Genomic DNA, 42,622 nt, shown 5'->3' on the forward strand with positions numbered 1-42,622 from the left:
GTGATCGTGTTCCCGCCCGGAGAGGGTGGCGGCCGTCGCATCCAGGTCGGCAGCGAGACGCTGGGAACCGCATACAGCCTGCATGACCTGAGCGTGTTCCTGGAGCGTGCCGGCCTGGAGGGGGTGGATGTGGTGGACCTGGTGAACTCGCCGCTGATCGAGTGGCACGGTGGCGGCCCGGAGGTATGGGAGCGCTGAACGCCCGTCGGTGGGCTGGCGACCGTCGTCACCTGTTCGACGCACAGCGGTCGCTGACGCACGCGGTTTCGCGTTCGCTGGGAGCGAGCCCGGCATGCGACCGGAGCTCGCCCCCCCATCAAGCCAAGGAGACACAGCCATGGACCAAGGCAAGATCCATGAGTGGAATGCGGACCCGGGCGAGGGAAGCATCAAGAACGACCAAGGTGGTCCCGTGCTGTACTTCACGGTAGACGACCTCGTGATCGACCCCGACGAGATCCATCCCGGGGACACCGTCTCGTTCCAGATCCAAGGACCGGGACGCGCGGCCAAGGTCAACAAGGCCTGAGTCTCGACAGCAGCGCGCGTCAGGCAGGCACCACCCGAAGGTGAACGGGTGGTGTCTGCGTGGGTTTCTGGGCCGTGCAGATCGGCCGCGGCCTGGTCGTGGAGGAGCTAGGCACCTCCAGCAAGCCCGCTGAGTGATAGCCCCTATCCCTGCCGTGCCGCACCCGTGCCAACAGGCTGTGTAGTCGCTGGTCACGGGCAGCGAACTGCATCCCCTATGCGATTAGAGGGTGCGAGTATCGATCGGTCCCCCTGGCTGAGATGATGCGCTGCCGAGTGATCAACTGGGGAGGGCTCATGAACGTCACTACCACCTACGAGCAGAACGTCGACGAGAGCTACAGAGGCCTCAAGGCCGGCATGCGGTCCAGACGCCGCTTGTGGTGGACGTGCTGCACGGTTGTGCTGATCGGCGGCATAGGCGAGATCGCGCTGGGACAGACGCTCTTCGGTGCTGCCGCAGTCACATTCGGCGTCCTCTTTTCCCTGCAGTTCACCCTGCGTGCGAAGCGGTCCATCGCGAAGGCCCAGGTCCGAGCTCCCGGACCGATGGAGGTGGACTTCACCGAGGACAAGGCCGTCTTCAGGAAGCCGGGCAGTACCTCAGAGGTGGCGTGGCTTCGCTTCGCCAAGCTGGCGGAAACTTCGGAGTTCTTCCTTCTCTACCTCACGAAGCGGATGGTTGTCCCAGTTCCGAAGCGCGCGTTCAAGCCGGCCGAGGCCGCAGAAGTGAGTGCTTTTCTGTCAGCGATGCCCAACTACACCGGTTGAGCAGTAATAGGCCATGTGCTATGCGGTTGGGGGCACTGGTCGGGTGTAGCCGTTCGCCTCACTGCCGTACCCCCGCGCCGCTACTGGTAGTTCGTCAAATCCGGAGGTAGAGGCCAATGCCGTGTCCGTTGGCGACCGCGTCGATCAGGGCCTGGAGTTCGGAGTGTGGGTCGGTGTCCGTCCAGGCTGCCACCATCGGTTGAGGGTGACGGCTGGAGTGAGCCAGGAACGGATGGCCCGTAAGGCCCTGGGCCAGCAAGGCTGTTGGGGCTGGTGGGGTAAGACTGGGCCCCCTCTCTGGCCCCTCGTCGGGGCACGGGTCGGGCGCGGTGGCGTCCAGGGGTCCGGGTGGGGCGAACCATTGGCCCCAGCAGAAGGAGAAGGCGCAGTTGACCAGGGTTTGGTGGCGGCGGATGGCTCGGTCGGAACGGACTTGGACGTCGGCTCAGCCGAGTTCGTCCTTGATGTGTTTGTAGCTCTGCTCGATCCATGACCGCAAGCCGTAGAGGCGGATGATCTCGGCGAGGTCGGCCGGCGGGCGGGGGCTGGTGGTGGCGTGGGGTGCGTCGGGGTGGGGCAGGCTGGTGGCCAGGTACCAGGTGGCCTTCTCCGGCAGGCCGACCGGGTCGGTGGTGGCCACGACCAGCCGGCAGGGTGAGTCGGGTCCGTAGCCGCCCAGGCGGGCATCGGCGGCCCACCAGGTCTCGGTGTGCCCGTCGCGGAAGTGACGCTCCACAGCCGTCCAGTCGCCAGGACGCCTGGCATCCTTCCAGGCCAGGGCGTGGGCGGCTTCGATGGGAGTGTGCGGCTGGTCGGCCCGGGCCCAGGTGCCGCGGTGCGGCTTGAGCGCGACCACGTAGGCCAGGCCGGCCTCACGCAGCGCGAGGTACTGAGCTGACCCCGGATTCGTGGAGTCCCTGAAGCCAGGCTTATGATCCTGGCCCGAAGGAGAACCACGAGCAGTGCCAGCACCACGCAAATACCCGGACGAGCTCCGTGAGCGGGCTGTCCGCGAGGTCCGCACCACGGGCCGGCCGATCGCCCACGTCGCCAGGGATCTGGGCATCCACAAGGAGGCCCTGCGCGGCTGGGTCCGCCAGGCCGAGGCGGACGCCGGCGAACGCGGCGACCGGCTGACCACCGCCGAGCACGAAGAGCTGAAGCAACTCCGCAAAGAAGTAGCGGAGTTGAGGCGGGCGAATGAGATCCTCAAAGCCGCGAGCGCGTTTTTTGCAGCCGAACTCGACCGTCCCCGGACGAGGCCGACCAGGTGATCGAGCACCTCAAGCACAAGGGTCTCGGGGTCGGGTTCGCCTGCCGGGTGCTGGGGCTGTCGGAGTCGGCGTACTACGCGCGCAAGAAGCGGCCGAAGTCGGCCCGCCGGCTGCGTGACGAGCAGCTCATGCCGCTGATCGAACAGGTCCATGCCGAGTCCGGCGGCACCTATGGTGTCCGCCGGATCACCCGCGCGCTGCGGCGCAAGGGCCTCCTCGTGGCCCGCTGCACCGTCGAGCGGCTGATGCGTGACCTGGGCCTGGAGGGCGTCATTCGCGGTCAGCGCCGGCGGACCACAGTCCCCGAGCCGTCGGCTCCCAGACTGCCGGACCTGGTCGACCGCGAATTCACCGCCTCCCGTCCCGACCAGCTTTGGGTGGCGGACATGACGTATGTCCGCACCTGGTCCGGATGGGCGTACGTGGCGTTCGTCCTGGACGTGTACTCGCGGATGATCGTCGGCTGGCAGGTCGCGAACCACATGCGGACCGAACTCCCGCTGGACGCCCTGGAGATGGCCCTGTGGAGACGCCGGATCAAGAGGGACTCTGGGCTGATCCATCACAGCGACAGAGGGTCGCAATATGTGTCGATTCGCTACACCGACCGGCTCGCCGAGGTCGGGGCCGCCGCGTCCGTCGGTTCGGTCGCGGACTCGTATGACAACGCGATGGCCGAGGCGCTGAACGGCACCTTCAAGGCCGAGCTGATCGAGATGCAAGGACCGTGGCGGGACGTCGACCAGGTCGAGCGAGCGATCTTCCAGTGGGTCACCTGGTACAACGAGGAACGGCTTCACTCCGCCCTCGACTACGTACCGCCCGCCGAGTACGAACGCGACTGGTGGCGACAACAGGAAGTCACCCAGCAGCCCGCCTGAAACAAGATCACCGGACTCTACGAAACCCGGGTCAGCTCAGTACCAGTCGTCGCTCACGGAGTAGGCGCAGTCGGCGACCACCGCCCGGCAGCCGAAGCCCGCTTCCTTCCCCCGAACCGCGAGAGCAGCGGCCAGCTGCGGTTTCGTACGGAAGGCCGGGTCCAAGCGGCCGCGGGCGAAGTGATGGGCCGGGGTGTAGGGAGTCGCGTGCAGCGGGTAGTACACGCGGCCGTCGGTCCACACCGTGGTCACCGTGACGACGCCGTTGTCCGTCATTCCCAGGCGGCCCAGCCACTGCCGGCCCACGTGCGCGGTCGCCGTCCGTCCTTGCGGTCTCCGGAGTCGTCGATCACGATGACCCCGCCGTCGTGCGGAGCCGTCGCCGGCTCCTCACGCAGCAGCTCGAGCCTCCGGTCGTTGACCTGCTCGACCTCCCAGGGCGACTCGGACAGGAAGAACTGCAGCCGCTGCACCCCCGGCATCCCCGCACCCGCCACCGGCTCCGCCCCCGCCAGGCAGGTGATCGTCTTGTTCCGCTCCCGCGGCGCCAACAGCCCAGTCAGATACTCGCGAAAGCCCCGCCGCTGGGCCAGGCTGAAGAAGAGGTCGTCGAACCGGGCCGCGTAATCCTCCAACGGCCCCGGCGCAGACGGACACGGACGGCGAGCAGCCATCTTCAGCCCCCAGCAAGGCAGTTGACACCTGCCACCGGCCTACGACCGACGCCGTTGAGGAGTTCATAGGCCGTTCGCTGGAGGGTGTCCGCGTCGCGGACATCGGTGCGGGCACTGGAATTGCGACCAGGCTCCTGTGCGAGCGGGGTGCTGACGTGATCGCCGTCGAGCCCGGTGACGCGATGGCCGTCGAGTTTCGTCGGGTGCTCCCGGATGTGCCGGTCGTCCGGGGTGACGGTAACGCCCTGCCGCTTGCCGATTCCTTGCACGACCTCATCACGTACGCGCAGTCATGGCAGTGGACCGATACCAGCCGTTCCGTCCCGGAGGCGCTGCGTGTTCTGTGCTCGGGTGGCGCGCTGGCAATCTGGTGGAACACCACCGCCTTCGACGTGCCGTGGATCCATGCCCAGCACGAGCGCATCGCACACCACTGCGGAGTTCCCGCGCGTTCCGCGGTGCGTCCCGACGATAACGAGGCCATCCGGCTTGCGGGGCTGAGCGGCTTGCGGGTCACGCGTCGACAGATCCGCTGGCAGCGCAGGGTCTCTCTCGACACACACCTCGCCAATATCAGCAGTCGCTCGGCGTTCCTTGTCCTCGGCCAGGCCGCAAACCGTGCCTTTCTTGCCGAGGAGCGCAGGCGACTGCGGGAGACTTTCCCTGTTGAGGTGGTGGAAGAGATCTACGTCGTTGACCTACTGGTAGCCGCTCGTCCGTGATGTCTACCTGGCCGTCAGGCTGCTCGGGCGACGGCTCGCCCGCCCCAGCGGATGCCCTTCTCACTACGGATGCGGGCGCGCTCGCGCCGTTGGGCGGCCAGCACGTCAGGATGGCGGGCGTTCTTGTTCCGCCAGCGCAGGTAACCGTGCGGGGCGCGCGTCTGGACGGTGTGGTTGCGGTGGTTGGAGTTGGCAACGGTGAACTGCTGCAGCGGTCCGAAGTGGGCCTCGATCGGATTGGCCCAGGACGCATAAGTCGGGGTGAAGCACAGCTCGACCTTGTTCTTCTTCGCCCAGCGGCGGATGTCGGCTGTCGGCGCCCTTGTGGGCGGACAGGTTGTCCAGGATCACGTAGACCGAGGCGCGGTCGGGCCGGGCGGCGCGGATCGACTTCAGCGCGGCCAGAGTGTTCGAGGCACCCTTCTTGCGGCGGTTGACGCCCCACAGGGTGTCGTCGCCCATCGAGTAGCAACCGTGGAAGTAGCGCACTCCGTGGGTGCGGTGGTAGGTCGCGGGATGCCGCTCGGGCCGGCCTTGCTCGGCCCAACATGACCCGGCGGTGGGCCGGATGCCGAGCGGTCCGAACTCGTCGAACGCAATTACACGGTCCGGGAAACGCTCTATCACCTCCTCAATGTGGTCCAGCTTGGCGTCGCGCTCGGGGTCGGGCGACTCCTCCACGTCTTGGTCCGCTGGAAGGTGACGCCGCGGCGGGCGAGCAGGCACCGTACCGCCTCGCGGCTGATCCGGATGACGCGGCCGTGCACTTTCCGCAGGTAGGCAGCGAGTTGGCGGACGGACCAGCGGGTGAAGGGCTGACCGAGCTTGGTCGGGTGGGTGGTGGCCGTCTGCACGACAAATCGTCCACGCCCAGCACGCGCGGCGTGCTGGGCTGCGGGTCGGGCAAGGCCATGACCCTTCGCAGCAAGTTCATCCGTCCGACACAGAAGCCCAGTTGGGCGGTCAGTCGGGCGCCTGCCCGTCCAGCGAGTGCGAGCCCGACGCGTTCCAGGACGTGGCCGAGCCGCGTGGTGAAGCGTGCGTACGGGGTGGTCAGCTGCGCGAATGGCTCGGCGAACGTGCGGCGCGGGCACTCGGCCGTACCGCAGATGAAGCGCCGGACCGTCAGACGGATCACGACGCTCTGCCCAGCGAGCGGCAGATCTTTGAGTCTGCGCTGGTAGGAGTCGTGAGTAATTGTCAAATGTTGTGGACCTGGGCGAAGCTGTGCCAGCCTCGCCTGCGGTGCTCTCCGGGGGTTCCCAAGGTGTCACTCGGAGGGTGTCGAGGAGACCCGGTTGAAGAACCGTCCGGCCATGTCGGCCCCGATGATGGCGCCGTCGGTATCGCGGGTGAGGAAACCGCGCTGGCCGATCAGGCCGCCGCCGGTGACGATGTACTCGTCGCCGCTCCCGGGGAGCAGGCCGAGGCTGGCCGGCGGCAGGTCCGCCGGCAGTTCCCTGTCGGCCGCCGTGCGGATCTCCGGCTTGATTCGGCATTCGACCGTCATCGTGTCGCCGTCGGTGTCGATGATCAGCGTCATGAATTCGTTCTCGTAGTGCCCGGTGATCTCCTGGGCGCGCTGCGGGTCGTATGGGAGCGGGTCGGGGTCGCGCTCGACTACGCCGAGGTAGTGTTCGAGCGCCCAGCGGAGCACGGCCTGGTTGAACTCCAGGCCGTTGTCAGGCCCGGCGTTGGATGCCGCCACGACGGCGAAGTCCCGCTCCGGGACCAGCAGCAGGTTGGCGAACTGGCCGTTGGTCGATCCTCCGTGCCCGACGGTGCGCACGCCGTCCACGTCGCGCAGGAACCAGCCGAGGCCGACGGCGTCGCCGAGCGTGGAGCCGTGCAGCTCCACCGTCGGCTCCTGCATGCGCCGCGCCAGGTCACCGCCGCCGAGGTGGAACCGGGCCCAGCGCAACTGGTCGGAGACCGAGGACGCCAGGCCGCCGCCTGGGTTGTTGCCGCGCGTGTCCTTCCAAGTGCGGGCGACCTTGAGCGCCCCTTCGCTGAGGTTGTGGCCCACGGCGAACCGGCGGGTGATGGCCTGTCCGGCGGTGAAAACGCTGTCGGTCATGCCGGCCTGTTCCAGGACGAGTGAGGCGACGGCGGCCTCGTAGGTCTCGCCGGTGACGTTCTCGACGACCCGGCCGAGCAGGTTGTAGCCGAGCTGGCTGTAGGAGGCGCGGCCGCCGACTGGGCCGATCAGCGCCACCTCGGCCATGTTGGTCACCTCGCGGGCCAGCGCGTCGTCTCCGTCTCCGCTGTCGAAGACCATCCGGGTGTCCAGCCCGGCGGTGTGGTTGAGCAGGTTCAGGATGGTGATCTGCGCGGCAGCGTCCTCATCGGGGAGCCGGAGTTCGGGAACGTAGCGGCGCACTGGCGCCTCCAGTTCGACCCGCCCCTGTTCGACCAGGTACATGATCGCGGTCGCCGTGTACGTCTTGGTGACCGAGCCCAGCACGAAGAGTGTGTCCCGGTCGACGGGCAGCGGGTTGTCGATGCTCGTCACGCCGGAGCAGCGGCAGCACCTCGCTGACCTTGGGAGATTTGCGGCACCACGGCGGCAGGATCTTTGAGGAGAACGGCATCCGCTCGCCGGTGGCCGTGTCCACCCGCTTGTCGTTCACGCGCGGGGCCGTGACCTCGACGGGAGCTGCGGCGGTGGTCACGGTGCGGGGCCGGTGGTGGCCGTTGCGGACCACCAGGCGGCGCCCGGCCTCGTCCATCTGGTCGGCCAACTCGGCTATGTACTGGTGGACTTCGGCCCCCAGCGCGGCGGCGAGCAACCGCCGGGCGCCCTCGCGGACGATCTCGTCGATCAGGGAGCCGGACTCGGTGGAACCGTCGGCATTCACTACGCTGAGCACGGGCGTGCCTTCCCGACCCGCGCTGCGAACGCGGGCCTACTCGGTGACTTGTAGATCATTCGGGAAGGTACGTCCTTCGCGTCCCGTCCCGAAGGCCGATCCACAAGTCCTGAGCATTGCTCTACGCCGCGGCGAGGACTCCGGGTCTCCTCACTTGAGGATTTCCAGTAGGCGATCCGCCAGAACCGCCGCCGAGTGAGGGTTCTGTCCGGTGATGAGGTTGCGGTCCTCAACCATGTACGGCTCCCATATGGGACCGCGGCTGTACTCGACGCCCACCTTGTCCTTCAGCTCGTCTTCCAGCAGCCACGTTGCCCTGGACGCCAGGCCCACAGCTTCCTCCTCCTCGTTGGTGAAGCCAGTCACGCGGTAGCCCTTGAAGGGCGATTCGCCGTGAATCCTGGTGGCCAGGAGCGAGGCGGGGGCATGGCACACGATCGCCAACGGCTTACCGGAGGCTAGCTGAGCCGTCAGCAGCCGGCCGACGTCGGCGTCGTAGGCCAGGTCCGACATCGGGCCATGACCGCCGGGCAGGTACACCGCGTCGTAGTCTTCAAGGCGGACATCCGACAGCTTGAGCGGCCGACGCATCGCCTCCGCTGAACGGATGATCTCCTCCAGCTCCAGAGCCCCCTTTTCGCCTCCGGCCATGGAGGGACGCAGGCTCATCATGTCGACGTTCGGGGTCACGCCGCCCGGCGTCGCGACAACGACCTCGTGGCCGGCGTCCGTGACCGCCTTGTACGGCATCGCGAACTCCTCGGCCCAGTAGCCGGTCGCATACCTGGTGCCGTCCTTGAGTACCCAGTAGGTAGCCCCACTGACGATGAAGAGTACTTTCGCCATCGATCTCTGCCTCCTTGTCCCCACCTGGCTCTCCGGGGGACTCGACTTCTTTCTCTCTCGCTCGCAGCCTGGCTCCGCATTGGGCCGGGATCCCGAACACCGGCGTGAGCCTGGCTCGTGCCAGGCCGTGGGCCACGAGCCGGAATCCGAGCCATGCGGGGGTCGCCTCCGTGGTGATGTCGAGACGGGGTGTGTCCAGCGCATGAACGACGAACATGTAACGGTGAGCGGCCTCCCCGGGCGGGGGTGCCGCACCGAGGAATTCATGCCGACCGGAGTCTGTGGCGAGCGTCCTGGCCTCGGCAGGCAGTTCGTTCACCGACGCGGGGATGTCGTAGCCCGACCAGTGCCAGAAGCCGCTGACCGTCACCGCGTCCGGGTCGAAGCAGGTGACCGCGAAGCTCAGTGTCTCGGCGGGATGGCCGCTCCAGGCCAGGTGTGGGGAGATGTCCTGGCCCGGGCCGCCGAAGATGGCATCGGTTTGTGCCACGTCCAGCGACTCCCCGTCGGCGACGTCGGCACTGCTCAGCTCGAACGACGGCACCGATGGCAGCAGATCGTATGGGTCAAAAGGCTTGGGCATGCCCATGCCCGTCTCCTATAGACCAAGCCGCCGCGGGAGTCCCGACGGATTCCGACGGCCGGCCGTCGCGTTCCCACCCTCTTGCGGACACGGGGCGAGGCGCCCCCTGAACGACCCCGGACACACTCGGCAGCTCATGGCCTACTAAGTGACCGACATGTTGCGCCGCGAAGCGTCCGACTGCCAGTCGGTCGCACATGGCACCGGCACCCGCACTCAGTGCTTCATCCCGGTCGCTGCCGACAACTGCTTCGTCATCGGGACCTCCATACCCCCAATCCATGTCGTTGGGGGGTGAACGTGTTCCAGCCTAAGTACCACTCGGGCCGGGCGCATGCGTGCCCACATCCCGCAAGTCTCGATCGCACACGAAAATCCGAGGAATGTGCTGACGGCGGCTCGCGAACGCTCCGTTGAACTTCTCTGTGACCGCCACGCGCTTTGGCCTGCCGCACACACTTGACCACAGCGCAGGCGGTGCCTGACGTCGCCAAAAAGAGCACACACACCCGGGCACGAACGGCGCGTGGGGCATGTACATGGCTCGGCCGACGTCGGGGAGCGTCCCGTGATCGGTCCAGGCCGATTTCGCCGGTGCCTCCAGCAGAATGCGAAGCTGCCACACCCGCTTTAGGAGTGGGATCGAATGCTGTTTTGCCTGGTCAGTGCCATGCGGATTCGTGCCCGATCCGGCTCATGCTGTCCCGTGGTGGGCAGTCCGCTCACGCATCGCGCACGCACGGAGCCCTTGCCCCGGAGGGCGAAGCCACGGGAATCGCCATTTTTGGTGGACATGGCCCTCGCAGCCTGACGGCAGCGGGTCCTGGCCGCGCCGGCGGCCAGGTTCAAGTCATCGGTTGCGTCCATCACGACCGGCCCGACTGGCGCCAGCAGGCAGTGAGGCAGCGGATGGGTCATGCATCGGCCAGGCCGAGCTGACGCAGCATGCCGAGTTCATCGCTGCTGCCCCAGCGCTCGACGAGCTTGCCGTCGCTGTCGAAGCGGCTTATCTGCATGCCGCGGTAGCTCACCTTCTTGCCGGTCGCCGACCGTCCCATGAGCGGTCCCAGATGCGTCCCGCTGATCATGTAGGCGAAGGCCAGCTCGTCGTCGGTGGCCAGCAAGTGTTCCACCTCGACGTGCAAGTCGGGGAAAGCGGCTCGCAGCTCGTTGAACATGGCCTTGTAGCCTTCGGGTCCCTGGGCCTGTCCTGGAGCGGGGTCATGATCGACAGAATCGGGCGCGACGATGTCGTCGAGGGCGTCGAGGTGCCCGGTGACCACGGCCTCTGCGAATGCGGTCTGTGCGGCGATGTTCGCTTGCTGCGCCATGGGCACTCCCGGGCGTGTACGGGACACCGGCTCGTTCACCGGCTGAGAGGTCCGCACCTACGCCGTATACCGACCGTACATCCGGCGCTCCCACGCAGCATGTCTGGACGGCAGGCCCGCGCCTCCGCCCGGAGCGGGGCCGCCGGTCCCCAGCGCGGTGACCCGGCGCATGCCTGCGAGACGTCGGCCGTGTGGGGCCGAGATCGGGCAGGGCAGGTCCCACCGCAGCCTCCGCTCGTCAATTCAGCTTCGACACCTGATGGTGGGTGATGAGCCACTCATCGGCGATACGCCTGAGGGCCACGCTGAGGGTGACCTTGAGGGTCGGCCGGTCGGTGAACGAGAAGTCGACGCCCAGGTAGCCGAGCAGGACATCCTCGGCCACCTGCCGTGTTCCAGTGCCCGATACTCCGCCGTTAGGTCGACAGGCTGGAAAACGTAGTACTCGGCGACCCCTGACGGCCGACGGCGTACGGATGAAGCCCGTGGAAGACAGCGTCCTCGGTGAAATACGAGGCGACTTCCTGCGGCTCGTGTGCGTCGACCGCACCCTTCCATCGGTCCATGACGCCTCGCAGAATCGCCTCCTGTATTGCTGTGCTGGTCATGAGGGTTCTCCTCTCATCAAGCGGCGCACGGGGTGCCCGGTCGTTGGCGTTCCTTGCTCGTGGAACATGCTTGCTGCCCGGGCGTGGCATCGCCCGGCACTGGTTCTGACGTCGCTCCCTGCGGCCGCCACAGGGAGCGTGGGCAGAGGGAGGCGCGATCAGGTCGCGCAGCCGGTCGGGCCCGGATCGTTGGGATGCGGCTGCAGGGCGGTGACCGACGCGGTCATCCAGGGCCACAGGGGCAGTGTTCCGAGGACCTTCGCGCGCAGATCCGCCTCGTCGTCGGCGCGCCACACACCAATGCTGCGGAACTCGCCCACCGGGCGCCATAGACGGACCAGGTGGCCCGCGCAGGCGAGCTCCTTCGCACGGGCAGCCTCGGCAGCGCGACGCTGATCGACCTCGGCGGGGTCGGTGCCTTCTGGCACGGTCGTGATGAGCTCGACCAGGAACTCGTTCATGGTCCTTTCCTCTCTCGGTTCGGCAGGGGTGGTGGCTCCCGATAGGAACATGGTCGGCCGATCATCAACGGGCGGCGAGGCGCAGCGGTGCGGGCCGCTGCAGGCCGCTCGGTCGAACCGCGAAGCGGAGCCGCCTGTCATCCTCGTCGCCGGCACTGCGCCAGAGGACGTACAGACCTCCCGTGAAGGGAGGAGGAGGCGCCGGGCATCGGCACCGGCGGAGCGTTACGGTGTGGCACGCAGAGGTGCCGATACCCCCTGTCGGCGCCGCAGGAGCGCCGCCGACAGGCCAGCCTCGAGCGGGCTGTCAGGCAGCGGCCTTGAGTGCAGCGGCTGTCTTGACGGTGCGCTCGGCCTGGATGCGGGCGGCGGCGCGGGTGGTGTCGTCGACGGGTTCGTCGACGCAGTCGTCTACCTCAACGAACGCACCCTTCGTCACCGGTGAGATCCTCCACGTCGACGGCGGCCAGAGCGCCGGCCGCTGATTCGTCGCCCCCGGGCGGCGTGTCAGACGCCCGGGGCCACGGTGGCTCGCTATAGACGACCGGTCGTACACTTGCGGCATGGGACGTACGAGTGATGCGAGGGCGAAGATCCTCACCGCCGCGCAGTCGCTCATCGAGCTGCGCGGCTACTCCGCGCTGGGTGTGGCCGAGATCTGCAAGGCCGCCGGCGTGCCCAAGGGGAGCTTCTACTACTTCTTCGAGTCCAAGGAGGCTCTTGCCCTGGCGGTGCTCGACGAGCACTGGGAGACTCAGCGCGGTGACTGGGTTCGGGCCCTGCAGGACGATGTCGAGCCGCTGTCGCGGCTGCGCCGGCTGTTCGAAGAGACCGAGGCGGACCTGCGTGCGGGTCAGCAGAGCTGTGGGACCGTCTCCGGATGCATGTTCGGCAACCTCACCCTGGAGCTGAGCAACCAGACGGAACCCATCCGCGAGCGCCTGCAGCAGATCTTCGATGCCCAGGTGGAGATGGTCGAGAATGTCGTCGCCGAAGCCCGGGAGCGCGGGGAGGTCACCGTCGGCGACACCCGGGAGGCCGCCCGGTCGGTCGTCGCCCAGCTCGAGGGCCAAGTGCTGTTCGCCAAGCTCTACAACAACACTCAGCATCTCCAAGCCCTGTGGGAGAACTGTGTTTCGCTGCTGTCCGCACACCGAACGGACACGACGACCGTCAGCTCCTGACCAACCCCGCCGCCGGGTCGCTCGGGTGCCCGCACGGGCCAGAGACTGTAAGGAACGCGGCCGCTTCTTCGTCGGTCAGGTGGCCCTCCAACGCCGCGAGTGGGTTCGCGGAACGCACCGTTCATTCCTGTGCAGGGATGTGCTGAACGGATCGCTGGTGACGGCCGCGCGCCGCACTACAACCACCGGAACCCCCTCTCTAGATCGCCCAATTCCTGGTGAGCGGGGGCATCGGCAAATCCGGTATCTGCCTGTGCGGTGGCATTCGTAAGTGATTTCTGGTCAGTATGTTGTTGTTTCGTGCAATTTCAGCATGCGTGTGCCGGGGAGCTGCGCGTCGCAACGACGTCCTGGACCGCGACTGGGTTCCTCTCCGGTGAGGTGCAGTCTTTAGGGCTGGACACCTGGATGCCACCAGTGGGCTTGCCGACCGGTTGTCCAGTCGGATGGTTGACGCCGGCACGGTGGCCGATCCCGATCGGAAGGACAACCATGAGCAGTCCCAGCCGCAAGGTCGCCGTCATCACCGGTGCGTCGCAAGGCATCGGTGCCAGCCTGGTGGACGCCTACCGCAAGCTCGGCTATGCCGTCGTCGCCACCTCTCGTGGCATCGCTGCCTCCTCCGATCCGGAGATCCTCACCGTTCAGGGTGACATTGCCGACCCTGCCACCGCTGAGCGTGTCGTCGCCGCCGGGCTTGAGCGCTTCGGTCGCATCGACACCCTGGTCAACAACGCCGGCATCTTCATCGGCAAGCCGTTCACCGAGTACACCCAGCAGGATTACGACACGGCCACCGCCGTCAATTTGGCCGGGTTCTTCCGCATCACCCAACTCGCCGTCGAGCAGATGCTCCGCCAAGGTGGCGGTCACGTCGTCCAGATCACCACCAGCCTGGTCGACCACGCCAATTCCGCGGTTCCCGCGGTGCTGGCCTCGCTGACCAAGGGTGGCCTGCAGTCCGCCACCAAGGCGCTGGCCATCGAGTACGCCGCGCGAGGTGTCCGAAGTAACGCGGTCGCGCTCGGCGTCATCAGGACGCCGATGCACTCAGATGACTCTCTTGAGGCGCTCGCCGCCCTTCACCCGCTCGGGCGGATGGGTGAGATCAGCGACATCGTCGACGCGGTCGTCTACCTGGAGAACGCGCCCTTCGTCACGGGCGAGATCCTCCACGTCGACGGCGGCCAGAGCGCCGGCCACTGAGCGGGGCGACGGTGGCGGCCGAGTCAGTCCACGGCGCTCGATCCTCCAAAGGGATGAGGGCGGGGCGGGATGCCCTTCCATGAGATTGGCAGAAGCGGCCAAAGCTGACACCTTCCGGCAAGCTGGTTGACGGAGGTGGTCGCCGTGGCACGCGATGCTCCGCTGATGGTCATGGACGGTGGGGGAGTCGTGGTGGAGTGGAGCCGCCAGGCGGAGGAACTGCTGGGTCATACCGCGGGCGAGGTAGTGGGGGCGGCCCGCAACAAGCCTCGTCAGGCCGGTCCCAGCTGCTTCCGGCCACTCTTTGGGACACGACCGGGTAGCGCTGTGGCACCGAAGTGGTCGCGTGGTCGCCGTCGATCTGCGGATACGGCCACTGCTCCGCGAAGACGGCTCTGTCGCGTGGGCCGTGTTCCAGGATGCAGCGGACGACCACAAGGCGTCCGGCATGGGCACGGCAGTGCTCGAAGCCCTCTTCAGGCAGGCACCTGTCGCTCTCTACGTCCTGGATCCGACGCTTCGGATCGCGGCATGCAACGCAGCCGCACAAGTGATGTGCCAAGCGGTCCCGGAGCAGATCGTTGGGCGCCGCCTCAGCGACGTGTACGACTTCCCTGACCCGGACGACGGGCAGAACATCCTGCGCGGCGTACTGGAGAGCGGCGCGTCGTCATTCGAGCATGTGGTGTGCTTCCACGCCAGGAACGCCTCCGAAGTGGGGTGTACGGCCCGTGTTTCGGCGTTCCGGCTGGAGGACCGACAGGGGACGGTCCAGGGAGTCGCCGTGTTGGCGGTCGATGTCACTCAGCGTGAACAGGCGCGGGCCCGTTCACGTATCGTCCACGCGGTGCGGGAACGAGTGGGTCGGAGCCTCGATCTGGTCACCACCTGCCAGGATTTGGCCGAGGCGCTGGTGCCGGGCTTCGCCGACGTGGCGGTGGTGGAAGTCGTGGACGCTCTCATGCGCGGTCAGGACCGGCCGCCCGGGCCTGTCGGCCGGGACGTTCCGCTACGTCGTGCTGCTTGCCGTACTCGTCCCCCTACGCACGGACGCTGACCGACCTCAAGCCCCGCGTCGTCGCGCTGGACGGCAAGCCGTCGTGGCTGGTGGCCGATCCCGAACGCGCCCGAGCGATCCAGGCGTCGGGGGCCCGGCCGCTCCTTGCCGCTCCTCTGACCTTGCGAGGCACGGTGCTGGGGCTGCTGAGCCTGTACCGGACGAAGCGAGGCGACTGTTTCAAGGAGGAGGAAGTCGCTCTGGCCATGGAAGTGGCGGCTCACACGGCGGTGTGTCTCGACAATGCCCGTCGGTTCGTCCGCGAGCACACCACCGCCGCGACCATTCAGCGGTATCTTCTGGCTCCGCGCCAGGCTTCACGAACCGGTGTCCAAACCCGCCCATCTGCTCGTGCCGGGCACTCAGGGAGCAGGCGGCTGCTTCGATGCCCTGTCCCTGCCTGGCGCCCGTACCGCGCTGGTGGTCGGCGAAGTCGCTGGACAGGGCATCCACGCCGCAGCGACCATGGGGCAAGTACGCACGGCCGTGCAAACGCTGGTCGCCCTCGACCTGGAGCCCGACGAGTTCCTGGCGCGTCTCAACGACACCGCCACACGCCTGGCCCGTGAGCGAGCCGCGCTGCCCGCCGACGACCCGCTGCGCCGGCAGCCGCTGACCGCCACATGCGTGTACGCGGTCTACGACCCACTCAACAGGACCTGCAGCATCGCCCGGGCCGATCATCCCTCGCCCGTCCTCGTCCACCCCGACGGAACTACGGAGATCGTCGACCTGCCCAACGGGCCTCCATTGGGCAGTGCAGACGGAGCGCCGTTCGCCAAGACGACCGTCTCACTCGCGGAGGGGAGCGTCCTCGCCTTCTACACCACCTCGCTCGTGTCCGCTCTTTCATCCAACGGGCCGGCCGACCTGGACTCTCTGCGTCGGCTGTTGATCCGCGGCCGGCGGCCCCTGCAGGACATCTGCCACGACGCTGCCAACCGGCTGGGGACAATGCCCCCGCAGGCGATGCGGTCCTCCTCCTTGTCCGCACCGGCGACTTCCCCGCCGACCGGGTCGCCACATGGGACTTGGACAAGCGGCCAGAAGCCGTGGGCCAGGCTCGGGCGCGCACGCGACGTCGGCTTGCCACGTGGGGAGTCGACGACGAGACCGCGTATTCAACCGAATTGATCGTCAGCGAGTTGGTGACCAACGCGATCCGTTACGGGGCTCCACCCGTGCAACTGCGCCTGATCAAAGACCGCACCCTGGCGTGCGAGGTCCACGACAGCAGCCCCTCCGCACCACACCTGCGCCACGCCCGAACGGTGGACGAGGGGGGACGCGGCCTGTTCATCTCCGCGCAACTCAGCGAGGACTGGGGCGTCCGCTATACCTCCGACACCGAAGGCAAGACCGTGTGGGCCGAACAGGTGCTCCCAGCGACCGAGACCGCCTCACACGATGCTGACTGACCTCCCCACCCCTCCGCCGGACATACAGGCCGGCGCGGGACGCGGAAGTTTCACTGCCCCGCCGTCAACCGTCAAAGGACTTTGAGCAGTCGTTCGGCCAAGACGGCTGCAGAAGCAGGGTTTTGCCCGGTGAAGAGAATCCGGTCGACCACCGTGTAGGGCTGCCATCTCTCACCCTTGGTGAAGTCGACGCCCAGGTCGATGAGCTAGGCCTCCAGCAGCCAGCGGGCCTTCGGACCCAGCCCGACGGCGTTCTCTTCTTCGTTGGTGAACGCGGTGACCCGGTAGCAGGCGAAGGGCGATACACCGTGGATTCTGGTCGCCAGCATCGCGGCCGGTGCATGGCAGACGATGGCGAGTGGTCTCAACTTCCCTTGCTCGTAAGCCGCTTCGAGCAGAGGGTTTCCAGAAGCAGGAGTCACGCCGACGGCGGGCGGCGACTCATCGACCGCCGGGCTCCGGAGCGAGCGACCCGCGCCCCTTCGAGCCATCCGAGCCGGCGGAGAGTCGCCTGGTCCGCTCTCCCCCGAGGAGGCGTGCGTACCAGAGCGGCCAGTTCAGATCATCGTGCCCGGTCTCCTCCTTGTACCGCTCGTGTGCCTGTTCCGCAGGTACGCGGGCCCGGACCAGCTCGTTCGCCGAAGCGTGTCACGGACATCGGTTTCTCTCCCGTCAGATGCCGGCCAGGGGCAAGGCGGCATTACCGGCCTGGAAGCCGCTCGGTGATTTCCTGCAGCATCCAGCCGTTGCCGTCCGGGTCCGTGAACGAGGCGAACGACGCGTAACTGCGCCGCTCGGGATCCGGACGGCGTGAGCGCCGTGGACTCCGGCGGGCGGCGGACTGCCGCAGGAGTCTCGACCGGCTCGCCCGAACGGCGACCGCGCGCGTCGGGCCAGCACGATCGGTCGGCATCACCGCCAACCGATCAAGCACCGCCTGCATAGAGCCTCAGCCAACTTGAAGTCGCAGGTCAAAGCGCTGGTGTGACCGGCTCTCGGGGTGCTCGTGCTGGTCGTGGGCGGAAGTCCGCGGAGTAGATCGTCTGACAGAGGCTTCGTGCGGTGGAATGGGCCCATGGCCAATCGCCCTCTCGCAAGGACCGGATCGCGCTTCGTTCACCTGATACGTCGTCACCAGAGATCTGCCGGGGTGACAGCGGGGGTGGCTGTCGTTGTCGTGGGTATCGTTGTGGTTCTGGGGCCACTGTCATGGTGGGTGGCTGGTGACACGGTCGGAGATCTTCACGGTAAGGACCGGGCCGACGCGCTGAACGCCGTGCGCCAGACCCTTCTGGCCGGGTTTGCTGGAGCTTCCGTACTGCTCGGGCTGGCGTACACCGCTCGCACCTACCAGCTCTCCAGGCGTGGGCAGGTGACCGAACGGTTCAGCAGGGCTGTCGGACAGCTGGCCTCCGACAAGCTCGCAGAACGGCTCGGCGGTGTCTACGGCCTGGAGCACGTCATGGCGGAGTCCCCCCAGGAACACACCACCGTGGTGGGCGTCCTGTCAGCCTTCATCCGCGAGAACGCCAGGAGGACCGAATCTCCTTCGCTGCAGACCGGTTCGGACGAAGACAGGCTGCCGCGGCCAGTACCGGCGTGGGGGACAGAGCCATCTGCCGACATCAGGGCGGCCGTAGAGGTTCTCGCCCGCCGCCCACAACGGGATGAAGCACGCCGGATCGACCTTCGATCTGCGCAGCTCGTCGGACTGTCGCTCCGCAGCTTCGACTTTCACGCTCCGCCCCGCCTTTCCCGGGCGCTGCTGACATGGGCGGACCTCTGCCGTGCCGATCTGCGAGGTGCCGACCTCAGTGGCGTCATCCTCACCGGCGCCGACCTGCGTCACGCACGGCTCGCGAGAGCATGCCTCGACCAGGCGCTCATGGCTGACGCCGATCTGCGGGGCGCCCAGCTCAGCGACGCCACGCTTCTGGGTGCTGACCTCAGCGGAGCAGATCTCAGGGACACCACCGGCCTTACCGCGTGGCAGTTGGCGGGATCCGTGATCAATGAGGAGACCCAGCTGCCTCCCGGGCTCGCGAGCGATCCATGGGTTGCAGCTCGTCTCGCTGCGTGTCGTACGTGGCGAGACCAGCCACAGCGAGATTCCTTCGTCCCACCGCCGCCGACGGCGGCGCCTGGCGGATAACCGATCTTCAGCGGGTGACTTCGAGGTTCGTGTGCCTCCCCTCGGCGTCGACGTTTTCAACGGCTCCCCACAAGGACTGGTCCTGGGTGAGGCCGAGTTCGCCACCGACGAGGAGGCACAGTCCTTCATTCCCCCGCCGGAGTGCGTGGCAGTGGTGACCAACGACATCCGCTTCACTGGAGGGTGCCTTGTCGAAGCCTCCCGCAAAGTCATGCTCGGGTGGCTGACCGAGTACGGACTCCACCCAAAGTGACCTCCAGAAACGTCGCACTCTCCATCCACGACCCGGCGGGGCCAACTATTGCTCCTCAGCAGGGCCAACTACCGATCCTCGGAACCCCCGAACCCGGAAGGATCAAGGCCGGCTGGGCCATCTATCGTGAGCGACCGCCCGGGGGCCGGATGGGGCGGCAGCCCCCGGGTGGCGTCCCGCCTTCGGAGCGGTACGTGACCTCGTCGAAGCCCGGTTCGTGCTCGGCGGCGAGTGCCGTACAGGCGAGCGTGGCGAGTCGGGCAAAGGGTCGGTGATCGCGCCCAGCACGATCAGGCTCCCGTGCGTGTCACGCCGCCGTCGACGTGCAGGATCTGGCCGGTGATGAAGTCGGCGTCGTCCGAGACCAGGAAGCCGAGCGCGTTGCCGAGATCCGCCGGCACGGACCGGCGCCTGATGGTCTGCATGGCCGTCACGCGGGCGAAGACCTCGTCGGCGGACGGGCCGCTCGTCCTGACGCGGCCCAGGAAACCCTCCGTCGCCACCAGGCCGGGCGCGATCGCGTTCACGGTGATGCCGCTGCCACCGAGTTCGTTGGCGAGCGCCCGGGTCAGCGCGTGTACGGTGCCCTTGCTGGTCAGGTATGCCAGGTCGCGGTTCTGCGTCACGGTGATGCCCGAGCCGGTGTTGACAATGCGCCCCCACCCGGCGGCCCGCATCCCCGGCGCGAACGCCTGGGCGAAGAGCAGGGTCGCCTCGACGTTGACCGCCTGCACCTTGCGCCACAGCTCGATCGTCACGTGGTCGAGGTCGGTGAAAGGGAAGATGCCGGCATTGTTGACGAGGATGTCGCAGCGCCCGTACCGGTCGAGGACCGTCTCGGCCACGGCGTCGACCTGCGAGGGCTTGCTGATGTCGCACGCCAGCCCCAGCTTGTCGCCCCTGCCCGTCAGCTTCGCCACGGCGTCCGCCGGATCGTCGATGTCGACAGCGACGACATGGGCGCCGTCCGCGGCGAGCCGCCGGCAGTATGCGTACCCGATGCCCCGGGCCGCCCCGGTCACCACCGCCGTCTTTCCGTCAAGCCCCACGGCTGAACTCCAGACCGATCTGGGTGGCGATCGCGAAGTAGTCCTCCAGGTGCCACGTTCGTACGATGCGGCCGTCGACCACCCGGTGGAAGTCGGCCGCCCGGAACTCGACCTCCCGGCCGGTGCCCTCGACGCCGAGGAGTTCCCCGGTGTGCCTCGCACGGCTGACCGTCCGCACCGCGACCGTGTCTCCGTCGGCGACGACGTCCTCTATCTCGATGGTCAGGTCGCTGAAGACACCGCGCAGGTGAGCGATGCTCGCCTTCCATCCTTCCGGTCCGCTCCCGGCGCGCAACGGCGGGACGGCGTCCCAATCGGCAGCGAGTGCCTCGTCGACCAGCGCGGTGTCACCGGTGGCGAGGGCCTCGTAGAAGTGCCGGACAGCGATCTCATTGTCGGTTGGCATGGATCTCACGCTAGGGACGCGCACCCCTGGTGATCAAAGACCTGTTCCGCACCACGTCATACGATCCAGGCATGACGGATCTCGACCTACGGTTGGTGCGCTACTTCGCCGCCGTCGCGTCCCACCTGCATTACGGCCGGGCCGCGGCCGAGTTGCACATCGCGCAGCCGTCTCTGAGCCGGCAGATCAGCCAGCTCGAGGCTCAGGTGGGGGCGCGGCTGTTCGACCGTACGCGACAGGGCACGCGGCTCACGGAAGCCGGGGAGTCCTTCCTCCCTCACGCACGGGCCTTGCTGCGCATCTCCGGGCAGGCCACGGCTGCCGCCCGGGCCGCCGCGCAGCCCACCCGGATCACCGTCGGCTACACCGCGGGCCTGATCGTCACCCCGGCGGTACGGAACGTGCGGCACCGACACCCCGACGCCGACGTACGCACGCTGCACCTGGAGTGGTACGAGCCGCGCGAGGCACTCCTCGACCGGCGGGTCGACGCGGTGATCACCCGCCTGCCGCTGCGAACCGACGGCCTGCACGTGACGATCCTGCACGACGAGCCGAAGATGCTGCTCATGCCGGTCGGACACCGGCTGGCGGGGTACGAATCGGTGACGCTCGCCGACATCGAGGCGGAGCCGATCCCCCGCTTCCCGGACCGGGAGTGGGACGCGTACTGGCGCATCGACCCGCGGCCGGGAGGCCGCCCCGCCCCTGACGGACCCCCGGTCGAGACCATCGAGGACAAGCTCGAAAGCATCGCCGCGGGGCAGGCCGTGGCCATCATCCCTGCCGCCCTGCACACAGGCGGCCTCCGGCCCGACCTCACCGCCATCCCGCTGCACGGCGTGGAGCCGGGCCAGGTCGTCGTGGCAACCCGGGCCGCGGACCGCAGCCGACTGGTGGCCGCGTTCCGCACGGCGGCCCGTGACTGCCTCAACGGTTCTGTCGAACGCTGTTGATCCCAGGTCCGTTGACGCTCACCTGCCCCAGACGCTGGGCTTCGGGTCGGGAACGAGCTGCGGGCTGGAGGACGTCGGCTCCGCTGGGAGGGGCGCGTGCCGGTGTGCCGGAGGCGACACCGTGCGCCGCGGTGTCGTACACGGGACGACTGGAAGACCATCCTGCTGCACATCCAGGCGCAGCCCGTCCGCCATCCCGACAACGGCCGTGTCGCCGTCACCTACATCAAAGAAGAAGGCGGCCTGCCCACCCCGGAACGCGATCACGTGCAACGCCAGCGGCAGATTACGTTCCGAGAGACACGGCAGTGGATGGCCAACGCACGGTATGCCCTCATACGCCGCGGCACGGCCGCGCCCCGGTTCGTGCTGAACGACAAGGGCTCTATCCCCATGCACGACACCCTGCTCGATCTCAAGGGCGTGCTCTCCCCGCTCTCAGGCGAGATTGCCGTGCTGATGGTGGTGGGCGTCGCGCAGCCGACCGACGACTACGAGGCCGGCCCGCTCACCGAGCGCATCCTCAACGTCAAATGCATGGAGCTCGTGAACCGAGCCGTCTGGCCGGCGCGTTTTCGTCTTCGGCGTCATTCACGTTCGCAGACTCGGCCTGGAGCCCGACCCGGAACTTCTCTACCTGTCCGCCATGTTTCATGACACCGGCCTCTTGACGCCGTTTTCCGACGTGGAGCAGCGCTTCGAGGTCGATGGAGCCGACCACGCACGTAAGTTCATGCTCGACCGCGGTTTCTCCACCGCGGCCGCCGACGTGGTGTGGACGGCGATCGCACTACACACGACCCCGGAATTCCCGGGCGGATGGGCCCGGAGATCGCCATCACGAATTTCGGGGTCCTGACCGACGTGATCGGCTTGGGCCTGGACGAACTGGATCGCGGCCGGGTGGACGAGATCATCGCCGTTCATCCGCGGGGAGACTTCAAGAACGAATTTTTGCAGGCCTACGTCGATGGACTCAAGCACCGCCCGGAGACCACGAACGGAACCGTGAATTCGGATGTGCTGGAGCACTACCTTCCCGGATTCCGTCGCACGACCACGGTCGAGCGCATCCTCGGCGCCGCCTGGCCGACCTGATCCACCCGGACGCCGTCTACGTCACCGACGGCGGCGGCAAGGCCGCCGCGGCACGCAAGCTCATCCACGGAGGCGAGCGCGTCGCCGAGATCATGGTGCGTACGGCGCGACAGTGGCACCCGGACCGCACGGCTTCGCCGAGGTCGGCGGCGAGCTCGCCCTCGTGTTCCACCGGGAAGGCCGGGTCTAGCCCGTCGACACGGTCCAGATCAGGGGCATCCGTCCCGACGAATTGCCGCGCGTCCGAACACACCCGCGGGGGCCCCTCGTCTCCCTGATCAGAACGCACAACGGGCGGCGAAGGAACACGCGAGTACAGGTGAGATCGATCGTGCAGAACGGCATACATCCACCTGCAGCCGCTGTGCGCCCATGTGAGCCCTGCGCGCGAGCGCAGGGCGCTCGGGCCGCCTCTCCCTCCAGTAAGGACCTGTATGCAAGCCATCACTGTGCGGGACCGTGACGCCGGTCTTGCCGGGATGTCCCTGACGGACATGCCGTACCCACATGCAGCCGAGAACGACGTCATCGTGCGCGTGCACGCCGCCGGCTTCACCCCGGGCGAGCTGGACTGGCCCGCCACATGGACCGATCGCGCTGGCCGCGACCGGACTCCGAGCGTCCCCGGGCACGAGTTCTCCGGTGTCGTCGTGGAGCTGGGGTACGGCACCACCGGCCTGAGCGTCGGACAGCGGGTCTTCGGTCTGGCCGACTGGGCCCGTGACGGCACGCTCGCCGAGTACACAGCGGTGGAGGCCCGCAACCTCGCCCCGCTGCCGGCGGACATCGACCACACGGTGGCCGCCGCGCTGCCGATCTCCGGGCTGACCGCCTGGCAGGGCCTGTTCGACCACGGCCGCCTCACCACAGGCCAGACTGTCCTGATCCACGGCGCCGCGGGCGGCGTCGGCTCGATCGCGGTCCAGCTCGCCCGCGAGGCCGGCGCCCGCGTCATCGGCACCGGCCGCGCCTCAGGCAGGGACAGGGCACTCGCACTCGGCGTCGACGCGTTCATCGACCTGCAGACTGACAAGCTGGAGGGCGTCGACGACGTCGACGTCGTGTTCGACGTGATCGGCGGCGACATCCTCGACCGCTCGGCCGCACTCGTCCGGGCCGGTGGCACGCTGGTCAGCATCGTCGTACCGCCCACGGTCCAGCCCAAGGACGGGCGTGCAATCTTCTTCGTCGTCGAACCCGACCGCGCCCGGCTCGCCGATCTCGCCACGCGGCTGAGGGACGGCCGCCTCAAGCCGCTCGTCGGCGCTGTGCGGCCGCTTACCGAAGCACCCTCCGCCTTCGCCCCCGGCGAGCGCCCCCCGGGCAAGATGATCATCCGCGTTACGGAAGACCGAACAGGAGACCGATCATGATGGGAATGCGGATCGCCGGTGGCTTGCTGGCCGTCGCCGCGCTGACTGCGGCCACGGCTTGTTCGACCTCGGACCAGCCCGCTCACGCCAAGGCGACGACCGTGGCCGCGGCATCGCCTGCGGCCATGTCATCGACACGCCCCACTGAAACCCTCAAGCCGGTGCTCCAGCAGACCCTGCCGAAGGTGAAGGGCAAGACGTTCACCTCGGCGATCGTCGACTTCCCGCCCGACGCACGCGCGTTGCCGCACCGGCACGGCCAGGCCTTCGTCTACGCCTACGTCCTCGAAGGCACCCTGCGCAGCCAGCTCGAGGGCAAGCCCGTGCGTACCTACCACCAGGGCGACAACTGGGTCGAGCCGCCAGGTGCCCACCACGTCCTCACCCAGAACACCAGCCCGACGACACGGGCCAAGCTCCTGGTCGTCTTCGTCTCCAACACCGGAGACAAACTCAAGGTCGACGACCCGGCGTCGTAGCCCGGCGGGCCCGCAGCGGGCGGCACCGCGGCGCGCAGCACCCGCCTACTTCTCCGAGACCGACCGTGCCGCTCTCCGCCGCGGACGGCTTCGAGCAGATCAATGCCACCATCAAGGCCCGCAAGGAGGACGCCCGCACTGCCGACACCCTGCTACGAACCACCAGAATCCACATCCGGTTTCGGCATGCCTCAACAATTGCACCGCCGACCACACCAACCCCGTCGGCGCTGTCTGCCTTGAGAACGCGATCGTCCCGGAAGGCCACACGGGCCCCCTCGATGAGCGCTGCCGGCCCGACCGATGCGCCAACAGCATGATCGGCCCCGAGCACCTGCCGATCTACGACTCCCACCAGCGCACTCAGCTCGAGTTCATCAACAACCCCGCCATTTCGGCCTGCCCATCCCTGGTCCCGGCTACTGCGGTCCCTCACGTCCATCGCATGCCGATGGTGGACAGCTGTGAGCCTCTGCCGTCCGCCGCCCGGTCCGGCCGGACCACCGTCCCAGGCGGCACCCCAAGACCTGGCTGGACTGGACGAGCACCAACTCCGCCGCTTCACCTCACGGTCTCGCTGGGTCACCCTGGCCATGCTCGCCCACGCCTTCCTCGCCGTCGTCCGCGCCGACGAACACACCCGCAATCCCACACCGGACGGGCTGATCCCGCTCACCTGCAACGAGATCCAGCGACTGTTCATCGACCTCATCGCCCAACGCGTCCACGACACAGCCCACCGGCTCAACTGGCCCCACCGGCGATGCCGCCACCAGGCCAGATCCCAGGCCAGCCACTACCCGGCCACCGCACGAAGCGTCATGTCAGAGGTATTCCCGTTCCTCGCGCAATGCTGCAAGCCGGGCCATTTGCTCATCCATGCCGCGTGCTCCGGCCAACGGCGTGTGGACGTGCGGCCACACGGAGCGCACGAGGCTGATGTGTCGTGCACCGCCGAGGGCCACCACCGGGTCAAGGCCCACGATGTCACGCATGGTTGCCTGTTCCAGAAGGACCTGGCTCGTCACCGCGTCGGCTGCGCCATGAGGTGTGTCGTACGGCTCGATGACGTCGTCGAGGTCGAGGAGCCCGTGGCGTGCGGAGAGAATGAGCAGCAGGTCAGGTTGCAGTGCGTCGGCCGCCTTGCGGCATGCCCGGTGGTAGGAGCCTACGTACATGTCTGCGGAGCGCGCGGGCGAGCCCAGTTTGCGGCTGCCGCACGGGAAGGCGCGCGGGTTCCAGGAATCCTGGGCATCTGACCGGGGGAACCCGTATGCGAGCCCTCGAATCATAAGGTCTCGCATACGGGTTGGCGGCGGATCAACCGTCACCGGTGCGTCCAGGCGAACGGGACAAGCCCGGGTGATGCTTGGCAGCGACAAGCTTGCGGCGGCAGAGAACTCCCCCACGCCATCCTGACCGCGCTCGCCGCCCGGGCGCCCCGCGATGCAAGGGGGCGGAAGAAACCGGATCAGTCCTCGCTCCGGTAACCGTGGCAGAGATCGGGCGCCTGCTGGACACCCTCCTGCCGCATCCCCGTCCCCACCACGACGGACATCTCCACGCCCAAAAATGGTCCCCCGGCGCAGGCGCCACCAAGCCAAAGCCCGCCGCCGCTGCCACTACCGGAGAAGAAACAGCTCAGGACCAGGAGTCTGACTGGAGCACCAGATCTCGTATCCCCCCTCCCCACGGCCGTTGACGCCTCCGGATGGCTGCAGCGACCGAGGTGGCTCACCGATGCAGAAGGTCCCGCGATGGGGCAAAGTGGACGGAGAGCCGGATATCTGGGACAGCGCCTCCTCGGGGCACGCGCTCCAATGTGCACGTGGAAAAACCACTAGTCACCGACTGGAATCCGCTCCGGAAGGGCACCCGCTGCATCAATGCCCATCAGACCAGTGGCCTGTTAATCGCATGAGGAGCGGGCAAGTGGAATTCAATAAGACCGACACGGCGCTTGTGTTCATTGATCCACAGAACGACGTGCTGAGCGAGGACGGAGCGAACTGGGACGCGGTGGGGGCGAGCGTCACAGAAAACAGGACCGTCGAGAATATGGAGAGAATCTTCGAGGTAGCGAAGGCGGCCGGATTCGAGGTCTTCATCTCGCCCCATTACTTCTACCCGACCGACAACGGTTGGAGAATGAACGGTCCGCTGGAGACAAACGAACTGGAGACACACACCTTCGCACGGGCGGGACAGCTCGATCTGGCGGGATTCTGGAACTCCGGGGCAGACTGGCTGGAGCGCTTCAAACCCTATATCGAGGACGGCAGAACGGTGGTCGCAAGCCCGCACAAGGTATTCGGGCCGGAAACCAACGACCTGACTATAATTGCGCAAGCGAAAAATTCAAGGAATTATTCTTGGTGGGATGTTGGCGAACATGTGCGTTGAGTCCCATATGCGCCACCTCATCGAAATATCGTAGAGTTCGCCGGTCGAGCCGTTGATGCCGCGGGCGTAGCCGTCATAGTCGTGGGCGTGCTCTTGGCGAGCGTCCTCGCTGTTATCAGGATCAGTCGCCGGCAGGCGGATGTGTGTTTTCGGTCGAGGGAGGGGCGATCGCACTCAACGCTACCTTCGGGCATGCGCGTGCATGCGATCGCTGCACCACGTACAAGTCGTCCGTCACCTCGGCGGTCCTACGGTGTAGCGGTTGGCGGATGAACGTCAGCGCCCCTTCAGACGTAAAGGGCCATGACCGGACATGATTTCCACCCGCGCTTTCTGGCTCGCCGGCCGTCCTGCCAGCGGTGAGACGACCTTGGCTGTTACCTCCCCCTGGACCGGTCAGCTCATCGGAGAGGTCAGTGTGCCCACCGATGAGCAGGTGGAGGAGGCGGTGGCGGCGGCGTATGCCGTTCGCGATGAGTTCGCGGCTACTCCCGCATATGTTCGTGCCGCCGCGCTCGCCCACGTGAGTAAGCGCCTTATGGAGCGCAGCGAGGAGATCGCGCAGCTCATCTCCGCGGAGAACGGAAAGCCGATCAAGTGGGCTCGCGTAGAGGTCGGCCGTGCGGTGTCCGTGTTCCGGTTCGCCGCGGAGGAAGCTCGCCGCTTCAATAGCGGTGAGGCTCAGCGGCTCGACACTGACGCCGGCGGCCAGGGCCGACTGGCGCTCACCCGCCGCTTCCCGAAGGGCGTTGTGCTGGGGATCACGCCGTTCAACTTTCCGCTGAACCAGTGTGCCCACAAAGTCGCCCCGGCTATCGCGGCCGGCGCCCCGATCATCCTGAAGCCGGCGCCCGATACTCCGCTGTCGGGTCTGATAATCGGTGACCTCCTTGCCGAGACCGAACTGCCGGCCGGTTCATGGAGCATCCTGCCGGTCGCCAATGACCGGATGCCGGGGCTGGTGCAGGACGAGCGCCTGCCCGTTGTCTCGTTCACCGGCTCCGAGAGGGTCGGGTACGCCATCATGGACTCCGTTCCCAGAAAGCACTGCACGTTGGAGCTCGGCGGGAACGGTGCTGCCGTGGTGTTGGCCGACTTTACGAGCGACGAGGATCTTGACCGGGCCGCCGCGCGCATCGCTACGTTCTCCAACTACCAGGGCGGACAGTCCTGTATCTCTGTGCAGCGTGTGATAGCTGACGCCGCGGTGTACGAACCGGCTGTTGCCGCGTATCGTCGCAGCCGTCAAATCTCAGGTCACCGGGGACCCTTCGAATGACAGAACTCATGTGGGTCCGCTTGTCAGTGAGGCCGCAGCGTGCCGCGTCGAGTCATGGGTCGACGAAGCCGTCGGTTCCGGGGCCACGCTGTATACGGGCGGCAAGCGGGAGGGCGCCTCGTACGCGCCTACGGTCCTCGCGGATGTTCCGGCAGATACGACCTTGGCCTGCGAGGAGGTCTTCGGGCCAGTTCTGACGGTACTCAAGGTGTGACGGAGCCCTGATTTTCAGGGGCTTGGTCGTTTGGGACTGGTGCCCCGTCTTTGGGGGTGGGACTGGGGACGGTTGGAGCGGCTGCGTTCGGGCGTGATGGGCGTGGCCTGGTTGCGTGTTCGGTTTGCTTGTTCGGGTGGTTGGGCTGCGGTCCTGTAGTTGGGTGGGAATGATCTCGGTTTTCCTGGAGGCGTACTGGTGCGTCCAATGGCAACTGCGCCATCTGGGCTACAGTCCCGCATGGGCATTGCAGACACATCCATCGCGGCCGCTTCAGCCGCGTTCAGCGGACTCGCTGCATTCGGCGCTTGGAAGGCTTCACGTCAGGCGAACGGCACCGCGGCATCTGTCGCTCAGATCGAACGGGACCGCTGGCACAACGCGCTGACTCCACAGCTTCGGCTGAAACTTGAGCAGTCAGATGGGCTGCTCTACGTCCGCTTCGATGGTCCGGCCCAGCTGGGCCGACTGAGCATACGACTCATCATTCGCGACGACTTCGACCGTACTGGGGTACCCGGACTCGCTGGCGGTCCGACGCCGGACGAGATCGCACAGGTCGTCTGGGGCCCCTACCGGTTCCGGCCCGGAGTCGACGGCGCCGACCAACTCGGTCGGACCGTCACGCCGTTCCCGCTGGAAGCAGGTGACCGTACTCGGCTCGCACTTGACCCTTCCGTAAAGCCGGCCTGGTACGAAGGCACTGATGGTGAGCAACGCTGGCGGCGGCAGTACCAGAACGCGACGATCAGGCTGTGGGCCGACTGCGAAGTCGAAGGGCACAAGCCTTGGCGGCTCAGCTTCGGTGTCACTCAGGATGGCCGGTGGGCGCAGACCGGCCGCACCGTCGGCAGCTGAGGCCGTACGAGGCGAGTCAATCCCGCGGCTGCCTGGGCGGTGATGCTGCTGGTCAGTGGCGTGTGTGGGTGAGGAAGACGCGGAGTGGGTCGTTCGCGTTGGGGGTCAGGCGGGCGAGGCCGAGCCGGCAGGCGATGAGGCTGAGGGCGTCGTCGCGATGTGGCCGGTTCGGCAGGGTGGCGAGTGCGCGGGCGAGGGCAACGGTTTCCGGATAGATCACCAGGTCGCGGGTCAGGAGTGCGGGGGAGGCGCTGCCTGTGGTGGTCAGGTGGGGGTTGGTCGCACAGAGCTGGTTGAGGCGGGGGTGCCAGCGGTGGGTGAAGTGTTGCTGGTGGTCGTACCAGCGGGTGGTGATGGCGCGTGCTGTGGTCCAGGCGGTGGCGGCGCGGGGGTGCCGTAGCAGGTGCTGGTGGGTGTGGTGCGCGGCGGCGAGTTCGGGCACGCCTTGGGTGTGGACGGTGGTGGTGAGTCGTGGGTCGGAGGCGGCTTGGTGGTGGCGTGGGCACATCAGCCGGTGCGGCGGCCGATGAACCCAGGCGGTGTCGGTGGTGCCGTGACTGCGGTGGCGGATGCACAGAGTGCAGGCGCGGACGGGCTGCTGCCCGGCCTCCATCCGCTTCCAGGTCGCGGCCGCCTGGGTGTCGTGGGCGTTGCCCAGCAGGGCGAGGTGGGGTAGGGCGCGCCTGAGGTGGGGCAGCGGGATGCGGGCCAGGGCGGCGAGATGCCGGGCCGCGGTGTGATTGAGGTGGAGTTCGGCTGCCGGCAGGGCGCCGTGACCGTGGAGGGTGACGCCGACGCCGTCGAGGAGCTGGGGAGGCGTCAGCTGATAGGCGCTGGCAAGCCGTTGCACGTATGAGGCGGTCGCTTCGCCGGTCAGCGGCCGTACGTGGAGCACGCCCGGCGCGGCTGACGGGATCTGCAGCCATGTCCCTGCGGTGACGACACTGCGCTGCGCGGGGACGGCTGCGGCCGTATCCCGGGCCGTGACGTCTGTCCGGGTCATGGGGTGCTGGTACTGCGGTTTCGGGGTCGGTAGTGCTGTTCGGCGAGGTGGTCGAGGCGGACTGCTTCGAGGGTGGTTTTGGTGATGCGTTCGGTGCCGTCGATGAGGGCGGTGATGGCGGCCTGGCGGATGAGGCGGGCGAGGCTGCCGATGCGGCCGGCGGTTCGTTCATGGAGGTAGGGGGCCTGCTGGGGGAGGGTTCCGGGCCGGTGGTGGCGCAGGTCGAGTGCGCTCTCCATCGCTTTGACGAGGTCGCGGAAGGGCTCGCTGTCGCCGAGGCGGGCGGGGAAGGCGGCGCAGTCGATGAGGGAGGCGCGTCCGGCGAGCTGCGCGCCGCGTACTCCGGTGAACAGGGGTGTGGCGGTGACGTCGATGCCGGCGTAGACGAAGGTGGCGCCGATGCGTTCGGTGAGGTCTTTGAGCAGGTCCGCGGTCTGGGCGCCGGTGGTGGTGCGGGGGTTGAGCCGGTGGACCTCGTCGATCATCACCAGTTGCACCCGGGCGGCGGTGTAGGTGTGGCAGACGGCGTTGGTGATCTGAGCCTGGGACATGCCGGCGGCGACGGGGATGCCGAGGTAGCGGGCGAACTCGGTGGCCAGTGTCTTGGCGCTGGCGGCGGGCGGGACCAGGACGTAGGCGACGGGCACCTGCCCGGCTGCTGCCGTGGGGCCGTGGCGGCGGGTGTGGGCGAGGTGGCAGGCGCGTCCGACCTGGAGCAGCGCGGTGGTTTTCCCCGCGCCGGCGGGGCCGGTGACGATCAGGGACGGCCGTGCGGTGACCGTCTGGTGGCGGCCGAGGATCATCAGGGTACGCACGTTTTTGGCGAGGGTGTCGATGGCCGGGGTGCGCACGGTGACGAACCGCGAGTGGTAGGCGAGGCGTTCGGCGAGGCTGCGGGGCGGCGCGCCGGGCGGGGGAGGGGCTGCCACGGGGGTGGTGGCGAAGGCTTGGAAACCGTCCCAGGTGGTCACCGACTGCTGTTGCGCCTCAGCGGCGTCGCCGTCGGTGCTTGCCGCGGCACCGGGAGGCCGGTCCACTGCCGACGGGGACCTGCCCGCCGGCGCCTTGCCCGTGCCCGGTGAGGTGTTCACCATTGCTCGGCCTCCGCTTCGGCGTCCCACAGCCCGTATCCGCCTGCCTCGGCCGCCAGCACGCCCGCGCCTTCCGGATCGCTCGTGTCCGTCTCGGCCGCCGCATCAACGGTGATGAGGTCGTCAAGGCTCTCGCTCCACTCCGGGGCCGGGGCCGGTGCGGTCTCCGTGTTGAGGAGGCGCCGCTGGCCTGGCAGATCGGGCAGCTGTGCTGCCGTACTTGCGGAGCGGGGGGTTCTGCGGCGGCGGGTGTTGTGCTCGGTCCCGGCGGGGTGGCGGGTGCGGCGCAGGAGCTGGTCGAGCGCGTCGGCGAGGTCGGCTTCGTGCGTCTCGCGGTCCCCGCGTTGTTCGACCTCGGTCTGGATATGGCGCCAGAGGGCGTCGTTGAAGGGCTGGTGGACGTGGTCGCGGTGGATCCAGCCGATCTCGTGGAGCTTTCCGTCGGTGAGACGGACCCAGATCTGACGCGCGTCGTGGGGGTTGTGGTGGACCTCCCACTTGCCGTCTTTGCTGGCGACACCGGAGCGCTGGCCGCGGTGTGGGTCGAGGACTTCGTGGTTGTAGGTGCGGTAGTCGAGGCGGATGCCGCGTTCGGTGATGGGCTGCCAGCGCACCGGCAGCAGCTCGAGGTAGTCGGCCCCGGTCAGCGGGACGGGCACGTAGCCGCTGATGGTGATCAGAGCGGCCCACGTCTGGTTCGGTGTGAGGGCGGTTTTGGGAAGGACGGGGTGGCGCAGTCCGTCGTGGGGCCGGTTCTGCCAGCCGCAGGTGATCCATTCGTCGAGGAAGTCCTGCAGCTGCGGGATCGTCCACCGCGCCTCGGCCGCCGTCGCCAAGCCGCGGCGCTGGGGGTTGGAGCCGGTGTGGCTTACGACGTGCTGGCAGAACAGGTCGTTGATCGCGCCGAAGGTCCGCTCCACCACAGCCTTGGCCTGCGGTCGCCTCGGAGGGGCGGGCTGCACGCTCACCCCGAGCGTCTCGCAGGCGGCGACGAAGCCCTGCGAGAGGTAGATCTTGCCGCGGTCGACGACGATCGTCTCGGGCACGACCACCGGGCGGGCGGCCGCGCCCTCCAGCCGCTCGTCCAGCGACAGCATCCGCTCGTAGGGCACCTCGGCCCGCGACAGTTGCAGCGCCTTGGGCCAGGCGGGCCGGGCGGGATGGGGGACGGCCATTTCCGCCAGCAGCAAGGCTGCGTCGACAGCTTTGGTGCTGTTCGGGCGCAGGACGGCGGCCAGGATGGAGCGGGTGGCGACGTCGACGGCGATGGTCAGCTCCGGCCGCCCCAGGCTGCCGTCCTCCAAGACGGCCATGATGTCCAGGCGGGTGGTGTCGATCTGCACCTGTTCCCCGGGCCGCAGCACCACTGGCGCCGACGAGGCGCGGGCGGGTGCGGTGGCGGTGCGCGCGGGACGTCCCGGACGCTCGGCCGGGTCGGCCAGCACACTCACCAGCCGGTAGAACGACGACCGCGACGGCATCTCCACCACCCCGCGCCCGTGCGTGTCCTCCAGGATCTGCCCGACCAGCACCTGCAGTCCCTTTACCGTCCCCTTCGACCGGCCTCGCTGACGCCGTAGCGCCTCCAGCACCGCGGCCACGACCCGCTCGTCGGCATACCCCGTCGGATGACGGCCGCGTGTCGGCACCGTGCGCTTGTCGACCAGCCCCCACAAGCCCTGCTTGCGGTAGGCGTGCCGCATCCGCTCGACCGTCGTGCGGGTCACCCGGGTGAAGCCGAGCGCGGTCAGCTCCTTCGCCTTGGCTGCATCCCGCTGCGCCAGGGTCCACTGCTCCGGGTCGTACTCCGGCCGCATCGCCTGTCCCTCGCGGCTGCCCTCAGGGTGCGGCCACCCGGTCTCGACCTCCCGGATGTGGGGCAGCCACGCCAGCGCCCGCTGCTGGGCCGCCAGCGGAACGGTCTCGAACAGCCCCCACTGCGGTACCGTGTCCGGCGCCTGCGCGCCCACCACTTCGAAGCCCGGATCGGCGAACAACCGCCCCAACAGCAAGGCTTCTTCAGTGCCGTCTTCCTGCAACAGGTAGACCCGCTGGCCCTGCAACGCAGCGACCTGCCAGGTCTGCCCCCGGTAGACGACGTGCGCGCCGACCTCCACCATCGGCCGCCGGCTCTTACCGTGTGTGCCGCCCACTGGGCTCAACCTCTCTCCGGATCGCCGCCGACGTTGCTCAGCCGCCTTTCGACGCCCTCACCACGTTCTGCGTCAGCGCAGATCAGCGCCCGCTCGTGCAGCGGCTCATCGAGCCGCGTCGCAAGGCGCCCGGACCACAGCGCGTGATAGACGGCCGGCAATACCTGCAGCGGATCACCCACCGATGCCGCCCCGTCGGCTAGCGGCCGGGGTGCGGCGAACGCATCGGCCAGCGCGGCCCTGAGCCGGGGCGGGCCCTGATAACGGGGGTGGCGGTAGCCGGCCAGCCACCGCAGATTCGCCGCCAGCACCGCTGGAGGTGGCTCGAGGCGCCGATATGACCAGCCCACGCGGGCGCACGCCGCCTCCAGGACCATCCGCACCCGCTGCGCCCTGTCCCGCTTGGCCGGGCTGGAGGGGCAGTCGGCGAGCAGGCCGGTGCCGTCGGCGTACCGGGCGAACAACTGAGGCACCCACGAGCGCACCCGCCCGTCGGGATCCCGCCACAGCAGCCGTACCGGACGCGCGGACAGGCCGGTCACATCCGGGTCCCGGTCCAGGACCATCAACTGGGTACGCATCGCTGTTGAACCGTGAACGACGTGCCGTCCGGTGGTCGCCGACCACCACCAGCCCGGCCCCCACCGGCGGCCCGGCACGACCGGAAACGCGGACACCGGCCCCAGGTCCTCGAACCGTACCGATGCCGCCGACTGGTCCCACGGCAGCTGCGTCATGTGTCCGGTAGCGGTGGCGAACGCCGCCTCGACGCCTGCCCCGTTCCACCCGTTGACACCCTGCTGCTCCACGCCGGACAGCCAAGTGCCTGCCTTCTCTGAGGGAGGGGCACCTCATCATCCATCACCCGAATGGGTGATGGATGTGTCACTATCTGCAAACTTGCGACGGACTGCTTGTCCGATCTTCAACCCGGCTGGTGCCAGTCACTCCTAACATGGCCTCAGGTTCGGGGGAGCGAGTCTTGGGGAGGGACCGCGAGGATGAAGGTTCTCAGGCCGACGCAGCCGACGAGTGAGCAGCTCACGGTGATCAACAATCACAAGCCGGGGGTGTTCGTCGTCCGGGGTGCCGCCGGCAGCGGCAAGACCACCACTGCCCTCTACCGGCTGAAGTTCACCGTCCGGTACTGGCAGCGGCGCCGCCGTGACGGCTTCATCGACGGCCCGGTCCGCGTCCTGGTCCTCACCTACAACAAGACTCTGCGCGGATACATCGAGGAACTCACCGAGGAGCAGATCAAAGGCAACGACGTCGAGCTGACGATCTCCACCTTTGCCAAGTGGGCCACCGACCGCGTGCCCTACGAGCGGATCCTCCGCGAGCACGAGCGCAACGGAAAGCTGGACGCCCTGGCCGCGGCCCTGCCCCTGTCCGACGACTTCGTACGCTCCGAAGTGGACTATGTCCTAGGCCGCTTCATGTCGGACAGCCTGCATGAGTACATCGAGTGCGAGCGACAGGGCCGCGGCCGCTCCCCGCGCATGCCTCCGCCGCGCCGCTTACTGCTGGATGAGGTGATCCTTCCTTTCCAGGAGTGGAAGAAGCCGCAGCAGGCCTGGGACTGGTCCGACCTGGCCAACGCGATGGCTGCCAAGCGCGCCGACGACCCCTACCACGTGGTCGTCGTCGACGAGGCCCAGGACTTCTCCGCCAACCAGGTCCGGGCCGTCCTCAACCACGTCACCGACGAGCACACTCTCACCTTCGTCCTCGATGCCGCCCAGCGTATCTACCCCCAGCGCTTCACCTGGGCCGAAGTCGGCCTGAGCGTGGGCCCGCACAACAGCAAGCTGCTGTCGAAGAACTTCCGTAACACCCGCCAGATCGCAGCCTTCGCCGCCCCTCTGCTGCGCGACGTGGAAACCACGGACGACGCTGCGATCCCTGATCTCTCCTCGTGTGAGGAGGATGGCGACAAGCCCCTGCTCGTCCAGGGCACCTTCACCCAGCAGATGGACCACCTCGTGCAGTTCCTCAACGAGAACTCGGCCCGAAAACGACGAGTCCGTTGCCATCCTCCACGCCAAGGGCGGCGGATGGTTCGACTACGTCAAGACGCGCCTGAACGCGGCCGGACTGGCCTGGGTCGAACTCACCCGCAACGGGGAATGGCCCACCGGCCCGGTGAATGTCGCGCTGTCTACCATGCACTCCGCCAAGGGGCTGGAGTTCGACCACGTGATCATCGTCGGACTCAACAGCGAGGTTATGCCGCACGCCACCGAGCCCGGCGACAGCGAACGAGACGCCCATCTGCGCCTGCTGGCCATGTCCGCCGGACGCGCCCGCAAGACGCTCACCATCACCTACAAGCCCTCCGAGGCCAGCGACCTCATCGCCTGCATGGACCCGGACACCTACGAGGTGAAGGCCGTATGACCACCACGGAGCCCAGCCCGTCCATATCGGACGGCGAAAGACCCGCTGAGGGGATCGGCGCGCTCATTCAGGAACGGAAGATCACCGAGGTGGTGCACTTCACCACGAACCGAGGTCTCCTCGGCATCCTCGTGCAGCGGCTTTGCAAGGCCCGGGCGCTCCTGGCCCAAGACCAGTACCTGGAGAGCATTTACCACCAGAACACCAAGATCCGCAGAGAAGCGCCGCAGTACTGGTCCTACGTGAACCTCAGCATTAGTGAGCCCAACCACCGCTTCCTTCGCATCAGCAGCGACGACTGGTGGGCAGACGAAGACCTGTTCTGGGCTGTCCTCAGCTTCGACCCAGTGATCATGACGCACCCCGGCGTCCTGTTCGCCCCAGGCAACATGGGATACGACGGCATCACCCCCGTCGAAGGGCTGCCCGGGGCCGAAGCCCTCTTCGCCGACCGCGTCCCCAAGGGCTTCAACAAGACGATGCCGCGCTGGAACCGAGCGCCCCACCTCCCGACGAATCCCCAGGCAGAGGTGCTCTACCCGCAGGCCGTTTCCACCCGCCACCTGCAGCGCATCTACGTCCTCACGCACGAGGACGCAGCGAAGGCTGAGGCCATTGTCAGTGTCAGCGAACATGATGAGGTCGACATCATCGTCGACCCGGTCACGTTCGGCAGGTAAGGACTACGGTGAGCGCCATGCAATGGGAGGCAGTACGCGCCTCGGCCCAGTGGGCTGCGTACGGAGACGCACTCGGCTTCATCACCGAACTGACCGACGCCGATGGCGTACGTCGCCGCATCGGACGGGATGACGTCACCACCACCGTCCCCTGGAAAAGGCGCGTGGGAGGACGCTACGGACGCGACATGCCGCTTCCCGCAGGCGCGTACTCCGACGACACCCAGCTGCGCCTGGCAACTTCACGCGCCATCCGCGGAGACGGGGAATTCGACGCCGAGGCCTTCGCGAAGATTGAAGTCGTTGCTTGGCAGGCTTACGCCCTCGGCGCCGGCCGTGGGACCAAAGCGGCAGCCACCGGCTTGATGAGAGTCGAAGCCAAGTGGTCCCAGAACATTTTCGCCACCAAAGCCGCCCGCTACGTCGACATTGGCGGCAACGGGGCCGCTATGCGCATCCAGCCTCACGTCTGGTCCGCACGGGACCTCACCAACTGGGACAACATCACCCGCGACGTCGTACGGAACGCCGTCAGCACCCACGGTCACCCCCGAGGCATCCTCGGCGCGGTTCTGCACGCCGTCCTGCTGGCCCACGCCCTCGACAGCAACGAACTCCCTGGTCCCAAGCAGTGGCGCCCCGCAATCGACTGGCTCGAGCAAGTACCGGACGTTATCGCGAAGGACGACGAACTCGCGTATCTGTGGCTGCCCACATGGAGTGATGCGGCAGGCATCGACTTCCGCTCAGCCGCGATCACCGTCGCCAACGAATGCCGCGCAGCGCTCGAAGTCTTCGAACCCAAATCTCGCCTGACCGCCGAGACCTATGCGGCCCTGGTGGAGCGGTGGGGCGGCTTCAACGACGCGACTCGCGGATCAGGCACAGTCACCACCTTGCTTGCCGCGGTTCTCGCACATGCCTACGCCGACTCACCAGAAGCGGGTCTGCTCCTCGCCGCTAACACTCTTGGCTCCGACACCGACACCATCGCCACCATGGCTGGCGCACTCCTAGGCGCCGTCACGGCGGGCCCGCCACCTGGCACCGTGCAAGATGCCAAGGCCATCGACTCCGAGGCGCGCCGCATGTGGGACATTTCCCAAGGGCGTGAAGCCGCAACGTTCGCCTACCCAGATCTGCTCCGCTGGAGCCCTCCCAAGGCCACGCTCGACCTTGTAGGCCACACGCCGATGGGGCCGGCGCTAGCCGGTCTAGGGCCCCTTACACCTAAGGACACGCCGACGGCGAGCAACCAGGCCACATACGTGTGGGGCACCTTGTCATTCGGCCAGAGCATCCTGGTCCGCGCCAGGCCTGATCTCAGGCCGCTGGATGAGAACCTGCTCCCAGGAGATGTGAGACAACCGCGGAGCCGGCCTGCTGGGGATGCTCCGAGAGAACAGCAACTCCTCTTCGAAGCTCCATTGCAAGCTGCTGCACCAGCTGAGCAAAGGCCTGTCCTTGCCGGAACAGCGCCAGGGGCTGTGAGTGAGCGTGCCCATAGGCACGCACCGCCGCCTGTTGAGGAGGTCGTTCAAGAGCTGGCAAGAAACGGGTTCACTCCCGAAGAGGTAGGCCGTGCATTGCTTCAACAGATCCGAGGCGGCCGATACAGCGTCGAGCGGGCTGCTGCGTTTGCCGGGCTCCTTGCCCGTGCCTACCACCAGAACGATCAGTAGCAGTCCGGCCCAGCGAGCTGTCCAAGACACCTATCAGCCGAGAGGGTCTTGCCGCTCCAAGTGGAACGAGAGCGCGTGTAGGCCGATGGCTGTCAGCAGCCCTTGTTGGTGGGGGTGGAGCTGTGCCCACAGGCTGGTCTGTTTGCGGGCCCAGCGGTGAAGTTCGGGCGGGATGGGTCGCCCGGCGGCGTGGGTGGTGCGGCACTGGTGGTACTTGCGTTGCCAGGTGAAGGGCCAGGGTGGGTTCCACCATGGGTCGAGGATGGGCAGTTCTTGCAGGGTGTGGGCGGACAGCTGGCCTGAGCGGGCTTTGCGGCGTTGCTGCACGAGCCAGCGTCCCAGGGGAAAACCGTCCTGGTGGGTGTGGATGGATACCGCGAGATGCCCGTGCAAAGTGGCGTAGGCGCGGGCGTGGGGCAGGCCCTCACCCGTCGGGTAGCGGCGCGCAGTTGTGCGGGCCTGCGTGGGTATGGCGGCAGGCCCGGTGGTGCCGAGGTGGGCGAGGAGTTGCTGCTGGGCGGGGTGGAGGCTGTCCCATAGCTGTGCTTGTGTCCTGATCCAGCGGCGTTCGGTGCTGGTCAGGGTGCTGCCGTCGGTGGCGGTGCGGGCCCGGTGGTAGGCGCGTTGCCAGGCGAGGGGCCAGGGCGGGTTCCAGTGGGGGTCAAGGGCGTTGAGCGCGGTGATCTGGGAGGGCTCGATGCGCCCGTCGGCGGCGCGTTGGCGCTGGCGCAGGAGCCAGCTTCCTAGGGGGTGGCCGTTGTGGCGGGTGCGGTCGGTCACGGCCAGGTTCCCGTGTTCGGCCGCGTAGCTGCGGGCATGGGCCAGCCCGACCTCCCCTGGGGTGGGAGTGATGAGGGACGCGGTGACGGTGCGGGCGGTGGCGGCGGTGATCCCGATGTCGGCGAGGAGGTTCTGCTGTTCGGGGTGCAGGACATCGTGCCGGGCGCACTGCCGGCGCAACCACACCATTAGCGGATCTTCATCCTCGTCCCGGTCGCCGGGCGGGGCGTGCTGGCCGGGCAGGAGCAGCCTGCCCTCCTGCCATAGCGTGCGGGCCTGCTGGTAGTGGCGCTGCCACGGGAAGTGCCAGGGCGGATTCCACCAGGGGTCCAGCTCAGTCAGGTGCAGCCCGGGCGGCCACGCGGTTCCCGTCGCCCGCAGGTGGCGGCGTTCCTTGCTGCGCTGTGCTACCAGCCAGCGGCCCAGCGGATAATCCTCATGCACATAGTCGAAGGGCAGCGCCAGGTGCCCGCGTGCCGCGGCGAAGGACCGGGCGCTGGCCAAGCCGGCCGAGCCACCCAGCCGTGCTGCGGCTTGGCTGGCGGCCTTGGCCTCCTCTGCCGTCATGGGGACTTTGCCGGCTTCTTCAGCCGTGATGCCGATACCGGCCAGCAGGCACTGCTGATCACGCTGCAGACTCCCGTACACGGCGCACTGGTGCGACAACCACAGTGCGAGCTCCGCTTCGAGGCCCGGAAAGCCACGCTGCGCATCCAGTGCGTGTCCGTCCTGCACCAGCCGACGGACCTGCGCCAAGGATCTCTGCCATGACAGCGGCCAGGGCGGGTTCCACCATGGGTCCACGGCAGCAAGCGCGCGGGAGCGCTCGGTGGGCCTTGCAGCCCGGTGCGCCTTACTGCGCTGGGCCACCAGCCAGCACCCAAGCGGATACCCCTCGTGCACCGCCCCCTTGCCGGAGACCGCCAGGTGGCCATGCTCGGTGGCATAGGCCCGGGCATGCTCCAATCCTGTCTCGAAACGCGCCCGCATGCTGGCCCGCCGCGGCCGAGCGGTACGGGCTGCTTCGGCTGTGATGCCGATGTCCGCCAGCAGACGCTGCTGCTCGGGGTGGAGAGCGTCGTAGTGGGTGCACTGCAGATACAGCCACTCACCGTTCAGCACGGCGGTCCCGGCAAACCCTGCGGCCGCATCCGGCGGACCGTCCACGGCGGCGTGATCGCGCGCCCGGTAGTACGAGCGCTGCCACTGCACCGACCAGGGGACGTTCCACCAAGGGTCCAAGGCCATCAGCGCCCGGACACGATCCGGCGACAGAGCCCAGGCCCTGGTCTGCACATTGTGCAGCCATTCCCCAAAACGGAAGGACCCCACCATGGTGTCCTTCTGAACAGCAAGGTTCCCGTGTTCGCGCAGGTACTGGCCCGCATGCGCCAGGCCGACCGTGAAGGACTCATCCGACTGGCGGTTAAGTCCCCGCCGTCTTTTGCCCTCCGCCTTCTGCCCGTCGGCCCTGACGGACATCCGCGCGGCGAGCTCGTCAACCAGCGGGCGCAAACGGTGTGCCGGAGCGACCGCCCACATCGCTTGCTCTCCGTGCCCGGTGCGACGCGGCGGCCGCACGCACTGATACGCCCACGCGAACAAAGGCCCCGACACCTCGCTCGCCAGCTGCTCCCTGTACCAGGGGCGCCCCACGCAGCGCGCAACCGCCGAGAGCAGCACCGGCAGATCAGCCAGCCGGTACGGAGCATGTCCCCGGGCGTCGGCGATCAGCCGCTGCCGGAACCCGTCATCGGCCAGCAGCGTGGCGAGCGCGACCGTCTCCGGGTACGTCACCAGCTCCCGCGCCAGGACCCGCCACACCTCCGGATCGATCCGTCCACTGCCAAGGCTCCGTAGCCGAGAGGGCCACACATGTTCCAACGGCCACGCCTGCCACCACCACGAGGCAGTCACCGCTGCAGCCACCTCGAACGCCTCCACGGCCACCGAGGAATGGCGCAGCAACCTCGCATGACGACGGTGGGCCTGCACCCACTGCTCGCCCCCGGCCGGCAACCTCACCACCCGGCCGGCCGTGCCCGGCACCTGCATCAGCCACCGACGGTGCAACGCGCATACCCGCTGCTGCGGCTCCAGGTACAAGCGCGCGCCCTCGGCGCGCCCGGCTGATCGCGCCGCGCACTCAAGACACGCCGGCCCCCAGGGCACAACCTTCTCCGCAGTGTGATGAAACTGTGCTGCTGGACCTGCGGCGAACCGCTTTCGAGGCTCCTCCTGTGCCCAGGCAGGCAGCGCCCACCGCAGATGACGCTCCGGAACTCGGCACAGCTGGGACACCCGATCCCGAGCCTGCTGGTTCAGATACACCTCACTGTCCAGCCGCGTCTGACCGGTGATGTTCGACAGCCCGCCTACCTCAGCGATTGCCGCCAGCAGATCCCTGAGCCTTACGCCATAGCGTGCAGCCACCCGGCTCAGAAACGACTGCGTCATCTCACCCTGCAGCGGTGCCACCCGCCACACCCCACCTGCCAGGGGCATCGCCCCCGCCCCTAACGGCGCCAACTTCCGATTCCCCGCTCGTACCCTGCCTGGTCTGTTGATCTGCAACTCCCATAACCGTCAATCGGCCTCACCCGTTATGGGCCACCAGCCACCGCTCGGCGGAAAAGCTGCAAACCCCGGGCTCCTACGCCCACTCCATGCCTAGCTCCCGGAGCGCGTCCAGTTGCTCCTGGGCGAGATTGCCTCGCCTCGCACGGGTGTTCGAGACCCATACGCCCAGCTTGACGACCACCGGCTCCGCCTCGCCGTGGACGGCGATCTCCTCACTGTGGCCCCTTGGTACTGGCCGCTGGCCTTCCCGTTCCACCCACTGCGCGAGGGCTGTCAGGCCGCGCTGGAACGCCTGCTGCGCCTTGGCTGCGCGCTTGGCCGTCGGGGCGGGAGACGGCGCCTCAGCGGGCTTGATGCCCAGCTTGGACAGCCGTTCCTGTTGCTCGGTCGAAAGCTGCGCCCAGGTGGTCGGCTGCTTCTGCCGCTGGAGCCACTTGCCGAGGTCGTCGCTGTCCATGAGCACGCCTGGGGCGATGTCGGGCAGCACCCCGTCGGGTTCGTCGGCGGCGAGGTCGGCGAGTACACGGTAGTGGCGTTGCCAGTCCAGTGGCCAGGGGCAGTTCCAGTCCGGGTCGATCTCGGCGAGCTGCGCGGCCCGCCTCGTCGCACGCTCCGGGTCCTTGCCGAGGCCGCCTTTCCGGCGCAGGTTGGCCATGTGCTGACCCACCGGCACCATCGCCTCGCCCTCACCCCAGACCGCGTCCTGGCGCGGAGCGAGGTGTCCGGTGGCCCGCCGGTAGGAGCGCAGCGCGGCGAGCTTGGCCTCCCAGGCTTCTTCGCCCGGTTCCCAGACCATCCCGGCTTCTGGTGCGTCCAGCAGCTCCTTGCGGTGGGGATCGAGCTCCCCGGCTCGGAGTGCCTTCCGCTGTTGGTGGACCCATCTTCCAAGTGGAAAGGATTTCGTTGCCCCGACTTCGACCTCAACGTCGTAGGGAACGGCGTAAAGGCCGGTGATTTCGTTCTCGGCCCGCCAGCGGACAAGCGCCTGGTAGCCCTGCAGCCAGACCAGGGACTCGGGCCGGTAGACCCGGGTGCGGAGGAAGGCTGCGATCGTGCCCGGGTCCCGGGGAGAGGAGAAGTGGAGCAGGGCGGACTCGGCGGCGGCCTGGGTGTCGTCGTGCTCCTGGTCCTCGCCGTCCCCTTCGCCGTCGGCCCCGACGATCCGCCCGTCCTCGTCACGCCTCAGATGCGCCTTGCGCTTCCCGCTGGTGAGGGCACGGGAGGCGAAACTGTTCCGAGAGGTGTTCATCATGACTGCGCAGGCCTTGGAGGACGGCTACAGCGAGGGGGCGGAAGGAGGCGGAGGGCGATCGCGTCGG

The 42,622-nt window shown here is 67.8% G+C and carries 36 protein-coding genes and 13 pseudogenes (1 of these 49 only partly in view); 28 read left to right on the forward strand and 21 right to left on the reverse strand.

Annotation, left to right across the window (positions count from 1 at the left end; translation table 11 throughout):
- The 3 genes from A6P39_RS41665 to A6P39_RS41675 all read left to right on the forward strand — a co-directional run.
- Window positions 1-198 carry the 3' portion of a hypothetical protein gene (locus tag A6P39_RS41665; RefSeq protein ID WP_067045493.1) on the forward strand. It extends 15 nt beyond the left edge of the window, so 198 of the gene's 213 nt are visible here — the last part of the coding sequence; its start codon lies off the left edge, out of view; the stop codon is at window positions 196-198.
- A gap of 139 nt (window positions 199-337) precedes the next feature.
- Window positions 338-529 (forward strand): hypothetical protein, encoded by a 192-nt coding sequence (locus A6P39_RS41670; protein ID WP_067045490.1) that lies wholly within the window; start codon window positions 338-340, stop codon window positions 527-529.
- Window positions 530-825: 296 nt separating this feature from the next.
- Window positions 826-1,299 (forward strand): YcxB family protein, encoded by a 474-nt coding sequence (locus tag A6P39_RS41675; protein WP_067045487.1) that lies wholly within the window; start codon window positions 826-828, stop codon window positions 1,297-1,299.
- Between the two features lie 80 nt (window positions 1,300-1,379).
- Here the strand turns inward: A6P39_RS41675 and A6P39_RS45715 are convergent.
- Window positions 1,380-2,188 (reverse strand): annotated as a pseudogene (locus A6P39_RS45715) (IS701 family transposase); the annotation flags it as partial.
- A gap of 73 nt (window positions 2,189-2,261) precedes the next feature.
- Between A6P39_RS45715 and A6P39_RS41685 the strand changes: the two are divergent.
- Window positions 2,262-3,454, forward strand: a protein-coding gene (locus A6P39_RS41685; protein WP_443053040.1) for an IS3 family transposase whose coding sequence is annotated in 2 segments (ribosomal slippage) — window positions 2,262-2,556 and window positions 2,556-3,454 — 1,194 coding nt in all. Because the reading frame shifts where the segments join, the coding sequence is not laid out codon by codon here.
- A 39-nt stretch (window positions 3,455-3,493) separates the two neighbouring features.
- On the opposite strand, the pseudogene A6P39_RS41690 reads toward A6P39_RS41685, so the two are convergent.
- A pseudogene (locus tag A6P39_RS41690) lies at window positions 3,494-4,128 on the reverse strand (IS701 family transposase); the annotation flags it as partial.
- Window positions 4,129-4,175: 47 nt separating this feature from the next.
- On the opposite strand from A6P39_RS41690, the pseudogene A6P39_RS41695 reads away from it, so the two are divergent.
- Window positions 4,176-4,850 (forward strand): annotated as a pseudogene (locus A6P39_RS41695) (class I SAM-dependent methyltransferase); the annotation flags it as partial.
- A 14-nt stretch (window positions 4,851-4,864) separates the two neighbouring features.
- Here the strand turns inward: A6P39_RS41695 and A6P39_RS41700 are convergent.
- From A6P39_RS41700 to A6P39_RS41740, 8 genes and pseudogenes are all read right to left on the reverse strand, one after another.
- Window positions 4,865-5,959, reverse strand: a pseudogene (locus tag A6P39_RS41700) (IS630 family transposase).
- Between the two features lie 161 nt (window positions 5,960-6,120).
- Window positions 6,121-7,362, reverse strand: a complete 1,242-nt coding sequence (locus tag A6P39_RS41710) for a serine hydrolase domain-containing protein (RefSeq protein ID WP_067045475.1) — start codon at window positions 7,360-7,362, stop codon at window positions 6,121-6,123.
- Between the two features lie 4 nt (window positions 7,363-7,366).
- Window positions 7,367-7,720: pseudogene (locus A6P39_RS41715) on the reverse strand (transposase); the annotation flags it as partial.
- Between the two features lie 150 nt (window positions 7,721-7,870).
- The gene (locus A6P39_RS41720) at window positions 7,871-8,566 is read right to left on the reverse strand and encodes a type 1 glutamine amidotransferase domain-containing protein (protein WP_067045468.1); all 696 of its coding nucleotides are present in this window, start codon (window positions 8,564-8,566) and stop codon (window positions 7,871-7,873) included.
- A gap of 79 nt (window positions 8,567-8,645) precedes the next feature.
- Window positions 8,646-9,155: pseudogene (locus tag A6P39_RS41725) on the reverse strand (YbhB/YbcL family Raf kinase inhibitor-like protein); the annotation flags it as partial.
- Window positions 9,156-10,063: 908 nt separating this feature from the next.
- On the reverse strand, window positions 10,064-10,480 hold the full coding sequence (locus tag A6P39_RS41730) for an ester cyclase (RefSeq protein ID WP_067045464.1): 417 nt from the start codon (window positions 10,478-10,480) through the stop codon (window positions 10,064-10,066).
- Between the two features lie 238 nt (window positions 10,481-10,718).
- The gene (locus tag A6P39_RS41735; protein WP_331454189.1) at window positions 10,719-10,865 is read right to left on the reverse strand and encodes a hypothetical protein; all 147 of its coding nucleotides are present in this window, start codon (window positions 10,863-10,865) and stop codon (window positions 10,719-10,721) included.
- Window positions 10,866-11,246: 381 nt separating this feature from the next.
- Window positions 11,247-11,549 carry a muconolactone Delta-isomerase family protein gene (locus tag A6P39_RS41740; RefSeq protein WP_067045461.1) on the reverse strand — a complete coding sequence of 101 codons (303 nt, stop codon included), beginning with the start codon at window positions 11,547-11,549 and terminating at the stop codon, window positions 11,247-11,249.
- 394 nt (window positions 11,550-11,943) lie between these two features.
- On the opposite strand from A6P39_RS41740, the pseudogene A6P39_RS45720 reads away from it, so the two are divergent.
- The 7 genes and pseudogenes from A6P39_RS45720 to A6P39_RS41775 all read left to right on the forward strand — a co-directional run.
- Window positions 11,944-12,034, forward strand: a pseudogene (locus A6P39_RS45720) (3-oxoacyl-ACP reductase); the annotation flags it as partial.
- Window positions 12,035-12,112: 78 nt separating this feature from the next.
- Window positions 12,113-12,733 (forward strand): TetR/AcrR family transcriptional regulator, encoded by a 621-nt coding sequence (locus A6P39_RS41750; protein WP_067045458.1) that lies wholly within the window; start codon window positions 12,113-12,115, stop codon window positions 12,731-12,733.
- Between the two features lie 492 nt (window positions 12,734-13,225).
- Window positions 13,226-13,939, forward strand: coding sequence for an SDR family NAD(P)-dependent oxidoreductase (locus A6P39_RS41755; protein ID WP_067045455.1), 714 nt, complete (start codon window positions 13,226-13,228; stop codon window positions 13,937-13,939).
- A 346-nt stretch (window positions 13,940-14,285) separates the two neighbouring features.
- Window positions 14,286-14,996, forward strand: coding sequence for a PAS domain-containing protein (locus tag A6P39_RS41760; protein WP_234378882.1), 711 nt, complete (start codon window positions 14,286-14,288; stop codon window positions 14,994-14,996).
- A 50-nt stretch (window positions 14,997-15,046) separates the two neighbouring features.
- Window positions 15,047-15,178: pseudogene (locus tag A6P39_RS41765) on the forward strand (hypothetical protein); the annotation flags it as partial.
- Between the two features lie 145 nt (window positions 15,179-15,323).
- The gene (locus tag A6P39_RS41770; protein WP_275883966.1) at window positions 15,324-16,130 is read left to right on the forward strand and encodes a PP2C family protein-serine/threonine phosphatase; all 807 of its coding nucleotides are present in this window, start codon (window positions 15,324-15,326) and stop codon (window positions 16,128-16,130) included.
- Window positions 16,049-16,414 carry an ATP-binding protein gene (locus A6P39_RS41775; RefSeq protein WP_234378880.1) on the forward strand — a complete coding sequence of 122 codons (366 nt, stop codon included), beginning with the start codon at window positions 16,049-16,051 and terminating at the stop codon, window positions 16,412-16,414. The genes A6P39_RS41770 and A6P39_RS41775 overlap by 82 nt, the downstream gene beginning before the upstream one ends.
- Window positions 16,415-16,620: 206 nt before the next feature.
- Here the strand turns inward: A6P39_RS41775 and A6P39_RS45725 are convergent, their stop codons facing one another.
- Together A6P39_RS45725 and A6P39_RS41785 are read right to left on the reverse strand one after the other, a co-directional pair.
- Complete coding sequence (locus A6P39_RS45725; protein ID WP_443053042.1) at window positions 16,621-16,743, reverse strand: hypothetical protein; 123 nt, start codon at window positions 16,741-16,743, stop codon at window positions 16,621-16,623.
- Window positions 16,744-17,114: 371 nt separating this feature from the next.
- Window positions 17,115-17,219: pseudogene (locus A6P39_RS41785) on the reverse strand (glyoxalase); the annotation flags it as partial.
- A 357-nt stretch (window positions 17,220-17,576) separates the two neighbouring features.
- On the opposite strand from A6P39_RS41785, the gene A6P39_RS41790 reads away from it, so the two are divergent.
- A complete protein-coding gene (locus A6P39_RS41790; protein WP_275883967.1) occupies window positions 17,577-18,566 on the forward strand; it encodes a pentapeptide repeat-containing protein in 990 nt (329 codons plus the stop codon).
- Between the two features lie 31 nt (window positions 18,567-18,597).
- The gene (locus tag A6P39_RS41795) at window positions 18,598-18,819 is read left to right on the forward strand and encodes a hypothetical protein (protein ID WP_275883968.1); all 222 of its coding nucleotides are present in this window, start codon (window positions 18,598-18,600) and stop codon (window positions 18,817-18,819) included.
- 290 nt (window positions 18,820-19,109) lie between these two features.
- Here A6P39_RS41795 and A6P39_RS41800 read toward each other — a convergent pair whose 3' ends face one another.
- Together A6P39_RS41800 and A6P39_RS41805 are read right to left on the reverse strand one after the other, a co-directional pair.
- Window positions 19,110-19,868: an SDR family NAD(P)-dependent oxidoreductase gene (locus A6P39_RS41800; RefSeq protein ID WP_067045452.1), complete on the reverse strand. Its 759-nt coding sequence runs from the start codon at window positions 19,866-19,868 to the stop codon at window positions 19,110-19,112.
- Window positions 19,858-20,274: an ester cyclase gene (locus A6P39_RS41805; protein WP_067045450.1), complete on the reverse strand. Its 417-nt coding sequence runs from the start codon at window positions 20,272-20,274 to the stop codon at window positions 19,858-19,860. Before A6P39_RS41805 ends, A6P39_RS41800 begins: the two co-directional genes overlap by 11 nt.
- A 71-nt stretch (window positions 20,275-20,345) precedes the next feature.
- Here A6P39_RS41805 and A6P39_RS41810 point away from each other — a divergent pair, with 71 nt between their 5' ends.
- The 7 genes and pseudogenes from A6P39_RS41810 to A6P39_RS41840 form a co-directional block, all read left to right on the forward strand.
- On the forward strand, window positions 20,346-21,230 hold the full coding sequence (locus A6P39_RS41810; protein WP_067045727.1) for a LysR family transcriptional regulator: 885 nt from the start codon (window positions 20,346-20,348) through the stop codon (window positions 21,228-21,230).
- 96 nt (window positions 21,231-21,326) lie between these two features.
- Window positions 21,327-21,887, forward strand: coding sequence for a hypothetical protein (locus A6P39_RS41815; protein WP_159396034.1), 561 nt, complete (start codon window positions 21,327-21,329; stop codon window positions 21,885-21,887).
- On the forward strand, window positions 21,841-22,089 hold the full coding sequence (locus A6P39_RS41820) for an HD domain-containing protein (RefSeq protein WP_331454213.1): 249 nt from the start codon (window positions 21,841-21,843) through the stop codon (window positions 22,087-22,089). The genes A6P39_RS41815 and A6P39_RS41820 overlap by 47 nt, the downstream gene beginning before the upstream one ends.
- On the forward strand, window positions 22,050-22,328 hold the full coding sequence (locus tag A6P39_RS41825; RefSeq protein WP_331454191.1) for a hypothetical protein: 279 nt from the start codon (window positions 22,050-22,052) through the stop codon (window positions 22,326-22,328). Before A6P39_RS41820 ends, A6P39_RS41825 begins: the two co-directional genes overlap by 40 nt.
- A 434-nt stretch (window positions 22,329-22,762) precedes the next feature.
- Complete coding sequence (locus A6P39_RS41830; protein WP_067045444.1) at window positions 22,763-23,701, forward strand: NADP-dependent oxidoreductase; 939 nt, start codon at window positions 22,763-22,765, stop codon at window positions 23,699-23,701.
- Between the two features lie 125 nt (window positions 23,702-23,826).
- Window positions 23,827-24,180 (forward strand): cupin domain-containing protein, encoded by a 354-nt coding sequence (locus A6P39_RS41835; protein ID WP_234378879.1) that lies wholly within the window; start codon window positions 23,827-23,829, stop codon window positions 24,178-24,180.
- A gap of 527 nt (window positions 24,181-24,707) precedes the next feature.
- Window positions 24,708-24,980: pseudogene (locus A6P39_RS41840) on the forward strand (IS701 family transposase); the annotation flags it as partial.
- Between the two features lie 24 nt (window positions 24,981-25,004).
- Here the strand turns inward: A6P39_RS41840 and A6P39_RS41845 are convergent.
- On the reverse strand, window positions 25,005-25,484 hold the full coding sequence (locus A6P39_RS41845) for a DUF6884 domain-containing protein (RefSeq protein WP_331454214.1): 480 nt from the start codon (window positions 25,482-25,484) through the stop codon (window positions 25,005-25,007).
- Window positions 25,485-26,112: 628 nt separating this feature from the next.
- Here A6P39_RS41845 and A6P39_RS41850 point away from each other — a divergent pair.
- From A6P39_RS41850 to A6P39_RS41860, 3 genes and pseudogenes are all read left to right on the forward strand, one after another.
- Window positions 26,113-26,583 carry an isochorismatase family protein gene (locus A6P39_RS41850; protein WP_234378878.1) on the forward strand — a complete coding sequence of 157 codons (471 nt, stop codon included), beginning with the start codon at window positions 26,113-26,115 and terminating at the stop codon, window positions 26,581-26,583.
- A 313-nt stretch (window positions 26,584-26,896) separates the two neighbouring features.
- Window positions 26,897-28,070 (forward strand): annotated as a pseudogene (locus A6P39_RS41855) (aldehyde dehydrogenase family protein); the annotation flags it as partial.
- Between the two features lie 246 nt (window positions 28,071-28,316).
- Window positions 28,317-28,934 carry a hypothetical protein gene (locus A6P39_RS41860; RefSeq protein ID WP_159396053.1) on the forward strand — a complete coding sequence of 206 codons (618 nt, stop codon included), beginning with the start codon at window positions 28,317-28,319 and terminating at the stop codon, window positions 28,932-28,934.
- Window positions 28,935-28,986: 52 nt separating this feature from the next.
- On the opposite strand, the gene A6P39_RS41865 is transcribed toward A6P39_RS41860, so the two are convergent.
- From A6P39_RS41865 to A6P39_RS41880, 4 genes are all read right to left on the reverse strand, one after another.
- Window positions 28,987-29,937 carry a TniQ family protein gene (locus A6P39_RS41865; protein ID WP_079133385.1) on the reverse strand — a complete coding sequence of 317 codons (951 nt, stop codon included), beginning with the start codon at window positions 29,935-29,937 and terminating at the stop codon, window positions 28,987-28,989.
- Entirely contained in the window at window positions 29,934-30,908 is a 975-nt protein-coding gene (locus tag A6P39_RS41870) for an ATP-binding protein (protein ID WP_067045799.1), read from the reverse strand. The genes A6P39_RS41865 and A6P39_RS41870 overlap by 4 nt, the downstream gene beginning before the upstream one ends.
- Before the next feature lie 116 nt (window positions 30,909-31,024).
- Window positions 31,025-33,148, reverse strand: a complete 2,124-nt coding sequence (locus A6P39_RS41875; protein WP_275883995.1) for a Mu transposase C-terminal domain-containing protein — start codon at window positions 33,146-33,148, stop codon at window positions 31,025-31,027.
- Window positions 33,149-33,186: 38 nt separating this feature from the next.
- Window positions 33,187-33,918, reverse strand: coding sequence for a TnsA-like heteromeric transposase endonuclease subunit (locus A6P39_RS41880; RefSeq protein WP_275883996.1), 732 nt, complete (start codon window positions 33,916-33,918; stop codon window positions 33,187-33,189).
- Window positions 33,919-34,182: 264 nt separating this feature from the next.
- Between A6P39_RS41880 and A6P39_RS41885 the strand changes: the two are divergent.
- The 4 genes and pseudogenes from A6P39_RS41885 to A6P39_RS41900 all read left to right on the forward strand — a co-directional run.
- Window positions 34,183-34,878 (forward strand): annotated as a pseudogene (locus A6P39_RS41885) (AAA family ATPase); the annotation flags it as partial.
- A 469-nt stretch (window positions 34,879-35,347) separates the two neighbouring features.
- Entirely contained in the window at window positions 35,348-35,581 is a 234-nt protein-coding gene (locus A6P39_RS41890) for a 3'-5' exonuclease (RefSeq protein ID WP_275883997.1), read from the forward strand.
- Window positions 35,578-36,261: a DarT ssDNA thymidine ADP-ribosyltransferase family protein gene (locus A6P39_RS41895; RefSeq protein WP_067045791.1), complete on the forward strand. Its 684-nt coding sequence runs from the start codon at window positions 35,578-35,580 to the stop codon at window positions 36,259-36,261. The genes A6P39_RS41890 and A6P39_RS41895 overlap by 4 nt, the downstream gene beginning before the upstream one ends.
- Window positions 36,262-36,278: 17 nt before the next feature.
- The gene (locus tag A6P39_RS41900; protein ID WP_234378907.1) at window positions 36,279-37,943 is read left to right on the forward strand and encodes an ADP-ribosylglycohydrolase family protein; all 1,665 of its coding nucleotides are present in this window, start codon (window positions 36,279-36,281) and stop codon (window positions 37,941-37,943) included.
- A gap of 33 nt (window positions 37,944-37,976) precedes the next feature.
- Here A6P39_RS41900 and A6P39_RS41905 read toward each other — a convergent pair whose 3' ends face one another.
- Both A6P39_RS41905 and A6P39_RS41910 read right to left on the reverse strand, forming a co-directional pair.
- Window positions 37,977-41,201, reverse strand: coding sequence for a helicase associated domain-containing protein (locus A6P39_RS41905; protein WP_159396052.1), 3,225 nt, complete (start codon window positions 41,199-41,201; stop codon window positions 37,977-37,979).
- Between the two features lie 175 nt (window positions 41,202-41,376).
- A pseudogene (locus tag A6P39_RS41910) lies at window positions 41,377-42,622 on the reverse strand (helicase associated domain-containing protein); the annotation flags it as partial.

Origin of the sequence: Streptomyces sp. FXJ1.172 (genome assembly GCF_001636945.3) — a bacterium.
GTDB lineage: Bacteria > Actinomycetota > Actinomycetes > Streptomycetales > Streptomycetaceae > Streptomyces.

Coding starts and splice junctions, on each gene's coding strand:
- A6P39_RS41670 (WP_067045490.1), top strand. CDS start 338: ATGGACCAAGGCAAGATCCATGAGTGGAATGCGGACCCGGGCGAGGGA.
- A6P39_RS41675 (WP_067045487.1), top strand. CDS start 826: ATGAACGTCACTACCACCTACGAGCAGAACGTCGACGAGAGCTACAGA.
- A6P39_RS41720 (WP_067045468.1), bottom strand. CDS start 8,566: ATGGCGAAAGTACTCTTCATCGTCAGTGGGGCTACCTACTGGGTACTC.
- A6P39_RS41730 (WP_067045464.1), bottom strand. CDS start 10,480: ATGGCGCAGCAAGCGAACATCGCCGCACAGACCGCATTCGCAGAGGCC.
- A6P39_RS41740 (WP_067045461.1), bottom strand. CDS start 11,549: ATGAACGAGTTCCTGGTCGAGCTCATCACGACCGTGCCAGAAGGCACC.
- A6P39_RS41750 (WP_067045458.1), top strand. CDS start 12,113: ATGGGACGTACGAGTGATGCGAGGGCGAAGATCCTCACCGCCGCGCAG.
- A6P39_RS41755 (WP_067045455.1), top strand. CDS start 13,226: ATGAGCAGTCCCAGCCGCAAGGTCGCCGTCATCACCGGTGCGTCGCAA.
- A6P39_RS45725 (WP_443053042.1), bottom strand. CDS start 16,743: ATGCTGGCGACCAGAATCCACGGTGTATCGCCCTTCGCCTGCTACCGG.
- A6P39_RS41805 (WP_067045450.1), bottom strand. CDS start 20,274: ATGCCAACCGACAATGAGATCGCTGTCCGGCACTTCTACGAGGCCCTC.
- A6P39_RS41810 (WP_067045727.1), top strand. CDS start 20,346: ATGACGGATCTCGACCTACGGTTGGTGCGCTACTTCGCCGCCGTCGCG.
- A6P39_RS41825 (WP_331454191.1), top strand. CDS start 22,050: ATGGGCCCGGAGATCGCCATCACGAATTTCGGGGTCCTGACCGACGTG.
- A6P39_RS41830 (WP_067045444.1), top strand. CDS start 22,763: ATGCAAGCCATCACTGTGCGGGACCGTGACGCCGGTCTTGCCGGGATG.
- A6P39_RS41835 (WP_234378879.1), top strand. CDS start 23,827: ATGTCATCGACACGCCCCACTGAAACCCTCAAGCCGGTGCTCCAGCAG.
- A6P39_RS41845 (WP_331454214.1), bottom strand. CDS start 25,484: ATGCGAGACCTTATGATTCGAGGGCTCGCATACGGGTTCCCCCGGTCA.
- A6P39_RS41860 (WP_159396053.1), top strand. CDS start 28,317: ATGGGCATTGCAGACACATCCATCGCGGCCGCTTCAGCCGCGTTCAGC.
- A6P39_RS41865 (WP_079133385.1), bottom strand. CDS start 29,937: ATGACCCGGACAGACGTCACGGCCCGGGATACGGCCGCAGCCGTCCCC.
- A6P39_RS41875 (WP_275883995.1), bottom strand. CDS start 33,148: ATGGTGGAGGTCGGCGCGCACGTCGTCTACCGGGGGCAGACCTGGCAG.
- A6P39_RS41880 (WP_275883996.1), bottom strand. CDS start 33,918: ATGACGCAGCTGCCGTGGGACCAGTCGGCGGCATCGGTACGGTTCGAG.
- A6P39_RS41890 (WP_275883997.1), top strand. CDS start 35,348: ATGCACTCCGCCAAGGGGCTGGAGTTCGACCACGTGATCATCGTCGGA.
- A6P39_RS41895 (WP_067045791.1), top strand. CDS start 35,578: ATGACCACCACGGAGCCCAGCCCGTCCATATCGGACGGCGAAAGACCC.
- A6P39_RS41900 (WP_234378907.1), top strand. CDS start 36,279: ATGCAATGGGAGGCAGTACGCGCCTCGGCCCAGTGGGCTGCGTACGGA.